This is a genomic window from Winogradskyella flava (genome assembly GCF_014243395.1).
Classification (GTDB): Bacteria; Bacteroidota; Bacteroidia; order Flavobacteriales; family Flavobacteriaceae; genus Winogradskyella; species Winogradskyella flava.
Window position 1 is genome coordinate 173,015 of record NZ_JACLCP010000002.1, and the last position, 57,671, is coordinate 230,685.

The 57,671-nt window shown below is 34.7% G+C and carries 57 protein-coding genes (2 of these 57 running past the window's edge); 41 read left to right on the top strand and 16 right to left on the bottom strand.

Features of this window, described 5'->3' with window-relative positions:
• From sucD to truA, 14 genes are all read left to right on the top strand, one after another.
• A protein-coding gene (gene sucD, locus H7F21_RS07905; protein ID WP_185788732.1) for a succinate--CoA ligase subunit alpha crosses the window boundary here: on the top strand, positions 1 to 695 show its 3' portion. The gene continues 178 nt to the left of window position 1, outside the view; 695 of the gene's 873 nt are visible here — the last part of the coding sequence; its start codon lies off the left edge, out of view; it ends in the stop codon at positions 693 to 695.
• Between the two features lie 134 nt (positions 696 to 829).
• Positions 830 to 1,576, top strand: coding sequence for a 3-oxoacyl-[acyl-carrier-protein] reductase (gene fabG, locus H7F21_RS07910; RefSeq protein ID WP_185788733.1), 747 nt, complete (start codon positions 830 to 832; stop codon positions 1,574 to 1,576).
• An 11-nt stretch (positions 1,577 to 1,587) separates the two neighbouring features.
• Positions 1,588 to 2,178 carry a hypothetical protein gene (locus tag H7F21_RS07915; protein WP_185788734.1) on the top strand — a complete coding sequence of 197 codons (591 nt, stop codon included), beginning with the start codon at positions 1,588 to 1,590 and terminating at the stop codon, positions 2,176 to 2,178.
• Between the two features lie 26 nt (positions 2,179 to 2,204).
• Entirely contained in the window at positions 2,205 to 4,238 is a 2,034-nt protein-coding gene (locus tag H7F21_RS07920) for a VWA domain-containing protein (RefSeq protein WP_185788735.1), read from the top strand.
• Between the two features lie 13 nt (positions 4,239 to 4,251).
• Positions 4,252 to 5,064 (top strand): prohibitin family protein, encoded by an 813-nt coding sequence (locus tag H7F21_RS07925; RefSeq protein WP_185788736.1) that lies wholly within the window; start codon positions 4,252 to 4,254, stop codon positions 5,062 to 5,064.
• 264 nt (positions 5,065 to 5,328) lie between these two features.
• On the top strand, positions 5,329 to 6,186 hold the full coding sequence (hisG, locus tag H7F21_RS07930) for an ATP phosphoribosyltransferase (RefSeq protein WP_185788737.1): 858 nt from the start codon (positions 5,329 to 5,331) through the stop codon (positions 6,184 to 6,186).
• A gap of 1 nt (position 6,187) precedes the next feature.
• Positions 6,188 to 7,477, top strand: coding sequence for a histidinol dehydrogenase (gene hisD / locus H7F21_RS07935; protein WP_185788738.1), 1,290 nt, complete (start codon positions 6,188 to 6,190; stop codon positions 7,475 to 7,477).
• A gap of 72 nt (positions 7,478 to 7,549) precedes the next feature.
• Positions 7,550 to 8,593 carry a histidinol-phosphate transaminase gene (gene hisC / locus H7F21_RS07940; RefSeq protein ID WP_185788739.1) on the top strand — a complete coding sequence of 348 codons (1,044 nt, stop codon included), beginning with the start codon at positions 7,550 to 7,552 and terminating at the stop codon, positions 8,591 to 8,593.
• Entirely contained in the window at positions 8,593 to 9,726 is a 1,134-nt protein-coding gene (hisB, locus tag H7F21_RS07945; RefSeq protein WP_185789210.1) for a bifunctional histidinol-phosphatase/imidazoleglycerol-phosphate dehydratase HisB, read from the top strand. The genes hisC and hisB overlap by 1 nt, the downstream gene beginning before the upstream one ends.
• Positions 9,726 to 10,307, top strand: coding sequence for an imidazole glycerol phosphate synthase subunit HisH (gene hisH / locus H7F21_RS07950; protein ID WP_185788740.1), 582 nt, complete (start codon positions 9,726 to 9,728; stop codon positions 10,305 to 10,307). Before hisB ends, hisH begins: the two co-directional genes overlap by 1 nt.
• A gap of 51 nt (positions 10,308 to 10,358) precedes the next feature.
• Positions 10,359 to 11,102, top strand: a complete 744-nt coding sequence (gene hisA, locus H7F21_RS07955) for a 1-(5-phosphoribosyl)-5-[(5-phosphoribosylamino)methylideneamino]imidazole-4-carboxamide isomerase (protein WP_185788741.1) — start codon at positions 10,359 to 10,361, stop codon at positions 11,100 to 11,102.
• 2 nt (positions 11,103 to 11,104) lie between these two features.
• Positions 11,105 to 11,860, top strand: coding sequence for an imidazole glycerol phosphate synthase subunit HisF (gene hisF / locus H7F21_RS07960; protein ID WP_185788742.1), 756 nt, complete (start codon positions 11,105 to 11,107; stop codon positions 11,858 to 11,860).
• Positions 11,857 to 12,459, top strand: coding sequence for a bifunctional phosphoribosyl-AMP cyclohydrolase/phosphoribosyl-ATP diphosphatase HisIE (gene hisIE / locus H7F21_RS07965; protein WP_185788743.1), 603 nt, complete (start codon positions 11,857 to 11,859; stop codon positions 12,457 to 12,459). Before hisF ends, hisIE begins: the two co-directional genes overlap by 4 nt.
• A gap of 277 nt (positions 12,460 to 12,736) precedes the next feature.
• Positions 12,737 to 13,522 (top strand): tRNA pseudouridine(38-40) synthase TruA, encoded by a 786-nt coding sequence (gene truA / locus H7F21_RS07970; protein ID WP_185788744.1) that lies wholly within the window; start codon positions 12,737 to 12,739, stop codon positions 13,520 to 13,522.
• A 54-nt stretch (positions 13,523 to 13,576) separates the two neighbouring features.
• Here truA and H7F21_RS07975 read toward each other — a convergent pair whose 3' ends face one another.
• Both H7F21_RS07975 and H7F21_RS07980 read right to left on the bottom strand, forming a co-directional pair.
• Positions 13,577 to 14,026, bottom strand: coding sequence for a hypothetical protein (locus H7F21_RS07975; RefSeq protein ID WP_185788745.1), 450 nt, complete (start codon positions 14,024 to 14,026; stop codon positions 13,577 to 13,579).
• Positions 14,027 to 14,186: 160 nt separating this feature from the next.
• The gene (locus tag H7F21_RS07980; protein WP_155087696.1) at positions 14,187 to 14,408 is read right to left on the bottom strand and encodes a hypothetical protein; all 222 of its coding nucleotides are present in this window, start codon (positions 14,406 to 14,408) and stop codon (positions 14,187 to 14,189) included.
• 256 nt (positions 14,409 to 14,664) lie between these two features.
• On the opposite strand from H7F21_RS07980, the gene H7F21_RS07985 reads away from it, so the two are divergent.
• From H7F21_RS07985 to H7F21_RS08005, 5 genes are all read left to right on the top strand, one after another.
• Positions 14,665 to 15,168, top strand: a complete 504-nt coding sequence (locus H7F21_RS07985; protein ID WP_185788746.1) for a Dps family protein — start codon at positions 14,665 to 14,667, stop codon at positions 15,166 to 15,168.
• Between the two features lie 47 nt (positions 15,169 to 15,215).
• Positions 15,216 to 16,118, top strand: a complete 903-nt coding sequence (locus H7F21_RS07990) for a mechanosensitive ion channel family protein (protein ID WP_185788747.1) — start codon at positions 15,216 to 15,218, stop codon at positions 16,116 to 16,118.
• Between the two features lie 106 nt (positions 16,119 to 16,224).
• The gene (locus tag H7F21_RS07995; RefSeq protein WP_185788748.1) at positions 16,225 to 16,389 is read left to right on the top strand and encodes a DUF1328 family protein; all 165 of its coding nucleotides are present in this window, start codon (positions 16,225 to 16,227) and stop codon (positions 16,387 to 16,389) included.
• Between the two features lie 51 nt (positions 16,390 to 16,440).
• Entirely contained in the window at positions 16,441 to 16,626 is a 186-nt protein-coding gene (locus H7F21_RS08000; protein ID WP_185788749.1) for a hypothetical protein, read from the top strand.
• 61 nt (positions 16,627 to 16,687) lie between these two features.
• Positions 16,688 to 17,365, top strand: a complete 678-nt coding sequence (locus H7F21_RS08005) for a DUF2461 domain-containing protein (protein ID WP_185788750.1) — start codon at positions 16,688 to 16,690, stop codon at positions 17,363 to 17,365.
• 11 nt (positions 17,366 to 17,376) lie between these two features.
• Here H7F21_RS08005 and H7F21_RS08010 read toward each other — a convergent pair whose 3' ends face one another.
• The 5 genes from H7F21_RS08010 to H7F21_RS08030 form a co-directional block, all read right to left on the bottom strand.
• Positions 17,377 to 17,877, bottom strand: coding sequence for a hypothetical protein (locus H7F21_RS08010; RefSeq protein WP_185788751.1), 501 nt, complete (start codon positions 17,875 to 17,877; stop codon positions 17,377 to 17,379).
• A gap of 81 nt (positions 17,878 to 17,958) precedes the next feature.
• Positions 17,959 to 18,375: a glyoxalase gene (locus tag H7F21_RS08015; RefSeq protein ID WP_185788752.1), complete on the bottom strand. Its 417-nt coding sequence runs from the start codon at positions 18,373 to 18,375 to the stop codon at positions 17,959 to 17,961.
• A gap of 150 nt (positions 18,376 to 18,525) precedes the next feature.
• Entirely contained in the window at positions 18,526 to 21,540 is a 3,015-nt protein-coding gene (locus tag H7F21_RS08020; RefSeq protein WP_185788753.1) for a WD40/YVTN/BNR-like repeat-containing protein, read from the bottom strand.
• A gap of 62 nt (positions 21,541 to 21,602) precedes the next feature.
• Entirely contained in the window at positions 21,603 to 22,382 is a 780-nt protein-coding gene (locus tag H7F21_RS08025; protein WP_185788754.1) for an outer membrane lipoprotein-sorting protein, read from the bottom strand.
• 40 nt (positions 22,383 to 22,422) lie between these two features.
• Complete coding sequence (locus H7F21_RS08030) at positions 22,423 to 23,172, bottom strand: outer membrane lipoprotein-sorting protein (protein WP_185788755.1); 750 nt, start codon at positions 23,170 to 23,172, stop codon at positions 22,423 to 22,425.
• A 126-nt stretch (positions 23,173 to 23,298) separates the two neighbouring features.
• On the opposite strand from H7F21_RS08030, the gene H7F21_RS08035 reads away from it, so the two are divergent.
• Positions 23,299 to 24,192 (top strand): DUF72 domain-containing protein, encoded by an 894-nt coding sequence (locus tag H7F21_RS08035; protein WP_185788756.1) that lies wholly within the window; start codon positions 23,299 to 23,301, stop codon positions 24,190 to 24,192.
• Between the two features lie 48 nt (positions 24,193 to 24,240).
• A complete protein-coding gene (locus H7F21_RS08040; RefSeq protein ID WP_185788757.1) occupies positions 24,241 to 24,627 on the top strand; it encodes an acyl-CoA thioesterase in 387 nt (128 codons plus the stop codon).
• Between the two features lie 89 nt (positions 24,628 to 24,716).
• Here the strand turns inward: H7F21_RS08040 and H7F21_RS08045 are convergent, their stop codons facing one another.
• A complete protein-coding gene (locus tag H7F21_RS08045; RefSeq protein WP_185788758.1) occupies positions 24,717 to 25,958 on the bottom strand; it encodes a mechanosensitive ion channel family protein in 1,242 nt (413 codons plus the stop codon).
• Complete coding sequence (locus tag H7F21_RS08050) at positions 25,951 to 26,244, bottom strand: DUF3817 domain-containing protein (protein WP_185788759.1); 294 nt, start codon at positions 26,242 to 26,244, stop codon at positions 25,951 to 25,953. Before H7F21_RS08050 ends, H7F21_RS08045 begins: the two co-directional genes overlap by 8 nt.
• A gap of 134 nt (positions 26,245 to 26,378) precedes the next feature.
• Here H7F21_RS08050 and H7F21_RS08055 point away from each other — a divergent pair, with 134 nt between their 5' ends.
• From H7F21_RS08055 to H7F21_RS08075, 5 genes are all read left to right on the top strand, one after another.
• Entirely contained in the window at positions 26,379 to 28,847 is a 2,469-nt protein-coding gene (locus tag H7F21_RS08055) for a zinc-dependent metalloprotease (RefSeq protein ID WP_185788760.1), read from the top strand.
• 2 nt (positions 28,848 to 28,849) lie between these two features.
• A complete protein-coding gene (locus H7F21_RS08060; RefSeq protein WP_185788761.1) occupies positions 28,850 to 29,308 on the top strand; it encodes a hypothetical protein in 459 nt (152 codons plus the stop codon).
• 13 nt (positions 29,309 to 29,321) lie between these two features.
• Positions 29,322 to 30,602: an FAD-dependent oxidoreductase gene (locus H7F21_RS08065; RefSeq protein ID WP_185788762.1), complete on the top strand. Its 1,281-nt coding sequence runs from the start codon at positions 29,322 to 29,324 to the stop codon at positions 30,600 to 30,602.
• 165 nt (positions 30,603 to 30,767) lie between these two features.
• Entirely contained in the window at positions 30,768 to 31,223 is a 456-nt protein-coding gene (locus tag H7F21_RS08070; RefSeq protein ID WP_185788763.1) for a cold-shock protein, read from the top strand.
• Positions 31,224 to 31,289: 66 nt separating this feature from the next.
• On the top strand, positions 31,290 to 31,757 hold the full coding sequence (locus H7F21_RS08075; protein ID WP_185788764.1) for a GyrI-like domain-containing protein: 468 nt from the start codon (positions 31,290 to 31,292) through the stop codon (positions 31,755 to 31,757).
• Positions 31,758 to 31,870: 113 nt separating this feature from the next.
• On the opposite strand, the gene H7F21_RS08080 is transcribed toward H7F21_RS08075, so the two are convergent.
• Together H7F21_RS08080 and H7F21_RS08085 are read right to left on the bottom strand one after the other, a co-directional pair.
• Positions 31,871 to 34,084, bottom strand: coding sequence for a DNA topoisomerase 3 (locus H7F21_RS08080; RefSeq protein WP_185788765.1), 2,214 nt, complete (start codon positions 34,082 to 34,084; stop codon positions 31,871 to 31,873).
• Positions 34,085 to 34,142: 58 nt separating this feature from the next.
• The gene (locus tag H7F21_RS08085) at positions 34,143 to 35,084 is read right to left on the bottom strand and encodes a peptidoglycan DD-metalloendopeptidase family protein (RefSeq protein ID WP_185788766.1); all 942 of its coding nucleotides are present in this window, start codon (positions 35,082 to 35,084) and stop codon (positions 34,143 to 34,145) included.
• 218 nt (positions 35,085 to 35,302) lie between these two features.
• Here H7F21_RS08085 and H7F21_RS08090 point away from each other — a divergent pair, with 218 nt between their 5' ends.
• The 11 genes from H7F21_RS08090 to H7F21_RS08140 all read left to right on the top strand — a co-directional run bounded on the left by H7F21_RS08090 (position 35,303) and on the right by H7F21_RS08140 (position 48,029).
• Positions 35,303 to 36,856: a DEAD/DEAH box helicase gene (locus tag H7F21_RS08090; RefSeq protein WP_185788767.1), complete on the top strand. Its 1,554-nt coding sequence runs from the start codon at positions 35,303 to 35,305 to the stop codon at positions 36,854 to 36,856.
• A gap of 24 nt (positions 36,857 to 36,880) precedes the next feature.
• A complete protein-coding gene (locus H7F21_RS08095) occupies positions 36,881 to 37,330 on the top strand; it encodes a DUF2452 domain-containing protein (protein WP_185788768.1) in 450 nt (149 codons plus the stop codon).
• 141 nt (positions 37,331 to 37,471) lie between these two features.
• The gene (locus H7F21_RS08100) at positions 37,472 to 38,590 is read left to right on the top strand and encodes a DEAD/DEAH box helicase (protein WP_185788769.1); all 1,119 of its coding nucleotides are present in this window, start codon (positions 37,472 to 37,474) and stop codon (positions 38,588 to 38,590) included.
• 54 nt (positions 38,591 to 38,644) lie between these two features.
• Positions 38,645 to 38,836, top strand: coding sequence for a cold-shock protein (locus H7F21_RS08105; protein WP_185788770.1), 192 nt, complete (start codon positions 38,645 to 38,647; stop codon positions 38,834 to 38,836).
• Positions 38,837 to 39,100: 264 nt separating this feature from the next.
• The gene (locus tag H7F21_RS08110) at positions 39,101 to 39,601 is read left to right on the top strand and encodes a hypothetical protein (protein ID WP_185788771.1); all 501 of its coding nucleotides are present in this window, start codon (positions 39,101 to 39,103) and stop codon (positions 39,599 to 39,601) included.
• 97 nt (positions 39,602 to 39,698) lie between these two features.
• A complete protein-coding gene (locus tag H7F21_RS08115; protein WP_185788772.1) occupies positions 39,699 to 40,139 on the top strand; it encodes a hypothetical protein in 441 nt (146 codons plus the stop codon).
• Positions 40,140 to 40,144: 5 nt separating this feature from the next.
• Positions 40,145 to 41,944, top strand: a complete 1,800-nt coding sequence (locus tag H7F21_RS08120; RefSeq protein WP_185788773.1) for an adenylate/guanylate cyclase domain-containing protein — start codon at positions 40,145 to 40,147, stop codon at positions 41,942 to 41,944.
• Between the two features lie 10 nt (positions 41,945 to 41,954).
• A complete protein-coding gene (locus H7F21_RS08125; protein WP_185788774.1) occupies positions 41,955 to 42,461 on the top strand; it encodes a Pycsar system effector family protein in 507 nt (168 codons plus the stop codon).
• Positions 42,462 to 42,688: 227 nt separating this feature from the next.
• On the top strand, positions 42,689 to 43,051 hold the full coding sequence (locus tag H7F21_RS08130) for a BlaI/MecI/CopY family transcriptional regulator (protein WP_185788775.1): 363 nt from the start codon (positions 42,689 to 42,691) through the stop codon (positions 43,049 to 43,051).
• Complete coding sequence (locus tag H7F21_RS08135) at positions 43,048 to 45,885, top strand: ankyrin repeat domain-containing protein (RefSeq protein ID WP_185788776.1); 2,838 nt, start codon at positions 43,048 to 43,050, stop codon at positions 45,883 to 45,885. The genes H7F21_RS08130 and H7F21_RS08135 overlap by 4 nt, the downstream gene beginning before the upstream one ends.
• Before the next feature lie 83 nt (positions 45,886 to 45,968).
• Entirely contained in the window at positions 45,969 to 48,029 is a 2,061-nt protein-coding gene (locus H7F21_RS08140) for an amidohydrolase family protein (RefSeq protein WP_185788777.1), read from the top strand.
• A gap of 52 nt (positions 48,030 to 48,081) precedes the next feature.
• On the opposite strand, the gene H7F21_RS08145 is transcribed toward H7F21_RS08140, so the two are convergent.
• Positions 48,082 to 48,354 carry a hypothetical protein gene (locus H7F21_RS08145; RefSeq protein ID WP_185788778.1) on the bottom strand — a complete coding sequence of 91 codons (273 nt, stop codon included), beginning with the start codon at positions 48,352 to 48,354 and terminating at the stop codon, positions 48,082 to 48,084.
• A 248-nt stretch (positions 48,355 to 48,602) separates the two neighbouring features.
• On the opposite strand from H7F21_RS08145, the gene H7F21_RS08150 reads away from it, so the two are divergent.
• The 4 genes from H7F21_RS08150 (at position 48,603) to H7F21_RS17290 (ending at position 52,942) form a co-directional block, all read left to right on the top strand.
• Positions 48,603 to 50,255, top strand: coding sequence for a tetratricopeptide repeat protein (locus H7F21_RS08150; protein ID WP_185788779.1), 1,653 nt, complete (start codon positions 48,603 to 48,605; stop codon positions 50,253 to 50,255).
• Positions 50,256 to 50,408: 153 nt separating this feature from the next.
• Entirely contained in the window at positions 50,409 to 51,008 is a 600-nt protein-coding gene (locus H7F21_RS08155) for a DUF4251 domain-containing protein (protein WP_185788780.1), read from the top strand.
• A gap of 124 nt (positions 51,009 to 51,132) precedes the next feature.
• Positions 51,133 to 51,858 (top strand): DUF6090 family protein, encoded by a 726-nt coding sequence (locus H7F21_RS08160; RefSeq protein WP_185788781.1) that lies wholly within the window; start codon positions 51,133 to 51,135, stop codon positions 51,856 to 51,858.
• A gap of 742 nt (positions 51,859 to 52,600) precedes the next feature.
• A complete protein-coding gene (locus H7F21_RS17290; protein WP_221892457.1) occupies positions 52,601 to 52,942 on the top strand; it encodes an HNH endonuclease in 342 nt (113 codons plus the stop codon).
• Between the two features lie 39 nt (positions 52,943 to 52,981).
• On the opposite strand, the gene H7F21_RS08170 is transcribed toward H7F21_RS17290, so the two are convergent.
• The 4 genes in view from H7F21_RS08170 to H7F21_RS08185 are tightly spaced (each overlapping or abutting the next) and all read right to left on the bottom strand, a layout consistent with a single transcriptional unit that may run on beyond the window.
• On the bottom strand, positions 52,982 to 54,226 hold the full coding sequence (locus tag H7F21_RS08170; RefSeq protein ID WP_185788782.1) for a DNA methyltransferase: 1,245 nt from the start codon (positions 54,224 to 54,226) through the stop codon (positions 52,982 to 52,984).
• Entirely contained in the window at positions 54,223 to 55,272 is a 1,050-nt protein-coding gene (locus tag H7F21_RS08175; protein ID WP_185788783.1) for a hypothetical protein, read from the bottom strand. The genes H7F21_RS08170 and H7F21_RS08175 overlap by 4 nt, the downstream gene beginning before the upstream one ends.
• Positions 55,269 to 55,886, bottom strand: coding sequence for a hypothetical protein (locus tag H7F21_RS08180; RefSeq protein ID WP_185788784.1), 618 nt, complete (start codon positions 55,884 to 55,886; stop codon positions 55,269 to 55,271). The genes H7F21_RS08175 and H7F21_RS08180 overlap by 4 nt, the downstream gene beginning before the upstream one ends.
• Positions 55,886 to 57,671 carry the 3' portion of an AAA family ATPase gene (locus H7F21_RS08185; protein ID WP_185788785.1) on the bottom strand. Its footprint extends 173 nt past the window's final position, so the window shows 1,786 of its 1,959 coding nt (coding positions 174-1,959); its start codon lies beyond the right edge, outside the window; its stop codon occupies positions 55,886 to 55,888. The genes H7F21_RS08180 and H7F21_RS08185 overlap by 1 nt, the downstream gene beginning before the upstream one ends.

The following is a 57,671-nucleotide window of genomic DNA, read 5'->3' on the forward strand; positions in this document are numbered from 1 at the left end:
CTGTTGAAAAGGTTGGTGCAGATACTACTATAATTTTTGTTCCTCCGGCGTTTGCTGCAGATGCCATTATGGAAGCTGCTAATGCAGGTATCAAGGTTATTATTACAATTACTGAAGGAATTCCTGTTGCAGACATGATTAAGGCGGCTGATTACATAAAAGATAGAGATTGTCGTTTAGTAGGCCCTAATTGTCCAGGAGTGATCACTCCAGGTGAGGCAAAAGTGGGTATTATGCCTGGTTTTGTTTTCAAATCAGGTAAAGTAGGGATTGTTTCCAAATCAGGAACCTTGACATATGAAGCTGCTGATCAAGTAGTAAAGCAAGGTTTAGGTATAACTACAGCTATTGGTATTGGTGGTGATCCAATCATCGGCACAACAACTAAAGAAGCTGTTGAGTTATTAATTAATGATCCTGAAACCGAAGCCGTAGTTATGATTGGCGAGATAGGTGGTCAATTAGAGGCTGATGCAGCGAACTGGTATAAAGAAAGTGGAAGCAAAAAGCCTATTGTAGGATTTATTGCTGGCGAAACTGCACCTGCAGGACGTACTATGGGACATGCTGGCGCTATTGTAGGCGGTAGCGATGATACAGCCCAAGCTAAAAAGAAAATTATGAGAGCATGCGGGATTCACGTTGTGGATTCTCCTGCTGAAATAGGTAAGAGAGTAGCTGAAGTATTAGGCTAGAAACTCCCTTGTCAAACTGTTAAAAACCTTACAAAATCTTGTGAGGTTTTTTTATGTCGTCGTAATTTGTAATTGGTATATTTGAAAAGGGCATTTGCCTAAAAAGTAAATCTAACCAACCGAAATATATAAAGATGAAACTATTAGAAGGAAAAACAGCAATCATAACAGGTGCAAGTCGTGGTATTGGTAAAGGTATTGCCGAAGTTTTTGCACAGCACGGTGCAAATGTAGCATTTACTTATAGTTCTTCTGTGGAAGCTGCTAAGGCTTTAGAAAATGAATTAAATGCTCAAGGCATTAAAGCAAAAGGCTACCAAAGTAATGCTGCAAGTTTTGAGGAAGCTCAAGAATTAGCAGAAGATGTATTGGAAGACTTTGGAGCTATTGATATCCTTGTGAACAATGCCGGCATTACAAAAGATAACCTCTTAATGCGAATGGGAGAGGAGGATTTTGATAAGGTCATAGAAGTGAATCTAAAATCTGTATTCAATATGACTAAGGCCGTCCAGCGCACTATGCTAAAGCAACGCAAAGGCTCTATTATTAATATGAGTTCTGTGGTTGGTGTCAAAGGAAATGCTGGGCAAACCAACTATGCAGCATCTAAAGCAGGTATTATAGGGTTTTCTAAATCCGTCGCATTAGAATTAGGGTCTAGAAATATTAGAAGCAATGTCATTGCTCCTGGTTTTATTGAAACCGAAATGACAGCTAAGCTAGATGAAGAAACCGTAAAAGGCTGGAGGGCTGCAATTCCTTTAAAGCGAGGAGGTTCACCAGAAGATATAGCCAATGCATGCGTGTTCCTTGCTAGTGATATGAGTGCATATGTCACTGGACAGACGCTTAATGTCGATGGAGGAATGTTAACGTAGCGCAAAATATAATGAAAAAAACAATATATTTTTTTGCATTTCTAATTAGCAATTATTGTTTTGGGCAAAGTAATATTTTGACTGACTCAATTCTAAAACCTGGAATATATTTGAGTGTAGACCATATTTCAAATAATCATCCAATTGATCTAACTAACCTAAAGATCAAAAAAGACAGTGTTAAATATGGAACTGTTGGAAATACAAAGTATATGACAGTCTACGCTCTAGATATAACAAAAGATGAAGCGAAAAGAATTGGCAATATTCTAGGCTTTTGTGACGGTAAAAATATTTACCTATCACCTTTCTCGAATAGCTATTCAAAAGGAGCCTCATTTCATAAAACCGAAAAGATTGGCCATTTCTTATATTTTAATGGAATTAAAGAAGTAAATATGCCGCAGCAAAATTTATTTTGGTTAACCGATTGCCAAAACTTGGTAGACTTAAATAAAAAAGAATTGGTCAGTAATTTAACTAATGGTAAACTTAAAAAAATCATTTCTAACAATAAAGAATTACTAAATAGGTTTAAAAAGGAAAAAAAGAAGAGTACAGTATATAGAAAATACTTGAAAGAGTATTGTGAAGTTAAATAATTTATTAGTTCCTGTAAATAGTCTTAATGCAGAACGAGACAATAATATATATGATTATGGCTGGAATAGCAGCGCTTTTATTAGCGCTGTTTCAGTATATATACAAATCGAAAGTTAAATCTAACATAAAATATGTCCTCCTTGCTCTTAGGGCCATATCAATCTTCGGAATATTACTATTGCTCATCAATCCAAAATTTGAATCTAACACCTATTATGACGAAAAACCTACATTAGTTGTAGCTGTAGATAATTCGCAGTCTGTTTCTTATTTGGAGCAAAATGAAAATGTCAATGAGATTTTAGAAACGCTCGAATCCAATGCTAAACTGAAAGAACGTTTTGAAATAAAAACATACAGTTTTGGAAAATCGGTAAGCGACTTGGATAGTCTAAATTATAATGAACGACAATCAAATATTTCACAAGCCTTAAAACAATTTGGTGAAGTCTACGCTAATCAGACGGCGCCAATAGTAGTAGTTACAGACGGTAACCAAACTTACGGATCGGATTATAGCTATATTTCCAAATCAGTAAAACAACCTTTATATCCTATTATTCTTGGGGATTCTACAATATATTCTGACCTGAGCATTAAACAACTCAATGTAAATCGTTATGTGTACTTAAAGAATAAATTTCCTATAGAGATTATTGTTAATTATAATGGGAACGAATTAATAAATACGGAGTTAAAGATTTACTCTGGTAATTCTGTAGTATTTAGAGAGGCGCTTCAATTTGATGCTTCTAAGACTTCAGAAATTATATCTACAGCGCTAACTGCTAATAGTGTGGGTGTTAAAACCTATCGTGTAGAATTAAATCCACTAAACAATGAAAAGAATACCGTCAATAATTCTAAAAATTTTGGCGTTGAAGTTATAGATCAGAAGACCAATATTGCTTTAGTTTACGATAGATTACATCCAGATTTGGGTGCTTTGAAAAAAGCTATTGAAAGTAATGAACAACGAAGCGTATCTATTCTTAAACCACAAGACTACTTAAATCAAATAAATGATTTTCAATTAGTTATTGTCTACAATCCAAATATCAACTTTAATTCAGTTTTAAGTGAAATTTATACGCAAAAATTGAACTCATTTATCATAACAGGGACCACAACCAATTGGAATTTGCTCAATAGTTCACAATCCTACTTCAAACAAACCATAACCAATCAAACTGAAGATTTTCAGCCGCTTTTAAATAGAAACTACAATACATTCATTATAGATAATTTAAGTTTTGAAAATTATCCTCCATTGCAATCAGAATTTGGAAAGTTGGAATTTTTAGTGCCTCATGATGATATTCTCACTAAATCAGTAAACGGTATCGACACTGGAGAATCCATGCTCTCAACTTTCGAAGTTAATAACACTAAGCACGCTTTGCTAAATGGGGAGGGTATTTGGAGATGGCGAGCCCAATCTTTTTTAGACATGGAGAGCTTCAATGATTTCGATAATTTTATGGGTAAATTGGTGCAATACCTAAGTTCTAATAAAAAGAGAAATCGTATCAACATTGACTACAAATCGTTTTACAACGGTAATGATGATGTGATTATTTCCGCTCAATATTTCAACAAAAATTTTGAATTCGACGATGCAGCATCATTAACTATTGTTATTAAGAATAAGGAGAACGACAACATAAGGGAAGTACCATTACTCTTAAGCAATGGCAGCTATACCGTAGATTTAAGTGGTATTGATTCAGGTTCTTATGATTTTACGATAAAACATAATTCAGAGTCGATATCTGCATCTGGCAGCTTTCGGGTTTTGGAATATAATGTTGAACAGCAATTCTTAAATGCAGATATTGATAAACTTCAATCTATTGCAAACAATAGTTCTGGTAAGGCATTCTTCGTTTCAGAATATAATAATTTAATAGAGAATTTACTTAACGATAATCGATATGTGACCATACAGAAAAGCACTAAAAATATCGTACCTTTGATAGATTGGAAATATCTGCTCGGATTAATAGCACTCAGTTTATTTTCTGAGTGGTTTATAAGAAAGTATAACGGACTAATTTAAATAATAAATAATAATGGAAAAATTACCAAAAATCGGACTTCCCATCTTAATAGGGGTAGTAGTAATTGTAATATTAGTTGCAAAATCTTTAGTTACAATCGGTCCAGGTGAAGGAGGTGTCTTATTTGAGCCACTAGGAAATGGTATTAATACAGAAAGAACTTATGGTGAGGGCTTTCATATTGTAGCGCCTTGGAACGACATGATAGTTCAAAAAGTTAGGCAACAATCTATTTCAGATAATATGAATGTGTTATCAGTAAATGGTCTAGATATCACAGTAAGCGGTACGATTTGGTTTGAGCCAGAATATAAAAACTTAGGGAAACTGATTCAAACTAAAGGTGAAGATTATATTAGAGAATTATTAAATCCTGCAATTAATGCCGCGGCAAAGAGTGTGGTAGGGCGTTATACTCCAGAACAATTATATTCTAGTAAAAGAGACATTATAGAGTTGGAGATTTTAGAAGAAGTAAGAAAAGAACTTGATGGTCAATATGTAAATGTTAAAAGAGTTTTAGTAGAAAATGTAAAACTACCAACAACAATTAAAGATGCTATTGAACGAAAACTTAAGCAAGAACAAGAATCGTTAGAATATGAATTTAGATTAGTCACTGCAAAAAAAGAAGCTGAAAAAGTAATTATTGAGGCGCAAGGTAAAGCGGATGCTAACCGTATTTTAAGCGCATCCTTAACGGACAAAATTCTTCAAGACAAAGGTATTGAAGCTACTGTGAAATTATCAGAATCTTCTAATAGTAAGGTAATCGTTATAGGTTCTGGAGATAGCGGAATGCCAATTATTTTAGGAAATCAATAAATACAAAGGCAATTATTAATAATATCTTAAAAATTAATTTTTGTTCAATTATTATTTGGAATTATTAAATAATTTTAGCAAACTTTGCTTTAAGAATTAAAGACATGATTTTTATCCAAACACATCATCATTTTCATACAATCGCTCAAGCGAGGTGAAAATGTATTGGATAAATTAAAATATATTTTAAAACCCGTTTGAGAATTCAAACGGGTTTTTCATTTCAAAAATCTAGTGAGTTCTCAGAGCATACTAATTAATAACATGAGTAAACTAAAAATTGCAGTTCAAAAATCGGGTCGTCTTCATGACGACTCTATGAAAATTTTAAAAGAAATTGGTATTTCTATTGATAATGGTAAAGATCAGCTCAAAGCGTCTGCTCGTAACTTTCCATTAGAAGTGTTTTACCTAAGAAATGGAGATATACCACAATACTTAAAAGATGGCGTAGTAGACGCGGCAATTATTGGTGAGAATGTCTTAATTGAGAAAGGCAATGATATTACAATTGTTGAGCGACTAGGTTTTTCTAAATGCAAAGTATCTATTGCTGTGCCTAAATCTTCGGATGCAAAGCGCTTAAAAGATTTAGAAGGAAAGCGTATAGCGACATCTTATCCAAATACAGTAAATCAGTTTTTAAAAAAACAAGGTGTTAAGGCCAATTTGCACATCATTAATGGCTCAGTAGAAATTGCTCCAAACATTGGTTTGGCAGATGGTATTTGTGATATTGTGTCTAGTGGTAGCACTTTATTTAAAAACGGATTAAAAGAGATTGAAGTACTTTTAAAATCTGAAGCCGTATTGACAACATCACCAAAAATCTCTGCAGACAATCAGGCAATCATTAATAAGATTCAATTTAGATTAAAATCTGTTTTAAAAGGAAGGCAAAGTAAGTATGTGCTACTGAACGCTCCAAATGATAAGGTAAAAAACATCATAGATATATTGCCTGGAATGAAGAGCCCGACAGTATTACCCTTGGCAATTGAAGGATGGAGCTCTGTACATTCTGTAATTAACAAAGGAGAGTTTTGGGAAATTATTGATGAATTAAAAGCCAATGGAGCAGAGAGTATTTTAGTGTGTCCAATCGAAAATATGGTGTTGTAATATGAAGTTGATCGAAAATCCAAAAAAAGAACAATGGGTAGATATATTAAGACGCCCAACCAAAACAGTAGACGATATTGAGTCGATTGTTAATACTGTTTTTAGCGATGTCAAAGCCAATGGAGATAAAGCAGTAGGTCAATACACTTTTAAGTTTGATAAAGTAGAATTAGATACTCTGACAGTTTCAGAAGATGAAATCATTGAAGCTTCAAACAACGTTTCAAATGAATTGAAAGATGCCATCCGATTAGCAAAATTAAATATTGAAAAATTCCATACGGCTCAAAAAACAGATAGAGTTTATCTAGAGACAATGAATGGTGTTGAATGTTGGCAAGAAAAGCGTCCTATTCAAAAAGTAGGTCTTTATATTCCAAGTGGTACAGCACCATTATTCTCAACGGTTTTAATGCTTGCTGTACCAGCAAAAATTGCTGGTTGTAAGGAGATTGTGTTGTGTTCTCCACCCAACAGTGAAGGTAAGATTGCAAATGAAATATTATATACAGCACAACTATGTGGTGTGACTAAATTAATTAAAGTAGGTGGTATTCAAGCTATTGCTGGATTGACTTTTGGCACAGAATCTATTCCTCAGGTATATAAAATTTTTGGTCCAGGTAATCAATATGTGACCGTTGCTAAGCAATTGGCTACCAAGTATGGCGTGGCAATAGACATGCCAGCTGGTCCAAGCGAATTATTAGTCATGGCTGATGAATCTGCTAATCCGACTTATATAGCATCAGATTTATTGAGTCAAGCAGAACACGGGTCAGATAGTCAGGTGATTTTAGTGACGACTTCAAAATCATTTGCAGAACGTGTTAGCACCGAAGTCAATGAACAACTAGAAGTATTACCGAGAAAAGACATAGCAAGAGATGCTATTGCCAACTCCAAGTCTATTATAGTAAATGACTTCAAGATAGCCTTAGAGTTAATTGATGAATATGGTCCTGAACACTTCATAGTATCTACGAATTATAACGACTTCTTTGCAGAAAATATTGGTAATGCAGGTTCTGTATTTATAGGTGATTATACACCGGAAAGTGCAGGTGATTATGCTTCTGGTACAAACCATACCTTGCCAACAAATGGGTTTTCGAAGGCATATTCTGGAGTCAACTTAGATAGCTTTCAAAAAAGTATGACCTTTCAAAAAATATCTAAGAAAGGCATAGTAACTATAGGTCCGGCAATTGAACTTATGGCTGAAGCTGAAGGTTTGCATGCTCATAAGAATGCCGTGACGCTACGATTAAAAGATTTGAAAAATAAATAGACTTGTCATGCTGAACTTGTTTCAGCATCTCAAACCAATAATAGACTCTGAATTGAATTCAGAATGACAGCGATGAAAGAAATAGTTGTAAATAACCTTTTAAGAGAAAACATAAAGCACATCAAGCCGTATTCATCAGCAAGAGATGAGTATAAGGATGCCAGTGCAGATATGGTTTTTATTGATGCTAATGAAAATCCATTCCAAACGAATGTGAATAGATATCCTGATCCACAACAGACTAAGGTTAAGGAGCGATTAGCTGAGATAAAAGGTGTCTCAACATCTCAAATCCTATTGGGTAATGGTAGTGATGAAGTTTTGGATTTATTGTTTAGAGCTTTTTGTGAGCCTAGACAAGATAATGTCATCACGTTGCCACCAACTTATGGAATGTATAAAGTGTTGGCTGATTTAAATGCGGTTGACATTATTTCAGTAGAGTTAGATGATGATTTCGAACCAAAAGTTGATAAAATACTCCATGTTCAAAACGACAATTCAAAGTTGTTGTTCTTATGTTCTCCAAACAATCCGACAGCAAATAGTTTCAGTGCTAACAAAGTAGAAGAACTGATTAATGGATTTAAAGGAATAGTAGTCATTGACGAAGCCTACATTGATTTTTCAGCTAAAGCAAGTTGGCTTAGCAGAATTAATGAATTTCCAAATCTTATTGTAACTCAAACTTTGTCCAAAGCCTATGGTTTGGCAGGAATTCGTTTAGGAATCTGTTACGCTTCAGAATTTATTATTTCAGTATTGAATAAAATAAAACCACCTTATAATGTTAATCAATTAACTCAAGAAAAAGCCCTTGACCGTTTAAATGAAATTGGCGCAGTAGAGGAACAGATAGCTTCAATTTTAAAAGAACGAAGTGTACTAATTTCAGAATTGAACAACTTCTCTTTTATAAAAACTATTTATCCATCAGATTCCAATTTTGTTTTAGCAAAAGTAGATGACGCAGATTTTCGCTATAAACAGTTGATTGATAAAGGAGTTGTAGTTAGAAATAGAACTAAACAACCCTTATGTGAAAATTGCCTACGATTTACTGTAGGAACCTCAAATGAGAATAAGCTATTAATTAAGATACTAAATCAACTATGATGAAGCCTGTACTATTTATCGATAGAGACGGAACATTAATTAGAGAGCCAGCAGATGAGCAAATCGATTCATTTGAGAAGCTGGAATTCTATCCTAAGGTTTTTCAATACCTGAGCAAAATAGCTAAGGAATTGAATTTTGAAATTGTGATGATTACCAATCAAGATGGATTGGGTACAGAGATATATCCTGAAGATACGTTTTGGCCAGTTCATAATTTTGTATTAAAAACCTTTGAGCAGGAAGGTGTTGTGTTCAAAGAACAATTTATTGACAGAACATTTGCAAAGGACAATGCACCAACACGTAAGCCTAATACTGGATTGTTGACCAAATATTTTTCAGATGATTATGACCTAATCAAGTCATTTGTAATTGGAGATCGTCTAACAGATGTCGAGTTGGCAAAGAATTTAGGCGCTAAAGGGATTTTTATTAACGACAATACTAACCTCGGTACAGACGAGGTGACCATGAGTAATAATGAGCTACAAAATTATATCGCTTTAGAAACCAATGATTGGGAAGCTATCTACAGGTTTCTCAAAACTACCGAACGTGTTGGATCCATTGAGCGTAACACCAACGAAACTAAGATAAAGATAGATCTTAATTTGGATGGAACTGGTAAAAGCAATATCGATACTGGAATTGCTTTTTTTGATCATATGTTAGACCAAATTGCGCGTCATGGCCAGATTGACTTAAACATTAAGGTTGATGGCGATTTAGAAGTCGATGAACACCACACCATAGAAGATACAGCTATTGCTTTAGGAGAAGTATTCTCAAAAACTCTAGGCAATAAACTTGGCATTGAACGCTATGGATTCTGTTTGCCAATGGATGATTGCTTAGCACAAGTAGCCATTGATTTTGGTGGTAGAAACTGGTTAGTTTGGGATGCAGATTTCAATCGTGAAATGATTGGTAAAATGCCAACTGAAATGTTTTATCACTTCTTTAAATCCTTTACGGATGGTGCAAAGTGTAATTTAAATATTAAAGTAGAAGGAACAAACGAGCATCACAAGATTGAGGCCATTTTTAAAGCCTTTGCCAAAGCAATTAAAATGGCAGTAAAACAAGATGTGGATAAAATGATTTTACCATCTACTAAAGGAGTGTTGTAATGGATTTAAAGATTGTAAATTACGGTGCTGGTAATATTAAGAGTATTCAATTCGCTTTTCAGCGTCTAGGTTACAATGCAGTGCTATCTGATAATTCAGCTGAAATCATAAAGGCTGACAAGGTGATTTTTCCAGGTGTTGGCGAAGCAAGTTCAGCCATGAAAATGCTTAAAGAGAGTGGTCTCGATTCGCTTATGCCGCAGCTAAAACAACCAGTGCTAGGAATTTGTTTGGGCATGCAATTGATGTGCAATCATACAGAAGAGGGAGACACGGAAGGTCTCGGTATTTTTGACACCAATGTAAAACGCTTTTCTAATCGGATTAAAGTGCCCCAAATGGGATGGAACACCGTTAAGAATTTAAAGTCAGGTCTGTTCAATAATATTATTGAAGGCGACTACATGTATTTAGTGCATAGTTATTATGCGGAGCACTGTAATGAAACCATTGCTACCTCAGATTATGACATTGAATATGCTTCCGCACTAGAGCATGATAATTTTTTTGGTGTGCAGTTTCACCCTGAAAAGAGTGGAAAAACAGGTGAGAGGTTGTTGAAAAATTTCCTTGAACTTTAAATGAAAATAAAATATTAATTAAAAATGTTCCTGCTTTCGCAGGAAGTAGACATGAGAATTATACCTGCCATAGACATTATAGAAGGAAAATGTGTTAGACTCACCAAAGGTGATTACGATACTAAAAAAATATATAATGAAAATCCTCTTGAAGTCGCTAAGGAATTTGAGGCCTCTGGCATTGAATATCTACATCTTGTAGATTTAGATGGTGCCAAAGCCAAACATATCGTTAACTATAAAGTTTTAGAACAAGTAGCTTCCAAAACCTCTTTAAAGATTGATTTTGGTGGTGGCTTGAAGTCCAATGAAGATTTAAATATTGCATTTAATTGTGGCGCCAGACAAATTACAGGTGGAAGTATTGCCGTAAAGGATAGAAAAACATTTGAAGGTTGGTTATCAAAATATGGTCCACAAAAAATTATTTTAGGAGCCGATAGTAATGATGGCAAGATAGCCATCAATGGTTGGCAAGATAATAGCAAGGAAGAAGTTATAAGCTTTATAAAAGCGTATCAAAGAAAACGAATTCAGTATGTCATTTGTACGGACATTTCAAAGGACGGTATGCTGGAAGGTCCCTCAATAGACTTATATCGACAAATAATTAAAGCTTGTAGCAACAGTAGTGGTGCTCAATCCATAAAATTGATTGCTTCTGGAGGAGTTTCTGGAATTGATGATCTACATGAATTGAAAGCTATAGGTTGTGAAGGTGCCATTGTTGGAAAAGCCATTTATGAAAATAGAATTTCTTTAAAGGAATTAGAACAATTTATATTACATACGTAATCATGCTTACAAAACGAATTGTTCCTTGTTTGGACATAAAAGATGGTCGCACTGTAAAGGGTGTTAACTTTGTTGATTTGCGCGACGCAGGCGATCCTGTGGTATTGGCTAGACAATACGCCGAATTGGGCGCAGATGAACTAGTGTTTTTAGATATTTCTGCAACACAAGAAAAACGTAAAACTATGCATGACATGGTATTAAAAGTTGCAGAGCAAGTCAATATTCCATTTACGGTAGGTGGTGGAATTTCTTCTGTTGAAGATGTCAATGATTTGTTGCATTGTGGCGCAGACAAAGTATCCATAAACTCTTCTGCGGTGAAGCGTCCAGAATTGATTAATGAACTTTCAGAAAAATTTGGTAGTCAGTGCGTCGTGGTGGCAATTGATGCAAAAAAAATAGGAGAGGAGTGGTTTGTGCATTTGGCAGGTGGTACTATTCCAACAACTATTAAATTATTCGAATGGGCTAAAGAGGTTGAGGAGCGTGGTGCTGGAGAAATCTTATTCACTTCCATGAATCATGATGGAACAAAAGCAGGATTTGCCAACGAGGCCTTGGCTAAACTTTCAGAATTAGTTAATATTCCTATTATTGCATCAGGTGGAGCGGGAACCGTTCAACATTTTGCCGATACATTTATTAAAGGAAAAGCAGATGCGGCTTTGGCAGCTAGTGTGTTTCATTTTGGAGAAATTCCAATATTAGAACTGAAGAATCAATTAAGAAAACAAGGAATTGAAGTAAGGTTATGAATATAAATTTCAATAAAAATACAGATGGCTTAGTACCAGCTATCATTCAGGATGTTAAAACAAAAAATGTTTTAATGCTCGGTTATATGAATAAGGAGGCTTTGGAAAAAACAAAGGCATCTGGCTTAGTAACATTCTTTAGTAGAACAAAGAAAAGACTTTGGACAAAAGGAGAAGAAAGTGGTAATGTTTTGCATCTAATAGATATAAAATTGGACTGCGATAGTGATACGCTTTTAGTTTCGGTAAACCCGAAAGGTCCGACATGCCATAAGGGTTCTGATACATGCTGGAATGAGAAAAACAAAGCATCTTTTGGGTTCCTTTCGACTTTAGAAGATGTAATTACTTCGAGAATTGAAAATGCAGATACCCAAAAATCTTATGTAGCTTCTCTTTTTGCTAAGGGTATTAATAAAGTTGCTCAAAAAGTAGGTGAAGAGGCTGTAGAAGTTGTTATAGAAGCCAAAGACAATAATGATGAGTTATTTTTAGAAGAAAGCTCAGACTTATTATTTCATTATTTAATGCTTTTACAGGCAAAAAACTTCAAATTAAACGATGTGGTTTCCGTACTTGAGAAAAGGCATACGAAATAATGAAAAATGTATTTCTTAATTGAAGTTAGTTCTAACGTAACTTTATTTGCAAATAATTGTGAATAGGAAGTACTATTATAATTATCGAAATCCGATGATACTACGATTCCTCTTGAAATAAATGCACCCACTGGTGCTCAATTACAGACAAAAACCTAGAAATTAGTCATAGAATAAATAGCTAAGACATAAAACCTTTAAAAACTACTGTGTCAAATCGCAGTAGTTTTTTTATTGTGGACTTTTTAGTTTTCAATAAAATAGCGTTCTTGCCAATATGTTTGAAAAGCGTTTTTACTATCTATTAAAAATTCAGTATTTGGGTTATCGTTTTCATGGTTGGCAAAAGCAACCTGATGTAAAGACCATACATTTAATGATAGATCGTACTCTAAAATATATTCTTGGTGAAACCCGTTTTAAAACCTTGGGAGCTGGACGCACTGATGCCATGGTTTCTGCCAATGAAGCCGCATTAGAGCTGTTTATTTATAAGGAGCCAATAATGGATTTTGATGAGTTCCTAAAGCTCTTTAATCATAATTTACCACAAGACATACGAGCATTGTCCATCAAAGAAGTAGATAAGGACTTTAACGTTATCCAAGATTCAAAAATCAAAGAGTATCATTATGTCTTTTCAGAAGGTCAAAAGAACCATCCGTTCTGTGCGCCAATACTAACAACGATTTTAGAACCTCTTGATGTTGATTTAATGAAAAAAGGTGCCAAGTTATTTCAAGGTTCTCACAATTTTAAAACCTATTGTTATAAGGCTACTGACAAAGGAGAGTATCTTAGAACTATAGATTCTTCAGAAATTTTTAATAACACTATTTACCGAGCGAATTTCTTTCCAGAAAAATCCTATGTATTTAAAATAAAAGGTAAAGGTTTTATGCGAAATCAAATTCGCCTTATGTTTGGTTGTCTAATCAAATTAGGTAGAGGAGAGGTAACCTTAGATTATATAAGGACTACATTGAAAGAAGATAGCACAGAAGTTATGGACTATATTGCACCAGCTTCAGGATTGATTTTACATTCCATAAATTTTGAATAAAAAAAGGCACTAGCGTTTAAACTAATACCTTTTTTAAGATTGGTTGGTTAATTTTTAGTTGATCCAATTTTTTCTGGCTGCGTCTCTAGAAAATAAGATCAATAATATGGCCACAACAGGAATCGCTATTGCCATAGTTAGTTCAAATGTATTTACGGTTAAATTCATATCTGCATAAATATCATTAAGTACGTAATTGTGTAATATTTGGCCTAACACAGCGATAAACGAAATTACAAAAAATGGCTTTGCCCAAGATTTTCTTATTAATAAAAAAACACAGCCTAAAAAGCCACAGAAGACTGCCAAGGCATAACATGCTGTATACCATGCAGGAAAATCTAGCATTTGAAACGCTTGTTGCCTCTCGTCCAACTGCGAAATCATTTCATCCGTCATAAAGGCATCTGCCAAATAAGCCATTACTCCCATTGCATTCCAGAGCAGTGCAATTACACTCACAACCCAGAACCAAATGGGTGGTTTGTTAATAGAATTTGTCATAATAATGTTGATTTAAATTAGTTAGTATTTAGCAGAAAAGGCTGCTCAATTAATTAACAATGTATAAAAAATATCGTAAATCCTAAATTGCTAATAAAGTTTGAACCAACAAAAAAGGGTGAAAATTATTTTCACCCTTTCTAAATTCCGTTATAAATAGTTAATCTACTACATGTAATTTTGGTTCTTTATCAACAAACTTTCCGTTGACAGATTCGCCGAGTATGATAACTTCTTTCGAACGCTCATACATTTTTATGGCACGATGCATCTGCAATTTTGTTCCACTGTAAAGTTTTACGCCTGATTTTGAACCTTTGTTTCTGATTTCAATATAATAACCATCTTTTAGTTTAGTTGGTCTTGTTGCTGGTCTACCCATAAAATTTGATTGTGTTTTAAAAAAGTTATGCATTATACTGAAAATTCCCGCAACACACAAGTTTATTTTTGAGAATCTAATTCAAGATATTAACAGTTAAATTTCATTAACATATCCTACCCATGTTAACATAAAATTATCATAATAGAAGTACACTGGTGTTAAACCTTGTTAAGTCACTTGACAAACTTTAATACACGCCTATATTAAATAGTGTACAATTAAGTTTAACCAAATAAAAATTTAAACAATAGTTATGAACTACTTAAATATTAAAGACGAAAAATTATTACCAACTGTTGTAGAACTCAACACTTTATTAGCCGATTATCAAATTTATTACCAGAATCTCAGAAATTTCCATTGGAATATTTTAGGCGAGAATTTCTTTGAACTTCATGAGAAATTTGAAGAACTCTACACCGACGCAAGGATAAAAATAGATGAAATAGCGGAACGTATATTAACACTGCGTTACCACCCGATGAGTAATCTAAAAGATTTTTTAAAAACAGCTTCAATTGAAGAAGCGTCCTCAAAATTAACTGATAAGGAAATGGTCAAGACTATTTTAAATAATCATGCTACACTACTAGTACAAATGACCAAAGTCATAGATAAAGCACAAGCTTCTAATGATGAGGGAACCATAGATTTAATTGGGGCCTACATTAGAGAATTGGAGAAAAGTAGTTGGATGTTAGATGCATTTACAAAAGAAACAGAATCACAATTAAATGAGACAGTTTTAGAAAGATAAGCGTTAAGTTCATCTAAAATGAATCTTTTAATTAAAAAAACATAATAATGAAATCACAATTTAATGAAGCCCTTGGAAATCTTATAGATAAATTACAAGGCTGGTTTAATACGACTATAGAATACATACCAAATTTTATATTGGCTGTCTTAGTGATGGTAGCTGCCTATTACACTTCTAAATACACGAGTAAATTTATTGGAAAATTAGTATCTAAGCGAGTAGAACAGGACTCTATAAAGAATGCTATTTCAAGAGTTTCTGCTGTCGTCATCGTTGCCTTGGGTTTATTTATGGCCTTAGGCGTTATGAATTTAGGCAAGGCCTTAACCTCTTTGCTAGCAGGTGCTGGTGTCGTTGGTTTGGCCATTGGTTTGGCACTACAAGGAACTTTGGCAAATACATTTGCTGGCTTAATCTTATCATTTAGAAAGAAAATTCAAATAGGAAATTGGGTAGAAACTACTGGTTTTTCTGGTGAAGTCATAGATATTAATCTAAAGGATTTTACATTAAAGGAAGCTGATAATAATATTGTAGTAATTCCTAACAAAACCATATTGGAAAATCCGCTTAAGAATTATTCCCTTACAACACGAATGAGAGTGTTTTTGGAGTGTGGTGTAGGCTACGAATCCGACTTGGAAAAAGTAGAACAACTCACAAAAGATGTTATAGCCAATACTTTTGAGCAAGTTGAATCTGCAGATGACGTAGAATTCTATTATACAGAATTTGGAGATAGTTCTATCAACTATTTGTGCAGATTCTGGATTGATGCTGAAAGTATGCTCGAAAAAATGAAAGCTAAAACAAAAGCCATTATTGAAATTAAAAAGGCTTATGACAAAGAGGGCATTAATATTCCATTCCCGATTAGAACACTGCAGTTCGATAATAAGCTTAGTGTTAAATCTCCCGATTTGCAAGAAGCGTTTTCAAATAATTAAAAAGTTAAATAATAAGTTTTTGAGTGATTCAGAATAGTTCTGGTTTCACCTAGTAATCTGTTGAACAGAATTACTGAATATATTAATCATAAAAAAATGAAAAATTATGTTACGTTGGACAATCACATTTATAATCATTGCAATAATTGCCGGAATCTTAGGATTTGGAGGTATAGCAGGAGGGGCGGCTACAATAGCTAAAATATGCTTCTTTATATTTTTAGTACTTTTTGTACTATCCTTATTTAGAGGGGCTTCCAAAAGAATATAATTGACTAGAAGCACAAATCAAAACGCAATATTAACCACTAAATTTAGAACAATGAAAAAACTCATATACATATTTATGGCACTATTTAGTCTAAGCTTAATGACCACGAGTTGTAGAGAACAAAAATCAACAGGCGATAAAGTAGAAGAGGCCGTTGATAAAGCTAGCGATGCAGTCGAGGATGTAGCAGATGATGTTTCGGACGAAGTAGAAGATTTAGTAGACGACAATAAATAATTAAGCTAAAGAAAGCCATCAATTAAGATGGCTTTTTTTATTTTTATACAAATCTTAAACAATGAGCACTACGATACCTAAAGAAACCCTTACATTTTTCAAAAAACTGGCCAAGAATAATGAACGGGATTGGTTTAATGAACACAAACCTGAATTTAAGGCTATTGAGGCCAAGGTTAAGTCTGCATATAATCATCTTGGCGAATTGATGAGTGCTCACGATCAAATAGAAAAGATCAAAATCTTCAGGATCTACAGAGATGTACGTTTCTCGAAAAACAAGCTTCCTTATAAGACACATTTTGGCGGTTCGTTTGCCAGAAAAAAACCAGAATTAAGAGGTGGTTATTATTTGCATATTCAACCTAATAACGAATCATTTATTGCGACTGGTTTTTGGGATCCTAATAAAGAAGACCTACTGCGCATACGAAAGGAGTTTGAGATGGATGATAGTGAAATTCGTGATATCCTAAATGATAAAACGTTTAAAGGCACTTGGGGAGGATTCGTAGGTGATGAGTTAAAGACTGCACCAAAGGGTTTCGATAAAGAACATCCAGCCATAGATCTTATACGTCGTAAACAATTTATCTTCACAAAACAGTATACAGACAAAGCCGTCATTGCAGACGATTACTTGGAAAATGTCAACGACGCCTTTAAAAAAATACGACCGTATTTTGATTATATGAGTGATGTATTGACGACAAATCTTAATGGAGAATCGTTATTGTAATCCAATTATTTTTAAGATTGTGATTTCTTTTTTTTCTTCTTTCCTTTTTTCTTTTGTTTTAAAGTCATTTCTCCGTCCCAACTTTTATTGCCACGAGTAGCGGTGTAAAACACCTCGTTATCAATAATATCATTTATTTTTACATTTAACACATCACCTACATTAAATCGTGAAGGTCCAGACCTTATATTTCTTAATTTTCTGGGCATATAATCTTCTTCATTAATTCGCACTGGTCTTTTGGTTCTTTTTTTACGATAAGTAGTAGTAGTTCTAATACTTATTATAGTTCTATTATATTCACAATCGTTCACCCATTCTAATTTAGATTTTATAAAATATGAACCAATAAATTCCGTATGATTATTACCACTAATAATAATCTGATTATTTTTCGTTTTTCCGTAAAATAAAGTTGAATTCCTCAATGTTAAACATTTCTCGTTATCAGGTTGTTTATTGGCTACAAAAAATACTAAAACGACTGTAGCTAAAGGTATACTTTTGATCATCTTTCTAAAATGAAGGTTTCCAAGTTAGGCACCAAAAACCATTCCAAGTATTAAAAACATGTAACCTATTTAGTTTTTAAATTACACAGCTTTTAATATTTCAGGCTTGGTAAAAAGTTGAATACTACTAATTAGACGTTCCTTTACAATATTCATCATACGTTTGTTCAAAGCTGAAGAATTTTGAATGTACAACTTGTATTCTTCAACGGTAAACTGACCAATGATCATACCCTTTATAGAATTTCTAAACTTCATGTCCTTATGTATGGCATTATCGATATATGCCAGTTGTTTCTGGACAGATAAATCGTAGAAGACGTTTTTTCGTTTGCCGATATAGTTATTGAAGACAGCAACAAACAGATCATGCTGCATTTTAATAATTGGTCGCAATGTTTTATTCTGAAAGGCCTCTTCAAAACTCATGGAATCATAAACTTTTGCAGAGGCAATTGTAGGTCTTATGTTTTGGAGATCTTTAGTCCGAGTCGTCATGATCTAGTGATTAAGGATTAATTTGAAACTAAATTTAGATATTAACCTGAGCGATTACAATGGATAGGGAATATGTTGTTAACGGTGTTATCAACAAAAAGACCGACTATATCAATAAGTCGGTCTTGAATATATATACACTTTGGCTAACTAATCATTTAAGAAATCTTCAAATGATTGCAGCTCCATAGATTTTGTTTTAGCTTTCGACTTTAGTTTTTCGAAATCTTTTTTAGCTTTACTAAATCGCTCTTCAATAATTGATAAATTATCCATTTCATTAGGCGATGGGCTATCATAACTATATGCTATTTTAGCAAAAACCTGAGTCATTAGCTCACGTAATTGTGGTTCTGCAGAGCCAACATAATTGTCTCCAGTAGTAATTACTAAAGTCTCTTTTAATGCTAACATTTTTTTACCCAACTTGTTATCTGTACCTGTATTCTCTAAAATAGCGTCTATTTGGTATACGATATAAGCTAATTCTTGAGTCATATCATATAACTTCATAGTAACGTCCTGTTTGTCTGCTCTATCACCATCAGTTAGGCCAGCGTTAGCATCGTAGACCAATTCAATGCTGTGCTCATAAGTCTCCTTACCTTTAGTTAATACAACTTTATAAGTTCCTGCTGGAGCCCGAGGTGAAACAGCACCAGTAGTAGTCTTACCTTTGGCTATTTTTGGTTGTTTTATTCTGTAGTTCCAATTCACAATATTGATTCCTTTAGACTTACCTGGACTTAAAGTTGACACCTTGTTGCCGTCCATATCTTGAATTTCCATAGTCATTTTACCAAATGTATGACGCTTTTTAAGCAAATATTTAATTTGGGCAACTCTTGAAGGATTCCGACCTACAAACTGTGTTTCTGCTCCAAAATTACCTGAGAATCCGCTTTGATCTACCATAACCGTTGGTTTTGATTCAAAGAAGTGTACTTTTTTACTTATTACTTCTGGACTAATTTCCCTTAAAGGCGAAATATCATCAATAATAATAACACCACGTCCATGAGTTCCAAGCACCAAGTCATTAGTTCTTTTTTGAAGATCAATAAAGTGAATGGCTACTGAAGGCACATTATTAGTGAATTTACTCCAGCTCTTACCACCATCTAGCGTTATATATAGGCCAAATTCAGTTCCCAAAAATAATAGATTAGGGTTAACATAATCCTCTTGAATATTTCTCGCAAAACCAGTGATCTCTGAAGTTGTGATACTCGTCCAAGTTTTCCCAAAATCAGTAGTTCTGTAGACATATGGAGTCATGTCGTTCATGGTGTGACCGTCAAAAACAGCGTAAGCCGTTGCTTTATCATGGACACTAGCTTCTATATGATAGACCCAAGTATGTTTGGGTAAGCCAGGGATATCTAGTGACGTATTGGTCCAGTTTTCACCACCATCTTTAGTGATTTGTATGTTGCCATCATCTGTGCCAACCCAAATAATATTTTCATCAAAGGGAGATTCAACAATTGTGAAGATTGTCGTGTGATTTTCTGCGCCAGAATTATCCATAGATAAGCCACCTGATGCTTCTTGTTGCTGCTTTTCAGGATTGTTGGTTGTTAAATCTGGTGATATGATTTCCCAAGTATTGCCCATATCCTCGGACTTATGGAGAAATTGACTTCCCATATAAAAACGATCTGGTTGGTGTTTACTTATAGCCATAGGGGCATTCCAATTAAAACGTAATTTGGCATGACCTTTCATGGGTAAAGGTTGTATTGTTTTTATTAATTCATTATCCACATCATAGCGCCAAACATTACCAGCGCCTTGGCTCTCCGAATAGATGATATTTTTTGTTGGGTGACGTAGTACTCTAAAGCCGTCTCCACCACCAATGGAGTTCCAGTCACGAGCATTTATGCCTCCAGTAGATCTTGATGGCCCATACCAAGACCCATTATCTTGTAAGCCTCCATAAACATTGTAAGGTTCATCATTATCTACACTAATATGATAAAATTGGGATAGTGGAAGATTTTCTACAATCTCCATAGTGGTTCCACCATTCCAAGAACGATAAACACCGCCATCTGTACCAGCATATATTCGATCTGAATCATTGATATCAAAAACCACATCATGAATATCACTATGCATGTTTCCTAAAGGTTTAAAGGTTTTACCACCATCTCTAGATATCGAGCCTGTTAATCCGCCTTTAATAATTACATTTTCATCCTTTGGGTCAATTGTAATTCTTGAAAAGTAGAATGGTCTTACGGTAAGTCCAAAATCATTATTTAATTGCACCCAGCTTTCACCAGCATCATCACTGCGATATAAACCTTTCCGTTCATCTTTTTCGGCTTCAATAACCGTATATAAAACATTTGGATTACTAGGAGCAACAGCAATAGCCAAACGACCTAATTGTCCTTCTGGAAATCCATTGTGAATTTTATTCCATGTAATACCACCATCTGTAGATTTGTACAAAGCGCTTTTATTACCACCCGACTCAAAAGACCATCCCGTACGCCTGAATTCCCACATAGATGCATATAAGATATTTGGATTACTGGGATCCATGGCCAAGTCCGCACAACCAGTTCGCTCATCTGTATAGAGTATCTTGCTCCAAGTCGCTCCAGCATCAGTAGTCTTATATATACCGCGTTCTTCACTATCGCCCCAAAGTGCGCCCAAAACCGCTACATAAACTTCATTCGAGTTTTTAGGATTTACAATAATATTTGCAATCCTTTCTGATTTTTCAAAACCATATTTTTTCCAATTGGCGCCACCATCTTCGGACTTATAAAGACCGTCACCAATAGATACACTATTGCGTGTCCAAGTCTCACCAGTACCAACCCATATTACCTTGTCGGGATTGTTTGGATCTACTGCAACAGCACCAATGGATTGGCAATAGTCATCAAAAATAGGATTAAAGGTTGTACCAGTATCATTACTTTTCCAAACACCACCACCAGCTGTTCCAGCATATATGATTCTTGGATTAGTAGGATGTGTTTCCATGTCATTTATACGACCGCTCATAAGGGCAGGACCTATATGTCTCGCGGTAAGGTCACCAAATATGGCTTCGCCATTAATTTTAGAATCGTCTTGTGCTTGAACACTAAATGCTACTAAGCATAAAAAGAACACCAATTGAATTGTTATTTTTTTCATGATTTAATTGAGTTGATTGGTTTGAAAAAATCCCCAAGAAAATTGGGGATTAAAATTTGTATTTAGTTTTTGTCTTTGGGCTCTTCAGAGGCTTCATCTTCTGGATACTCAAATGCTTTTACATCGACATCTGGGTTCAGTTCAACACCATCTACAGACATAGAAAAACCTGGTTGGTCTTTTAGTCCTTGTGTCATTGAAAAGGCGAAGTAAAGACCATCAACTTCTTGGTAATCGCTAAATGTAATTTGAGACATTTTTCCTTTCATAGGACCTGATTTTATCTCATTCTGCATCGCAATAGGCACAAAGTTTTCAGTATCAAAAAAGTAATAAGATATATTATCTTCTTTTTTACCATCTACTAACATAGGACTCTTAGTCAACTTTATCTTAAATGTATTAGTGCCATCTATTTCTTCTTTACCCATTAATTCAATGCTATAGCCTTTATCCTTATAATTCAAAAATGGGTCAGGGAAGTTTGCTTTTTCAAGCTTCATGTTCTCTGCAGCTTCTTGAGTACCTTTCTCAGCTTTTTGTGTCATCATATTGGTATTCCATAGTACTTCACCATCAAAAACATTTTGCTTTACTTTTTGGCCTTGAATATCAATAACAACCATTTGCTTTCCTTCTTTTAATCGTACAATCTCAGCTGGAATTTCCATACCACCTTGATTAATCTTTACAGATAGCTTAATACCGTCTAATTTATTCCAGCTTTCTGCACCACCTATATTTTCTAGATAAGTCTCAATAATTTCATCAGCAGTCTGCGCGTTAATTGTTAAGCCAAAGCCCGCAATTAGTGTAAAAAGAAATAGTTTTAAGTGTTTCATTAGTGTTTATTTAGAATTATTAATTTATTTGAATTGTAAGTTATTCTTTAGGCATTTTAAAAATAGACTCATCTACTTCGGTGTTAAACTCTACAGTCTTGTAGATCATTTCCAATCCTGTTTGTCCGTTAAATTTTTCAATAATAGTGTGAGCCAGATACAAGCCATCTACTTCTTGATAGTCTGTCATAATAGACTGAGCAGTAGCACCTTTAGCTGGTCCAGATTTAACAATTGCTTCAGATGCAATAGGCACATTATTTTCTGTGTCGAAATAATAAATCTCCGTATTCTCTTCTTCCTTACCATCTACTACCATTGGTGTTTTGGTAAGCTTCACTTTAAAGACCTCAGTACCTTCCCAAGTTGTTTTCTCTAAAAACTCAACAGCATATCCTTTGTCTTTATAGTTTAAAAAGACTTCAACATTGTCTTTTGCTTCATTTTTCATATTTAAAGACGTTTCGGAATCAAGCGCTTCTGCTTTCTGAGTCTGGAAGTTCATACCCCAAGCTGTTTCACCATCAAAAGCTTGATACACCATAGACGTACCTGGAAGTTCAATAGTAATATTTGATCTACCGTCTTTCATAAAGGTCGCTACAAAAGGATAATCTTGACCACCTTGTTTACCTACGCCTGTAATTTTTACTGATTCTACCTTATTCCAAGCTTCGGCGCCGCCTATATTTTCTATATAGGTATCTACAATGTCTTCTGCTGATTGTGCAGTTGTGGTAAGCACAAAGCAAAGAATAAATAATGAACTTAATAATTTTAGAGTCTTCATGAAGTGATAATTTATGGATTGATATGTAATATGTATGTCAAGATACGTAATTGTTACAATTTCTTTAAGACTAATTCCTATATCCAATGGATTATAGTTTTGTAAATTTGGAAAAAGATTACAATTATGAAATTTGGAAGTGTAGATAATCCAACCGATATTGATTTTACCTTACCATCTGATCATCCTGATACCATAAAGGTTTTAAAGAAAAACGCATCCAATAAAATGGATGTTTTTGTGGGTTGTGCCAAATGGAATAAGGCAGATCTGAAAGGCTTTTATCCAAGAGGCACAAAAGATGAATTAGAGTACTACTCACGTCAATTTAATTCCATCGAGTTGAATGCTACATTTTACAGAATATTTCCTCCAGAACAATTTGTAAAATGGTACGATAAAACACCTGATAACTTTAAATTTTTCCCGAAGTTGAATCAAGAAATAAGTCACTGGAAACGCTTAAATGATGATGTTGCTCCGGTTGTTGACAATTACCTGTATAGTGCTGTGAATCTAAAAGAGAAGCTAGGCTGTGTGTTTTTACAGATGCATAGTAATTTTGCACCTAAGGATTTTGATCGTGTTGTGCATTTTGCTGAAAGTTGGCCAAAGGAAATTCCGCTTGCTGTTGAGTTTAGACATACAGACTGGTACAACGACAAAACTATAGCAGAAGACCTATATCAGCTGCTAGAGGAAAATAGTATCTCTAATATCATCGTGGATAGTGCAGGACGACGAGATATCATGCATATGCGATTAACCAACTCCAGAGCGTTTATACGTTATGTTGGTGCCAACCACCAAAGCGATTATACACGACTAGACGATTGGGTGGAACGCTTAAAGATTTGGAAAGACAATGGCATTGAACATATCAATTTCTTTGTTCATCAAAATATCGAAAAAGAATCGCCTTTACTTTCTGCTTATTTAATTAGACAGATGAATGATCAATTGGGAACGAGCTTAAAGATTCCGAATGATGATTCGGATGGGCAGCAAACACTACTGTAGTTAAAGGAAACTGACTCAACCAAAAACGAATAAACGACTAAACACTGTATGAGATTCCACACACGGAAATGGGTAAAACCCGAAGATTTAAATCCAAATGGCACTTTGTTTGGAGGCCAGCTATTAGCATGGATAGATGAAGAAGCAGCACTTTATACTATTATTCAACTCGAGAATTCTAAGATCGTTACCAAATACATATCAGAAATTAATTTTATGGCATCTGCCAAAAAAGGAGATATTGTAGAAATTGGTATAGAGGTTACAAAGTTTGGGAAGTCATCAATCACCATGAAATGCGAAGCAAGGAATAAGATGACACGTGAAACCATTCTTACTGTAGATAATATTATAATGGTAAACTTAGGAGAGGATGGCAAACCAAAACCTCATGGTAAAACAGAAGTAGAGTTCGTTAGGGATCGATTGAAGTGAGAGTCTGAGTTAGAATGTCCTTTAAATAAGAAAGGGGGTAAATTTGTTGATTCTTCAATAATCGCTCGAAGTCACAAAGTTTTATAAAATTATACTTGCGGTGAAGCTACAGCTAATTCATATATTTCAAGATCAAAGTACTTCACAGATGCCAAGACATGATCAAATATGTCTCCCATAATGTATTCGTAGTTTTGCCAACGGATGTCACTACTAAACGCATAGATTTCCATTGGAATACCTTGAGGCGTAGGTTCTAGTTGACGAACCATTAAGGTCATATCCTTGTTTATTGCAGAGTGATTTTCGATATAGGTCTGTAAATATTTTCTAAATACGCCAAAGTTGGTCAAATTTCTACCATTGATAAGTACAGACTTATCTGCATGGTGCGTAGCATTATACTTGGCTATCGAAGCTGATGCATTTTCAAGATACTTGGAGACCAATTGAATCTTTTTAAGTTCTTCGATATCTGTATCCGTCAAAAATTTTATGGTAGATGTTTTAATAATAACTGAGCGTTTGATACGTCTGCCTCCAGAAGCCATCATACCTCTCCAATTCTTAAAGGAATCAGAAATTAGAGCATAGGTGGGAATCGTAGTAATGGTCTTATCCCAATTTTGCACTTTTACTGTTGCTAGATTTATTTCTACTACATCACCATCGGCACCATATTTTTCAAAAGTAATCCAATCACCTATGCGCACCATATCATTTATAGAGACTTGGATACTTGCTACAAATCCGAGAATAGTGTCTTTGAATATTAATAAAATAACTGCAGATGCCGTTCCTAGTGTTAATGCAAACTTTATAAATGTAACACCTGTTAATATCGAAAAAATGGCGAAGACCCCTAACAGCCAAATAAAAATCAAAAAGACCTGGATATAACTATCAATAGGCTTGTCTTTATAGCGTGCTAAAGTTTTTAGATAGTCTTTTATCGAATTTAAAAAACTGCGAATAATTCTTAACGTTAGCAGAATCGCAACAATCTTAAGTACTTTTTCTATAATGTTTTCGGCATATTCAAAATCAGAAAATACCTGCGGTACAAATTCAATAAGAATGATAAGTGGAATGATATGCGCAATATTCCTAGGGAGCTTATTACTAATTAAAATATCATCAAAATTAGTCTTGGTACGTTTGGCAATACCAGAAAAAAAGCGCCAAAGCAAGCGCTTAGTAACATAATCAATTATAAAAGCTACTAATAGTAGGGCAATTAGAAGCGCTAGCATATTGAGGTATTTTGCCGTGTGCTCTGCAAAACCTTTCTCGATGAGCAAATCGTATACAATATGTCTTAAATTACGCATTAGATAGCTTTAAGTATTTCTTGTCAATATAAAATGTTCCAAAAGGAATAAGGGACGCAATAAGAACGATCCCTAATGTTCGTGTTGACCATTTCATGGACTTGCTTATTAACACTGCCAAAACAATGTAGGCAATGAATAATAACCCATGTGGCATACCTAAAAGCTTAACATATTGCGGATCATTCCCAAAGTACTTAAGAGGTGTGGCAATAAACAACAACAGTATATAAGACAAGCCTTCTAGCAGTGCTACAATTCTAAAGACAGGTAATAATTTCGACATGCTCCATATTTTCTGCAAAAGTACTTCAGAATTAAGGAATAACCACACTTTTTTAACAGCTTTTAAGAAATAAATTGTTACTATAATTCTATTAATTATCTTTAGGCTCTCAACCGCAAAAAATTGACTTGAAAATGAAACATTTCCTCGCTTTAACACTTTGTTCTTTACTTATTTTATCTTGTTCTACAGCTAAAAAAGCGGCGTCTTCAAAATCGTCTCAGACAGCTTCAGTGAAACCGCAAACGCCTAAAAAGAAACCAGGTAAAATCAAGGATTACAATAAGGTGATTACTAAAGACGCCAAAACTGACGAGGGGCTTTTCGACGTGCATTTGGTAGGAGAGAAGTACTATTTTGAAATCCCAATGGACTATCTCAATACGGACATGTTGCTAGTAACACGTTTTGCCAAGTTACCAGCTAACTTGGGCGGAGGTTATGTCAATGCAGGTACTAAAACCAATACACGAATGATTAATTGGGAGCGCTTTAAAAATAAAATTCTGATTAAGGAAAAATCTTCTAGTGCTATAGCCGCAGATAGTTTACCAATTAATGTTTCTGTAAGAGCCAATAATTACGAGCCAACGATATACGCGTTTGATATAGCAGCTTTTTCCAAAGATTCTTCTTCAGTAGTTATAGACGTTACCAATTTTTATGGATCGGATGTTAAGGCTATAAGTGGTTTACCGTCATTTTTTAGAAAACAATATAAAGTTAGAAATCTAGATAAGTCCCGAAGCTTTATTAACGATATGAAAAGTTATCCGAAAAATATTGAGGTGATTCAGGACTTTACTTATAACGCTTCTGAACCACCAGTAAATACTGGAGATGAAACCATTAGTGTACAAATGAATCAATCCATGATCCTTTTACCGGAAGAACCAATGCAACCTCGTTATTTTGACGAACGTGTCGGTTGGTTTACACTGAGCAAATACGATTATGGTAGCAATGAACTCAAAGCCGATAGAAAGACATTTTTAAGACGTTGGCAATTGATTCCAAAAGACATTGAGGCCTATAAGCGCGGTGAATTAGTAGAGCCAGTGAAACCTATTGTGTACTATTTGGATCCTGCTACACCTATGAAATTTAGAACGTACATGAAAGAAGGTATTGAACTTTGGCAGAAAGCCTTTGAAGCTGCTGGGTTTAAGAATGCCATTATTGCTAAGGATCCACCAAGTAAGGAGGAAGACCCTGAATTTAGTCCTGAGGATATTAGGTATTCCGTAGTGCGCTATGTGGCGAGTACCACACGTAATGCGACCGGACCAAGTGTTTCTGATCCAAGAAGTGGTGAAATTATAGAAAGTGATATTATTTGGTACCATAACCATTTACGTTCTTACAGAAATCGTTACATGCTGGAGACGGGAGCCGCTAATCCATCGGCGCGAACGCTTAACACACCTGAGGACGAAATTGGCGAAATGATGAAAATGGTAATTGCACATGAGGTTGGTCATACCCTCGGCTTACCTCATAACATGAGTGCAAGTTATGCTTATGATGTTGAGAGTTATCGTGATGGTGATTTTACCCAGAAGAATGGCATAGCTGCGACCATTATGGACTATGCTCGTTATAATTACATAGCACAACCAGGAGACAAAAATATTCGCTTTGTGAGACAATTGGGACCGTATGATGATTATGCCATTAATTATGGTTACCGCTATATTCCAGAAGCAACATCTGCGGATGATGAAAAGGAAGTTTTGAACAGTTGGATCATGGAAAAAGCAGGTGATCCTAAGTATAAATTTGGGAAACAAAGTAGTCGTTTTGATCCAACGGCACAAACTGAAGATATTGGGAACAATAGTATTAAAGCAAGTACATACGGTTTGAAAAACCTCAAGATTGTTGCTAAGGATCTACCTATCTGGACTAGCGACCAAACTAACAATTATGATGATTTGGATGAGCTCTATAGCGAGTTACTTGGTGTTTGGAGTCGTTATGTTGGTCATGTGGTAACACATATTGGAGGTGTAGTAGAGGATACCAAGAATCCATCGCAAAACGGTGCTGTTTATAATCCTGTGGACAAGGCCTATCAGAAATCAGCAATGCAATGGCTGCACAAGAATGCTTTTGAAACACCAGATTGGTTATTGGATAAACGTATTCTTCAAAATATAAATTATGCCGGTTACACAGAGCGTTTAAGACGTTTACAAGGTCGTCATTTAAATAATCTTCTCAACTTTGAGCGTTTGGGTCGACTAATAGATCATAAAGCCATGGATGCCAAAAACTATTCGGCTTTAGATATGCTGAAGGATACACGAAACGGTATTTGGTCCGAGACTAAATCAGCCTCCAATGTTTCTGTCTACAGACGCAATCTTCAACGTGTATATTTGGATCGAATGATTTATTTAATGACGGAAGACTTGGACCCAAGACGAAGTAGACAATATTTTAATGTCAATCAATCTGATGTAAGAGCTTTAGTAAGAGGCGAACTCAACCAACTAAAGCGTACCTTAACTGCAGCAGCAAGAGCAGCTGTAAATACAGAAACCAAATACCATTATAGAGATTGTATTGAAAGAATAAATAATACTTTAGATCCAAAATAATTATGATGAAGCACTTTTCAGTAATAGCGCTGTTGTTTAGTCTAGTCGCTACTAGTTTTAGTGGTGCGCAAACCAAAACCACTCAAAAAGAAAAATTTGAAACGCAATACAATGCGACGAAAACCCTGGTAAAGTCCAAGAGCTACACCTATATTGGAGAGGTTGTTTTTAATGATGAGAAAAGGGAGCTGCTTCAAGCCGAAACCAATTATATTGATATAAATAATAGTGATGTATTATCGATTATTCAAGCTTTAGGTCAAAAACAACCTGTGGAAGTCAATGGAAGTATTGACAATTACTCCGTCAATTTTGATGATGGTAAACAAGTTATAGTCATCACATTTGTTAGTAATGCCAATGAATTTTTAATTGAGATAAAACCTACTGGAAAAGCATTCCTTACGATGAATGCGAGTGGACTTCTCATCAAACAAGCTGGATTTATAAAACCCCTTTAAAAGTATCATTGTCTTGGATCGTAAATCATACAAAATACATATCATTGGCGGTGGTATTTCAGGATTGATAGCCGCAAAAACACTTGAGGAGGCAGGTTATAGTCCTACGATTATAGAAGCTACTGATCGTGTTGGAGGTCGAGTAAAAACAGATGTTCTAAACGGCCATCAATTAGATCATGGCTTTCAGGTGCTATTGGATGCTTATCCTTATGCTCAAAGGCATTTGGATTATGATGCATTAAAACTTCAAAAATTCAAACCTGGTTCTGTAATTTACAAAAATGGAAAGTCTCAGACTATTGGGGATCCATTGCGCGATTCAAGTTTTCTGCTATCCACACTTTTTGCTTCGATTGGCAGTTTTTCGGACAAGCTGAAGATTCTAAAACTCAATACTGCATTAAAGAAAAAATCCATAGCATCTATATTCGAAAGTGAAAGTACTACAACACTTAACTATCTGAAGAAAAAAGGGTTTTCTGAAGCGATGATCTCAGATTTTTTCAAACCTTTTTTTAGTGGTATTTTCTTGGAGCCTGATTTGAAAACGTCGAGTAGAATGTTCGAGTTCGTATATAAGATGTTTGGTGAGGGACTTGCAGTTCTTCCTGAAAAAGGCATAGAAGCTATTAGTGAGCAATTGAAAAGTAAACTTAAACAAACAGAATTCATCTTTAATAAAACAGTTCAAAAGGTCGATGATAAGTCCATTGAATTTAATGACGGTTCAAAAGTAGATACCCACTTTTCAATAATAGCAACAGCTGCTGATAGATTAATACCTAATCTGAACAATCAAAATATAGTATGGAAGTCTTGTTATAATCTCTATTTTGAAGTTGACAAACGCACTATTGACAAACCAATTATTGGCCTTATAGCCGATAAGGATGCCCTTATTAATAATGTCTTCTTTTGCAACAGTATAAACACGGCAAGTCAAGGCAATGCGGAATTGTTGTCAGTAACCGTATTGAAAGCCCATAGCTTTACTGAGGACGAGCTTGTCGAAACGGTTAGTTCAGAATTAAAGCAATATTGCAATATAGATACGACTAAGTTTGTGAAGCTTTACCATATAAAAAATGCTTTACCAGATTTAGAAACATTGCACTATGATATTTCACCTACAGAAACGCAGTTAAAACCTACAGTCTATTTAGCCGGAGACCATTTGTTAAATGGTTCACTAAACGCGGCTATGATTTCTGGAGAAAGAGCAGCACAAGGCGTAGTTATGAGTCTAGAAGATGGTTTGGTTGTTGAAAACTTGACTTCAGAATACATATAAGCTAAAAAGAAATTGTATCTTTGAATCGGTTTATTGAAGATAACTACACATATAATCTTATCCTTAGATTATTTTTAGGTTGAAATTTATTCATTGTTAATTAAGTTAACTTGTCTGCATTATCAATATTTTCATAAGCATAAGTATTAATTTTTAAAATAACGAATGGGTAGATCACAACAGACATTTAGTAAAAGTGAAAAAGAAAAAAAACGATTAAAAAAGCGAGAAGATAAGCGCAAAAAAATGGAAGCGCGTAAGCTCGAAAAAGAAGAAAACGGAACAGGTGGTATTCCTTTGGCCTATGTAGACCATAATGGTAACCTTACCGATACGCCTCCAGACCCTTCAATGAAGATTAAGGTGAAAGCTAAGAACATTGTTCTTGGTATACCACAGAAAGAAGATAGCGATGAGCAATGGGATCCTGTAAGAACAGGCAAAGTCTCTTTTTATGACAGCTCTAAAGGTTTTGGTTTTATAATCGATATAGAGACTAACGAAAAGCATTTTACGCACGTTAGTGGCATTATTGACGAGATTATGGAGAACGATAAAGTGACGTTTGAATTAGAAAAAGGACAGCGTGGCATGAATGCCGTAAAAGTTAAGAAAGCTTAATTAGTAAGACTTAAAATATTTCAAAGCCATTGTCTTGTCGATAATGGCTTTCTTGTTTTTCAACATATGAGTCCAAAGATAATTACCATAAAAGAAAAAAAGCTCATTGGGATGAAGCGCCAAATGCTTCAGCACCAATATCAAAAAATTCCTGCCCTCTGGAAACAGTTTATGCCCAGAAAAGAGGAGATCCGCAATACAATAAATAATGAATTCATTGCAGTACAGGCATATTCTGATTTTGGGAACTTCGGAGCGCCCTTTGATATTTGGGCTTGTATTGAAGCGTACGAAATTAGTCATATTCCTAATGGTTTTGAAATATTAACTATTCCAGAAAGCTTATATGCCGTATTTCTTCAGAAAGGGATGGATGCTTCTGGCACTTATCAACGCATTATGACGGAATGGTTGCCAAACTCTGGTTATGCAATTGATAATAGACCTCATTTTCAAGTAATGGGTGCGAAATACAAAAATGGAAGTCCAGATTCTGAAGAGGATTTTTATGTGCCTATTCGGACTTTAGAATAAAATAGTGTCACTTCGAGTGATTCTGAAAAATGAAGAATTGTATCGAGAATACTTTGAATTATAGCGCATAAAATTCCCCTATATTTATCCGTATATTTCTCTATGCGAAAAGATTAGAAACTAACCCTATAGTCACAACCCGTTTTGTAATTGCTACAACCAAACGCGGTTTTCCCTTTTAAGATGTTTCCCGTTTTACATTTAGGGCAGGTATCACCAGCTTCTATTTTCGCTTGTTTAGGTTCTAGCTTTAACTTAAAGGCCTCATCAAAACGCAATAAGCCTTCAATGGATTTACCATCAACTTTAAAGCCTTTAAGATTTACGGTTGAGCCTTTATCTAATAATCGTAAATACTGATTTTCAGATATCTTTTTATCACCAAAACTAAACGGTAGTGTAAAATCACAATCTTTTCCGTATCGATTGCAGCCATAAGCTGATTTCCCTTTTAAAAGCATTCCAGATGGACACTTAGGACAAGAACGACCAACCAAAGCGGTTTTTTTAGAAATGGACTTGGCTTTTTTCTTCTCGCTAGTCTTATTGTTTACAGCAGAAATGCGTGTTTGAACCTTTTCACTTCTAACTTCATAAACTAAAGCATCCACCATACGCTTCATACCTTTTATGAAGGCATTAGCACTTATTTTACCTTTTTCAATATCCTTGAGTTGCTTTTCCCAAGTTCCGGTTAACTCGGCCGATTTCAATAATTCATTTTGTATGGTGTCAATTAACTGAATCCCTGTCACCGTGGGCAGAATTTGCTTTTTATTCCGTTCTATGTATTTACGCTTAAAGAGTGTTTCAATAATATTGGCTCGTGTCGATGGACGCCCTATGCCATTTTCTTTCATTAAATCCCTTAATTCATCATCATCGACTTGCTTTCCTGCCGTTTCCATAGCGCGTAGGAGTGAGGCTTCGGTAAATTGCTTAGGAGGCTTGGTTTGTTTCTCTAGAAATAATGGCTCATGCGGACCTTTTTCGCCTTTGGTAAATGTAGGGAGATTGTTGTCTTTTTGGTTACTGAGCGAAGTCGAAGTATCAAAAACCACACGCCAGCCTTTAGACAGGATTTCTTTTCCTGTGGTCTTAAAATTCACATCAGCCGCTTTTCCAATAACGGTGGTGTTGGAAACTTTACAATCATCATAAAATACAGCAATAAAACGCTTTACAATGATGTCATATACTTGCTCTTCATTGTACTGTAAATGTGTTTGCATTCCTGTTGGAATAATAGCGTGGTGATCGGTCACCTTTTTATCATTAAATACCCTGGTAGATTTTTTAATCTTTTTATTTAATAATGAAGATGTAAGGTTCGAGTAATTAGTAAGTTTTGATAATACACCTTTAATTTTAGGGTAAACATCGTTAGGCAAAAATGTAGTATCCACTCTTGGGTAGGTTACCACCTTTTTTTCATATAGTTTTTGTGCGATTTTAAGAGTCTCATCTGCAGAAAAACCAAATTTGGTATTGCAATACACTTGCAATCCAGTTAAGTCAAATAGCTTAGGGGCATATTCCGTACCTTTCTTTTTGGTGATAGATACAATTTCAAAATCATGTTCCTTCACTTTTTTAGCTAAAACCTCACCATCTTCCATTTTTAGAAATCGGCCTTCTTCATAACTAAATAACGTTTCCCGATACAATGTTTGTAATTCCCAATAGGGCTGTGGCTGGAAGTTCTCGATGTCTTTATAACGATTTACCAACATGGCAAGGGTTGGTGTTTGTACACGCCCCACGGACAATACTTGCTTGTGCCCGCCGTGTTTAACTGTATACAAACGCGTCGCATTAATCCCTAAAAGCCAGTCTCCAATAGATCTTGAAAATCCTGCATAATAGAGATTATCGTACTCAGTAGATGATTTTAAGCTATTGAAACCTTCCTTAATAGCTTCAGTGGTTAATGATGAAATCCATAAACGTTTCACCTCACCCTTATAATTGGCCTGATTGAGTACCCATCGCTGAATCAATTCACCTTCCTGACCAGCATCACCACAATTAATGACCACTTCAGCTTTATCAAATAAACCTTTAACAATGTTGAATTGTTTCTTAATACCTTCATTATCTGAAACTTTTACATGGAATTTATCGGGTAGCATTGGAAGATTATTCAAATCCCAACTTTTCCAATGTGGCTTATAGTCACTAGGCTCGGACAATGAACACAAATGACCAAAGGTGTAGGTGACTGCATAGCCATTGCCCTCAAAGTAACCATCACGTTTTGTGGTAGCACCTAAAACAGAGGCAATTTCTCTGGCAACACTTGGTTTTTCGGCAATACAGACTTTCAAATCAACTCATTTTTTTGAAGTCGCAAATTACAGAAATTTAAAATTTTATACTGTAATATTAAGGCTCTAAAACTAACTTTTGGCCAATTTTTAGTGTGGTACTTTTTGTGATAGCATTAGCATCACAAATGGAATTGATGGATATATTGTTACGTCTAGAAATACCATAAAGTGTATCGCCTTTTTTCACAACGTATACTTTTTCCCTTTTTGTCATGAGGCTTGCAAGAGCAACTTCCTCTTTCGATTTTAAAACGTTTACTTTACTGACGCGCCTAGAATTATGATATTGTGGACGTGTCCACTTTTGAGTAACCCAAACGGTTTTTGCCCTTATGGCATTTTTTGGAGAAAAATCAAAAACGTATTCTGGATGGATATATTCGCCTTTATAGCTCACCTCGAGATGTAAATGGCTTCCTCTGGAATTTCCAGTGTTTCCGCCTTTACCTATGTACTGTCCTCTAGAAATACTGTCATTGGCTTTAACAGCAATGTTTGAGAGATGTGCATAAGTCGTTTCCAAACCATTATAATGTCTCACTACAATTGTTTTTCCAAAACCTCTGGCATAACTGGCATATCGCACGATACCATCTAGCATCGCGATTACTGAATCGCCTGTCACTAAATCAATATCTATACCTTTATGCGGACGACCTCTTCGCCATCCATAGCGAGATGTTACCACTTTTTTATGAAGAACCGGTGATGTATACGTGGTATCGTTAAATGCTATGCCAATAGGATATTGTACTAGTGTATTTCTGTAAGGATTGTAGACATTGGTCTCCCAATATTCGGCTTTGATATCGATAGGCTGAATAGTGTCCTCATAGCTTACAATGGGAATCAAGACTTCTTTTTCAATAAGGCCTTTTTTAAAACTTAGTGCAGGTTCTTTAATTATAATCTTTAGCGAATCATTCGCTAAATCATCTTGACTAAAAGCACTGAGGGACAGTAGCACCATAGCAAGAACTACAGTAAATAATTTCATAATGGACTAATCAACAGCGTCTTACAAAAGACTTTATTGAAATATTTTTGATTAATAGCTTGACGAATTTAAAAAAATAAATGCTTCAAACGTTTTTTGATACTTATAAGTTATTAACGATGGGATCGTAAATTATTGTTTAATCCGGCAAATACATGCCGTTTATTTAAAAGATTTATCAAATAGCCGTAATTTTGCTTTTCATAAAAAACATCTAAATGTCTCAGACCAACCAAGTGATTCAAGAGAAGAAAACCGATAAAGAACTTTACCAGTACCAACAAGGTGCTATAAGCAGAATTTTTGAAAAGTTCGATAATGCTCCAGACGATTATCATCTCTTATACCAGCTCCCAACAGGCGGTGGAAAAACAGTTATCTTTTCTGAAATGGTTCGTCAATACCTTAAGAATCACGATAAAAAGGTCTTGGTAATGACGCATAGAATAGAACTTTGTAACCAAACTTCCAAAATGCTGACAAGTTTTGGCGTGACCAATAAAGTCGTGAACAGTAAGGCAAATCTAGACGATCAAGCGGACTACTCCTGTTTCGTGGCTATGGTCGAAACGCTTAATAATCGTCTGAATGATAACAAATTAGATATTTCAGATGTTGGCTTAGTCATTATTGATGAAGCACATTACAACTCCTTCACTAAACTCTTTAAGTTTTTTGAAAAGTCTTTCATCCTTGGAGTCACGGCGACGCCTTTAAGTTCTAACAAAGAGCTACCCATGAAAGACAATTACAATGAGTTAATTGCTGGTGAGACCATCGAAAACCTCATTGAAAATGAATTTCTGGCGCGCTGCGAAACCTATGCCTATGATATGGGATTAACATCACTCGAGGTAGGTTCTAATGGTGATTATACGGTAAAGTCTTCTGAAGATTTATATACGAGTCCAGCGATGTTGCAAAAAACAGTAGATGCATACAAAAAGCATGCGCTAGGGAAGAAAGCACTGATTTTTAACAATGGTATTAGTACGTCTATTAGTGTGTATTATGCGTTTCGCGAAGCGGGCTTGCCGATAATGCACTTGGATAATACAGCAACCAAAAAGCAACGTAAACAGATTTTGGACTGGTTCCATGAAACACCTGATGCTATTTTAACCTCAGTGAGTATTTTAACCACAGGGTTTGATGAGCCTACGATTGATACGATTATTCTAAATAGAGCTACCAAATCCTTGACGCTCTATTATCAGATGATAGGTAGAGGCTCACGTATATTGAACAACAAATCTAAATTCACCGTTATTGACCTAGGAAACAACCTATATCGATTTGGACCTTGGGGAGCAGATTTGGATTGGGAATTGATTTTTAAATCGCCCAACTGGTATGCCGATCGCATTAAAAGTGATGAGGCTATTGAAGCCAACTTTAAGCATGAACTGGATGATGAGATTAAAGGTGAGTTCTCTAAATCCGAAGACACCTATTTTGATATTAAACAGACTTATAAAGATGCTGTGGACGCTGGCGAATCGTCAAAAGTCGTTTTGGAACGTTCCATAGAGCAGCATGCAAAAATCTGTATAGAAAACAGTGAGGATGTCTACGATGCACTAGGATTGGCTAAGCTTCTAAAAGGCGATATCAATATGCGTATAGAGATCTATGCGAAATGCATCAGTAAAAGCACACACAACTTCTTGAAGTGGCTCAAGGACGATTACCAAAAGAAGTTGAATTCGTATTTACGCACAAACTTTGATGAGAAGTTTGAAGAAATTCATGGTTATCCACCAGAGGACTAAAACTCAATTTGTAGAGACATTGTTATGAAAAAGAAAGATCAACATACTGAGAAGAAACCTGATCTCGTTGTATTTGACGAGGACAAACAACGTTATGATGCCGCGTTTAGACCTTATGCCACCAATGTTGGTGCACCTCAAATACAACTACCAAGCAATGGCAGTTGGAAAAGCTCTCAAATCTATAAAGCCAATAAGCATTTGAAAGCCAAGTATGAAGCCATAAAATCAGAGTATGAGCAGTTGTTAGAGGTTTTGGAATACAACGAGCTGGTTACCAATGCAAAATTTACTTTCGAACCTTTGGTTGGTGAAACTTATCATTTATATAACAATGTTAAAGAAGAACCATTCTTATCTATTATAGATCCCAATAGTTGCAGTTTTAGTCATTTGGGCTCTTTTAGATTAACTTCAGATTATCTATGGGAAAGGGTAGAGGAACAGGAAAAACCTGTGCTGCCAAAGAAATAGGTCATGGCGGATAGTTTACAAAGCCACAGTTATAACTTTAGAGAAGTGTTTTTTACTTAATTTATACCAGCAAATTAAATTACCACTTATATCTGCGTATTCTCGAAAGTACAAATTACCTTTGCCCCATAATAAACGGTTATGACAACATTTTCAGAATTAGGGGTGAGCCAACCTTATATAAAAGCGCTTAAGGAACTCAACATTATAAATCCTACGGAAATTCAAGAGGCCGTACTTCCGGTTCTTTTGGATTCTAAAACCGATTTAATTGGTTTAGCTCAGACCGGCACTGGTAAAACCGCAGCTTTTGGTTTACCTGTGCTTAGAGCTATAGATACCAAAAATAGTCAAGTACAAGCCCTTATTATCGCGCCAACTCGCGAATTAGTACGGCAAATACAAAAACAACTTTTTAGGTTTACGAAATACACAGATCAAAAGATTTTTGCCGAGGCTGTTTATGGCGGTGAGAAAATGGATAGACAGATTAAAGCGCTGACAAGAACCACACATATCGTTGTAGCTACACCAGGACGGTTACTCGATTTAGTAGAACGAGGTGCAGTAGATATATCTAATGTTAAAATTTTGGTATTAGATGAAGCTGACGAAATGCTAAGCATGGGTTTTAAAGAAGACCTCAATAGAATATTAAAGTTCAATACAGCTAAGCGAAATACCTGGTTGTTTTCTGCGACAATGCCAGAAGAGATTAAGCGTATTGTAAACACATATATGTCACCAGATGCAGTCAGGATAGAGGTGAACAAAAATGCTTTAGTTAATGCAAATATTTCGCATCATTTCATTCAGACGACCATTAAGGATAAATTAAATATGATCGTCCGAATTTTAGAAAAGCGCCAAGATGAAAGAGGCATTATTTTCTGTAGAACAAAAGCAGGTACAAAAAATTTAGCACAGCAATTACAGCACGAAGGTTTCGCAGTAGGTGCTTTAGAAGGCGATATGCAACAGAAAGAACGTGATAAAGTGATGCGTGCCTTTAAAAATGAAAGTCTGCAAGTCCTAATTTCAACAGATGTATCTGCTAGAGGTATCGATGTTAATAATTTAGCGTTTGTTTTACATCATCAACTCCCTGAGCAGTTGGACTATTACACGCACCGGAGTGGAAGAACGGCACGAGCTGGTAAAACAGGACAATCCATCGCTTTGATTATTACTGGAGAAATGCAAAAAGTAGTCGATATACAAAGTGCTTTAGACATTACATTTAGAGAAATCACCCTATAAGGATTCTTGGCATCATTGTTGAATTACCTATTATAATTATTAAAATTAAATATAATGAGTAAAGGAACAGTAAAATTCTTCAATGACGCCAAAGGTTTTGGTTTTATTACAGAAGAAGGTTCAAACAAAGAGCACTTTGTGCACATTTCTGGATTGATAGATGAGATTCGCGAAGGCGATGTGGTCGAATTCGATCTTACAGAAGGTAAAAAAGGATTAAACGCCGTAAACGTAAAAGTTATTTAATATATCGCTTAACCTAAATTACAAAAGCCCATCAATATGTGATGGGCTTTTTCTATGCTTAATTTTTTGTAAACACTAACACTTATAGCCTCATGCCAATTAGGATATCAGAGAAATATTACGTAGATTTCGAAGACCAATTCTCATAAAGCTTACCCAATATATAGTTATCCCTAATTTACTACCTGTTTTGATGGCTCAGTTGAGCCTTATCCTATTTGTTGTTTACTAAAAGTGCCTATTAATTTTGATATATAAGATTAGATGGAATTAAGTGTGCCAAAAGTTCAAGATGAAATTACTGAAGAAGACCTTTCGTATGTTCTAAAAAGTCCATGGAAATTTTCGACTTATGAGTGGAAGCTCTACAACATTCACAATGAGAAAACAGCATTTGACACCTTAATGGAGCAGTTTGAATCTTGTCGTAAGGACGGATTTAGCAAGATATTTAGGACTCCGGATAATTTACCCTTACTTATCCTAATGGCCGTTAAAACCAGTGCCACGAAATTACATTGCTATTTGGTGGCAAGTAAGCATATGGAAGAGCAAAGTCAGGCACTAAAAGTCACTTTTGAAATGCGCAAGATTTTAGAAGAGCAATCTCATAATTATAGGGGCTGCACGCTTGTGGTTTATTCTCAATCAAAAGAGACTAACAAACAGATGTCTTGGTTACGTTTTCTTGGCTTAAAGTATAAGCCCGAAGGTAATGTTGGAGACTCTAAATATTTTGAATATGAATCAAGGGTAAAAGCCTAAACATCTTATTTAGGGAATTTTTAAAAAAATTTTTAATGATATAAAAGCATACTGAATTAATTAATCAATATATAATTTTAACTTAAAATCAATACTTATGGGAGGAGGAAAACCAGGTAACACAGTAATTACCTTAACCGTTGACACAGACGCATTAATTTCAGATCCAAGCAATATAAAAAATTGCGTTGTTTTTTCGGATAATCAAAGTGACCCAGCAGAAAACCCAGGTCACCCAGAAACTTATGTGTCTACAGTGATCAAGGGTTCATCTTGCACATGGCAAGGCGTTGCAAAAAATGGAAGAGATACAATAAATATCACCGACGTAGCCAAAAAGTCTGTTGATGGTGGTGCAGATATTTTGGAAGAAATTGCCTTGGGAGACCCATTCGATGACCCAAAAGTAACCGCAAAGGTAAAAAACAAAGACATTACTGGACCTGAGTCTTATAACGTTACTTTCATGATAAATAAAAATGAGAGTCAGGTTTATACTATAGATCCAAAATTAAGAATGAAAGGACGAACAAGATAAATACTATGTTAATTAAAATTAAGACCTATATAATTAGTATAGGTCTATTTTTATTCAGTATTATATATGTCTATTGTCAGGATCAAAAGAAAGCAGACAGTATCAAGGAATTGTATAAATCGGGGAATTATAAAGTTCCTGAATTTATAATGTTAAGTCGAATCGCTGAATATGAAATTAACCCAGACTCGGCTCTACACTATGCTGAAATTCTTATCGAAAAAGCAATTGATTTAAAGCCAAAGGATTCTGCACTAAAGGCATTTTGGTACGGCTATTTAACTAAAGGAAATTCATTAATTTTTAAAGGAGATAATTCGAAAGCAATTACCGCATTTCTTAAAGGACTTGATTATGCAAAACAGGCAAAGAATGAACGTTCCGTCGGGTTACTTCAAATTTCTATAGCAGATACTTATGCGGTTATGGAAAACAATGAGTTTGCAGAGCAGTACTATGCAAAGGGAATAGAATTATTAAGAAAGATTCCAGATTCATTAAATTTAGCATCTGCGCTTTTAAATGTAGGTGATTGGTCTTTTAATAATCATGATTATAATAAAGCAATAAGCTATTTTGAAGAATCAAGTCTTATTTTCGAAAGAAAGGATTATTTAGTCGGAAAAGCCTATAACTTAGGTAATATAGGTATGGTTCATGCTGAGCAAGACAAGGATGAACTAGCTGAAAAAAACATCAATGAAGCCATAACCATTTTAGATGACCTTGAGGACTATTATCCTATATCCGTGTATTTAACTTATCTAGCAGATATTTATGCTAATAAAGGAAACTTCGATATGGCGTTTAAATACGCAGATCGTAGTCTTGACCTCGCAAAAACATATGGCTTAAAAGAACAAATAGGTGATGCCCATTTAGAATTATCTAAACTACATGAAACTGCAGGTAATGAAATATTGGCCTTAGGACATTATAAAAATCACATTTTATATAGGGATAGCATCCGTAATATTGAAGAAGTTCAGAAGATTAGTAACGCTATGAATAGTAAAACTCAGGCAGAACTAGATTTAGAGACTCAAAAAAGTAAGACGCAACGAATTATTTTATGGTCTACCGTTGGTGTGTTATTACTTATTGGCGTATTAGCCTATAATTTGTTTAAGAAAAACATATTTGTGAAGAAGACCAATAAAATCATTGCTGCAGAAAAAGACCGTTCTGATAAATTATTGCTTAATATTTTACCAGAAGAGACAGCCCAAGAGCTTAAGGATAAGGGTAGAGTAGAAGCCAAGAAGTTTCCTTCGGTAACGGTGTTGTTTTCAGATTTTAAAGGCTTTACAAGCTATGCGGAGAATCTATCTCCTGAGAAATTAGTTGAAACTATAGATCATTATTTTTCTAAATTCGACCTCATTATGGAGAAATATGGCTTAGAAAAAATTAAAACTATTGGCGATGCCTATATGGCTGTTGGTGGTTTAAGTTTTGATAATGTAGACCAAGCTAAAGAAATGGTATTGGCTGCACAAGAAATGAATGACTTTGTAAATCAGGCAAAAATAGATGATGTTACTACAGCTGAGTTTGATATTAGAATTGGGATTAATACAGGTCCTGTGGTGGCTGGGGTCGTTGGTACTAAAAAATTCGCTTACGATATTTGGGGAGATACCGTAAATATAGCTGCGCGCATGGAAAGTAGTTCGGAGCCTGGTCGAATCAATATCTCAGAAGACACCTACCAAGTCGTAAAAGATAATTTTAATTGTGAATTTAGAGGTAAATTAGCTGTTAAGAATAGAGGCGAATTAAACATGTATTTTGTAGAAAGTTAAACATAGTCATATGCGTCAAGATCCAAATAATTACTGGGAACAACTAGAACGTTTAGAAAAACTCATACGTGCATCAGAGTTAAAGGCAGGTGTGGTATTTTCATTCCACAGTTTAATATTAGGACTTTTTGTAGATCGTATAGAAGGCTTTAAGGATATTTTCATGGATAGTCCTGTGCTTCTTGTATTACTGTTACTATGGTTTTTGGCTGTTACGATTTCCATATTCTTTTGCTTTAGATGTTTTAAGCCATCAATGCAATTAAACTATGATAAGAATGTGTTTTTCTTTAAAGATGCGGCACATAAATTTGGCAAGACGGAAGACTATATCAGCGAATTGATAAAAATTTGCGGTTCTGAAGAGAATTTATATAAAGCTCTGGCTGAACAAATTCATGCCGAAAGCGTTATTATAGATGGCAAATTCAACAGCGTAAAACGATCCATTACCTTTTTTGCCATAAGCTTTTTGTTTATTATCATTACCGCTTTATACTGGGTCGTTTCCTCATAATTATTAATAATCTTACAATAAATCCAGTCCCTATTTTATTAAATACTGGGTGTGGCCAAAGGTTTAATATATCCAATATTATTTATTATATGCTCTAGAAGAGCAATGAAATCAATAGACTTAACGATGTATTAGCATACTAAATGATTCATTTTGAAATTAAACTACTAAAAAATTAGTAGTATTACTAAAAAATTAGTAGTTTTGAATTCTAGAATCAAAATAGTATGGAAAAATTAACCAAGCGAGAAGATCAAATCATGCAAATTGTATGGCAGCTTAAAAAAGCTTTTATACGAGAAATTATAGAAAAATTACCAGAGCCAAAACCACACTATAATTCCGTAGCGACTATCGTTAAGATTCTAGTTAAAAAAGGGGTACTTAAGTCTGAAAAAATAGGAAACACCCATCAATATAGTCCTGTCGCAGAGTTTGAAGATTATAGGGATAGCAATCTCAGTAATATAAAGAAGACCTTTTTTGGAAATTCATTTCCAAAGATGATGGCCTATTTTGCTAAGGAAGAGAACTTATCAGAACGTGAAATTGAAGAATTAATTAAAGAGATTAAATCCAAGAAGTCATGATCGTACTCTTATTAAAAACGTCGATAGTTATTGCTGTTGTTCTTGTATTCTATAAGATTGTTATTGAGAAAGAAAGCTTCTTTGCAACGAATAGGTTATATCTTATTATTGGATTAGTATTAACATTTTCATTGCCGTTTATTTCGTTGCCAAAACTTATAGAAAATCAAGGTGTTGTTTCTAGTCTATTAGAACCAAAAGTACAGGAGCCTATTACTAAAAGTATACAAACTGAAACTAAAAATTCTAATATACCTACTCAAAATACAACAGAAATAGAAGCAGTGACTGACGATGCCCAATATCATAAGTCTTCAAAAAACACAACCGCAATCACAACACAACGAAGTTTAGCAGACTGGCTGTTTATTATTTATATTTTTGGAATTATTATTCTGTCTATCAACTTGATATCACAAATACTTAATCTTTTAATTAAAGTATATAAAAGTAAGGATCGTATCAAAGATGATGATATTATCATTATTAATTCTTCAAGCGTAAAAGAACCTTGTTCGTTCTTTAATTACATATTTATTAATCCTGAGCAGTATGAATTTGAAATCTATGAGCAAATCATAGCACATGAAAAGATCCATGTTAAAAAGAGACATAGCGTAGATCTTTTGCTTTCTGAAATTGCAGTAATTCTATTATGGTTTAATCCGTTTGTATGGTTATTCAGAAAGGAAGTAGAAAAAAATATTGAATACCAAACCGATAGTCTTTTAATTGGTTCTCATCACACCGAAAAAGACAGCTATCAAATGAATTTACTAAAGATAGCAACCTATAACAAACCTTTAACCATCACAACAAATTACAATCAATCATTAATCAAACAACGAATATTAAAAATGAATACGAAAAAATCAAACCCGCACAGTTATTGGAAATATGCATTTACAATGCCTCTATTTTTTGCCGTATTATTAGTTCTCAATAAGCCTCAGGCCTCATTTGGACAAGAACCAACTAACGGCCTTAATGATACTACAGTAAATGAAGACAACGCTAACCCTGAGTATTTTTCAGATTGTGAAGCATTTAAAAACGCGTTAGAAGAAAAAGATGTCGAAAAGCTTAAGGAGATTCTATTAAATTTAGATCCAGCCTGTGTTGACTATATACAAAACACAGAGCAAACAGAAACAACACTAGCCGATGTAAAAACCAAACTAGAGGAGGGTGCAGCACTTCAAATAGATACGACGGGTAATTTGGTTTTATCTCATACAGATGGATCTTTAGACGATAGCACTAATACTATTGTTAGTTCACAAGACGTAGGAGGTTCCAACTCTGAGTGCAAAAAACTATTAGTAGCAATAAGAGCAGACGATATCGAAAAAGTAAGATCACTATTAAAATCTACAGATGCCAACTGCATAGATCTTAACCCTGGTTATCATATAGATCAGTCTAATGGAAACCATTGGAGGTACCGAAAAGCTAAGGCGCCTTTATTTGCAGTGGCAAGAACTGGCAACCTCGAAATTGCTAAATTGCTTGTTGAGAATGGTGCAGATGTCACGTTAGTTCTTCAGGGCGATGGCACTGCACTTATAGAAGCTTCTGCATTTGGACATTTAGATTTGGTGAAATATTTTGTTGCTAAAGGTGCTGACGTCAATCGTAAGTTTCCAAACCAAGGTAATGCCTTAATTGCCGCATCTGGTCATGGACATCTCGACATAATGAAATACTTAGTTTCAAAAGACGTAGACATTAACTACTATTCACCTAACCAAGGTAACGCCCTTATTGCGGCTTCAAATTCTGAGAATACTGACGCCGTAAAGTATCTTGTAGATAAAGGGATGGATATTAACTTTATTGCTCCTAATCAAGGCAATGCCTTAATTGCTGCCGCTAATAACGGTCGATTAGAAACTATAAAATATTTACTATCCAAGGGTGCCCAAATTAACAAAATCACTTCAAATCAAGGCACGCCATTAATTGCAGCTTGTAATAATGGGCATATCGATACGGTAAAGCATTTAATATCTAATGGTGCTGAAATTAATAAGATAGCGCCTAACCAAGGCACCCCTTTAATCGCTGCGGCTAATAATGGACACGACGATGTCATAGAATATCTGCTTAAGAAAGGTGCTGAAATCAATAGGATATCCTCTAACCAAGGTACGGCTTTAATCGCTGCAGCCAACAACGGACATTTAGATACTATAAAATTACTGGTCTTAAAAGGTGCGGAAGTTAATCTTAACACGTCTAACCAGAGTAATGCGCTCAATGCGGCATCCAATAATGGCCATACTGCTGTGATGAAGTATTTAGTGAGTCAAGGAGCAGATATAGATATGAATACCAATAGTCATGGATCGCCATTAATATCAGCTTCAAAAAATGGGCAAATGGATGTTGTCCAATACTTGCTTGATAAGGGTGCTGATATTAACACTCAAAATGATGGCCAAGGTTCGGCCTTAAACGCTGCAGCGCGAAATGGAAATAACGAGGTCATAAAACTATTGTTGGAAAAAGGTGCAGATATCAATGCACAAACAGATGGGCAAGGTTCTGCCTTAAATGCTGCAGCACGAAATGGTCATTTAGATACAATAGAATTACTTTTAGAAAAAGGTGCCGATATTGACTTACAAAACAATGGCCAAGGTTCTGCTTTAAATGCAGCTGCTAGAAATGGGCTATTAGATACTGTTAAGCTCCTTATTGAGAAAGGCGCCGATATTAATCTATATAGTGACGGTCAAGGTACAGCCTTAGCTGCGGCATCACGAAATGGTCATGACAATATTGTCAAATATCTTGAATCCAAAGGCGCGAAACATATTTATCGCAATTAATTAAATCAAAGTATTCATCAATCAAATCAATCAGCAATGCTGTCTTAAGTCTATTGAGGCAGCATTGTTATAAAACACTCAAAATGAAAAAAATATGTTCACTTGTCATTCTAGCTTTTATCCTATGTAGTTGTGGTAGCAAAACTTATGATTTAGCTATAACTAATGTTCAACTATTTGATGCGGAAGGCAAAACCGTCATTCCCAATCAAAGTATTTGGATTAAAGGCGATACCATTGCTGCAATTACATCGAGTTCAGAGTCATTTACTGCCCAAAAAACAATTGATGGTAACAATCGATTGGTAACACCAGGATTTATAGATACACATGTACATACCGTTGGAAATTATGGCGCCGATGCATTGTCACCAGAGGATTATAAAGCAGATAATGGAATAGAAATGCTTCGCGATTTGCAGGCACAGCATTATCTCAATTATGGTGTTACAACCATTATAGATATGGGGCAGCCAGAACCTTGGATCGATGTGACACTAGATTGGCAAAAAAATCCAACACCAAATCACCCAAATATCTTTATATGCGGAGGCTCTATGGTCTCTGATGAGGATAGAAGACAACCTGCCCATCATATTGAAGTGATGAACCCAGAACATGGTCGAGAAAAGGTGAGGAGCTATGCCGCACGTGGATTAAAGTATATGAAACTGTACAGTAAACTCCGTAAACCCGATTATGAGGCCATGGCAGATGAAGCAAAAAAACAAGGCATCATCATTAACTCTCATGTAGATAATAATAGAGTAACTATTGCTGAAGGTATAGACTATGGCGTTTTAAATTTCGAGCATTTCTTTACGCTTACCCCTAGTATTCTAAATTATGATGAGCATTGGCCAAAAATGAATGATTTATATGGCATTAAAATGAATTCTAGTATCGATGAATTCGCGGCTCAAATGGTATTCTTCTTTGGATATATCAAATCAAATCCCGAATATGAAGCACGATTATATCAATTATTTGACAAAATGGCTAGAGAGGGCGCGACATTGAGCTCTGCCATGAACGTTGTAGCCTCGTCAGCAGGTCAATCCGATTTCTTTACATCCTTTGAATATTTTCCGATTAGAAAAACACCAATGGTAAATTATACTGAAGCACAACAAAAGCAGTTAGACTCAGCTTTTGAATCCTTTATGAACTATATGAAAATAGCTCATGATAAAGGGGTAAAGCTAAGAATAGGAACAGATTGTCGTTTTGGCGGTCGTGCTTTTTTGTCTGAGCTTATGTTATTTAAGAATGCTGGATTTTCTACAGGTGATATACTTCAAATTGCTACACTTAGCGGTTATGAAGCCATGCAATTAGATGATAAGCGAGGTACCATAGAAGTAGGGAAGACAGCTGATTTAATTCTGTTTGACAAGAATCCTTTTGACGATATCAAGCATGTGCTCTCACATAAAACCATTATTAAGGATGGATTGGAATTTAAGCCAAAGACATCTATTGGACATGAACTAAGAAAAGTATTACTTGATGATGGCGTAGAAGCAGGAAAGCTGTGGTTTGAAGAGGCTAAGCAAAACAATACTTATCCCAAGGTAAAAGTAAGTGAATTGAAAAATACGGTAAGAGAATTATTTACTGGAGGTAAAACCATAGAAGCTATTGCTGCTTACCAACTTTTTAAAACTGAATTTCCAGATAAAGTCTATAAACAAGATGAGATTGCTATAACAAATGCTAGTTATGGAATGATAAGAAATGGAAATCTTGAAAAGCTAAAAACCTATTATGCATTTGCTGAATCTAATTTTCCTGATGCCAAGAAATTTATGGGCCTATCCGTATATATGGCTATTTTAGATAAGGATATTGCTGCTGGACAAGCATTATTTAAAGCAAATCAATTAAATCCTCAATATGTTGTAGATGAAGATGAACTCAATGGTTTGGGCTATTTATATCTTCAATCTGATAGAATTAAAGAGGCTATTGCCATTTTTGAAATGAATATCTCTGCATTTCCTGAATCGTCGAATGTCTACGATAGTTTGGGCGAAGCTTATCTAGAAGCTGGTCATAAAGCTTTAGCAAAGAAAAACTATGAAAAATCCTTAGCATTGGATCCTGATAATGATAATGCCAAAACTGTTTTAAAAGGATTGTGATGTTATACTTGGAACATAAAAAAAGCAACGTTATTAGCGTTGCTTTTTCAATTTATACAGCAATACGCTGTTGGTCTGTGATGGATCGTTTAATGTGCAATAGGTGATGGACGATAGAAGACAGCTCAAAGTTTAACAACTTACCATCTTTCTTGCTAAAGTCCTCAATGTGATGCTTGTAAATAGATTCTATACCATCTTTAATGGAAATAAAATAACTATCGTCTGTAGCATCTAGTGATACTGAACTCTTGTAATTGCTTTCTTTTAGCAACCAATATGAGAGACTATTGATTTGGTTGAATAGGGCTAAATTTTTGTCCATAATACATAGGTTTAATTAATAGATCGAGGGAAAATCTTAGTATAAATTTACTCATGGTGCATTTCTGTAAGAGAATTTAATTGATAAACGCACCTCTTAGTCCGACAAAATGAACAATTTCCATGATGTTATCGATGAATGACATACCTAGTTTTACAATTCAGGATGCGCTTATGACGATTCGGGATATATAATAGCTAGAGTTTGGTGAGTTTTATGATCTTTATACCACAAAACAAACCATCATCATGAAAACACTACTAAAATTTTTATGCTTATTCCTTATTTTACAAGGCTTTTCGCAAGAGGCTCTAACTTCAGCAGATTGGCAAAGCGACCTTAAATTTCTTCAAAACAAAGTACATCATGAGTACCCTTTTCTGTTTAAAAAAGTAACTAAAGCCGAGTTTGATGCCGAAGTAGAAGTGCTTTACAATGCTATTCCGACTATGGAAAACCATGAAGTTCCTGTAGCATTATCAAGAATCGTAGCGCTTTTTGAATATGGACATACACAAATACCGTTTAGTACGGTTGCTAAACGTGGTGTGCTGCCTGTAAACTTATATCATTTCAATGATGGTGTTTATATTGAAGGCACAATGACAGTGCACAAACAAGTCTTAGGTGCTAAGGTGTTAAAAGTTGGTGGAGTTGGAGTAGAGGAGGCCTTAAAGAAAATTCGCCCTGTGGTGCCGGCAGAGAATGATTACTATTTTAAAGCCTATGGATTACGATTTTTAACCGTTCCTGATGTACTTCATGCGCAAGGGATCTTAAAATCATGGTCTGAGAATGTCACCTTAAGCTTAGAGAAAGATGGTAAAACGTTTGATTATACATTTCCGACTATACAACTTGATGACTTATCGAAAGGGTCGACACTCACCATACCAAATGATAACTGGTTAAGCGCAAGAGATCAGAGTCAAACACCTTTATATTTGAAGTATTTGAATGAGAAGTATTACTATTTTGAGTATTTAGAAGACCGTAAAACCTTATATGTGCGCCAAAGTTCGGTATTTGATGATCCTAAGGAGTCCTTAAAAGACTTTTACAATCGCCTTTTTGAATTTATGGATACTAATCCCATTGATAAATTGATTTACGATGTAAGGCTCAATGGTGGCGGCAATAATTATAATAACCTGCAACTGATTAAAGGTTTAATGGCTAGGCCCAACATTAATAAACGCGGAAAGTTATTCTTTATCATTGGACGAGAAACCTTTTCGGCATGCCAAAACTTAACCAATGAAATCTCTAGATATACGGAAGCCATTTTAGTGGGTGAACCTACAGCAGAGAACGTCAACTTTTATGGTGATGCTAGGCGAGTGGTATTGCCAAAAAGCAGAATTAACGCGTATTTATCTTATGCGTGGTGGCAAGATACACCACAATGGGAAAATAAGGATGCGTCTTTGCCCAATATTGCAGTAGATATGAGTTTTGAGCAATACAGCACCAATGACGATCCGGTTTTGAAAGCTGCTATGGATTTCAAGGATAATGGTTTTATTCTGGACCCAATGCAGCATTTAACGCAACTGTTCATTGCAGGTGATTTCGAAAAATTGAAGGAGGATGCCATTACGATTGCACACAGTCCCGAGTACAAGTATTACGACTTTAATGAAGAATTCAACAAGGCAGCACAACGTTTATTGAATAGTGGTGACGATAGAGCACAGCAATCAGGTATATATATATTACAATTAATAACCGAAGTGTATCCAAAATCCCAAGGGGCGTGGTATAGTTTGGGTAATGCCTTAGAGGATGCAAAGGAAACGGACAAGGCAAAGCTGGCTTATGAGACACTGATTACCCTAAAGGATAGCAGTATGCTGGCTAGGGCTGCAAAAAATAGAATCAAGGGCTTGGATAAAGAATAACAAAAGCACATTAATGATTGTCAGTTCAAGTGTTCCTGCATGTCCAGTCGGAACGCACTTCGATACGTCGACTAAAGCTTTTTTTTAAAGAAGCGTTAGGATACTGTTAATGTGGTTGTTATTTAAAGATTTTGGTAGTATCTTCATGACGGTATGAAACAACTATTGCTACACAAACGATTTCGACAGCTAACGCTACTAATTGCACTTTTAGGGCTGTTTTGGAGCTGCAAGTCCAGTAAAATAGATAAAACTGAAGCCAAGGCACAGGATATGGCTGCCTTACAAATCCTTTTGGAACAGGACGACTATTATGTTAACATAGAAGTCGCTTATCCTTTTGTCACAGCGGCCACACAGCGTGTCGCCAATGCTTTATTGTTACGTAATACTGGAAATAATGCCAATCGGATTGATGTAAGAGGCGATGGTAACTTTATTAAAATACAAAACGACTCCATATCAGGTTATTTGCCATTTTTTGGAGAACGTCGCAATAATTCCGGAGCCTATGGCGGTAGGAATTCTGCCATCCAGTTTAAGGAAGCCCTTGAAGATTTAAGCAAACATATCCATACAGAAAAAGGCAAACTCGAACTCAAATTTAGTGTAGACCAAACGGAGGGTACGGAACATTATCAAATCCTTATGGACATCTTTCCCAATAAAAAAGTGAGTGTTAACATCACGCCAACCTATAAAACAAATATGCGTTACTCAGGAAAGTTAACAGAAGCCGACAAAAGTATTTAAAGTACTCCAAGACCAATAATGGCTGTAGCAAAAAGCAAATTCCATCTACAAATTTGTATAATAAGGGAGTTACGTACCTAATGAATTAATTTGTAAATTCACCATCTAACTTACCATTACCTTAATGAATCTTTTTAGTAAATTTCGACGACATCTACTTAAAGGCAATAGTGCAGCTAAATATATCACTTATGCCATAGGCGAGATTGTACTTGTGGTTATTGGAATTTTAATTGCTGTGGCTATTAATAATGCCAATGAAACCAAAAGAGAAAACCAGTTATTAAACCGGTATTTAAAGGATTATAAGAACGATCTTAAAATAGATAGTGCTGTCATAGCTAGCAATCTGAAATTGCTAGACGCTAGAAAAGATACTTATGATTTGGTATTGTCCGATAGCTTAGATAAAACCATATTAATGCGTAATCCTAATGTATTTGGACTTATTTTTAGTTATAATCCGTTTAAGCTGCAGAGCAAAGGCTATAACCAATTGAAATCCCACGTTAGCGATAATACCAAAGACATGGATAGTTTGGTGGTATCTATTGTGGCGAATCATTCCACGTATAATGAACTTTTAGATTCATCCATACAACGTATAGGAAGGGATATTGATGATAACTTAACGTATCTAAAGAATAATAAGTTGTGGTTGTCGGATTTCTTGTCCAATAACATCACACCAGAAACCATCGAATATTTTGTAAGTGCGGATTACAAGAATCGTGTGGCCATTCATAAGACGTATGTGTTTGGTAATCTGTATGCCTTTATGCAAGCGTATCAGAAGTATATTGAAGAGATGACTAAGGAGTTAGATGAACGTCTCAATGAAGAAGAATAGGCTACAATGCTATAAATACTATTTTACATAATGTAAATTATAGGACAATTGCTATTGTTTGGTTTTCTATGTCAGAGTACCAATTGTCAACTATAATGTTATTATGTAAAATATCCCACAGTAATCCATTTTCATAAGTATGTGCAGTACTTGGGCATTCAACTAGAAATCGGTCTGCTACGCAGCGTTAATGCAATGTTCCTATAATTAGACGTTATGTAAAATGTCCGCTATCCAAACGCTCGATTGTTTTTATAAATACAAATTGCTTATTGCAATTTATTCATAACTCAATTTGCCATCGCTTGGCCAGCGCACAAAAAAAGCCTGGCTTTTAGTTATGGTTTAAAAATCGCGTAAACGATAAAATGTATTGGTTAAAAAATTTTAGGCGATTCTCGTGGATTGCCACAAGAGCATAAAATTACGCGTAGCGATAATTTCTATGCACATGTTATATGCAGAACTTCTAATAAACATTTTTAAGTTCATTATCTTTTGCCTTGATGCAAAAGAAACAAAAAATCAAGGCTGCATAATATTTTGGAAACAATTAACGGTTCCTTCCACTATATTTTAGGAAACATTAGAATAATTAAGATTGTGCTTAATATTATGTAAAATAGAATTGTTAAGAATACTTATAGCTAAACCCCTAAAATATTAGCGTTCCACTCACCTATTGTTTTAACCAAAATTTTATGAGGCCAAGCTATTTCATTAATATTCATTATCTTAAAGTATGGATAAGCTTTCTCAATTGACAAGTGATGACTATAAAGCAATATTAATTGGAATCATTGTTATAATTGGTTACATCTTATTGCTAAGATTTAAAAGATACTTATGGGATAGAAAAAGAATAGCTCGGCGTGATTATTACCGAAATGTATATTTAAAATCAGATGCTTGGCAACGCAAACGTTATGTGGTTTTGAGAAGAGATAATTGGAAATGTGTTTATTGTGGAAAACGAGCTACACAAGTTCATCATACACGTTATGCAAAGTATAATATAGGAAAAGAACCCATTGAATGGTTAGAATCTGTATGTAAATCGTGCCATGATGATTTGCATTTATAATAAGACTTTACCCCTAACCTACTATTAACTGTATAAAAATTAATTATTCAGTATTATAACACTCTCCCTTAATTTGTCTATATCAGGACTATTTTTAGTTTTTCTTTTTAGGATTTCTCGCAAAACGCCAATTTCTTTTAGCTTCCACCCTACTTTCGTAGCTATATCTGCTAATATTAAATCCACCGGAATATGCTCATTTGCATAAGCGGAAGTGGAAACAACGAACCATAAACTTGCACCTTTGTCAGCTTTTTGCTTTAAATCCATAAAGATTTCTTGCATATCTTCAAAATAAGCAGAAATCATATCAGGAATATTTTTGTGCATTAATAATTCCTTCTTATCTGATATTTTTTTGTAAACATCATTAAAGTGTATTCCAAAATCATTGATTTTTGGTTTGTTCCACTGTACTTGTACATGTGATCTAACCGTCTTAAATCTTAATTTCCTAAGCTCTTCACTTGAATTAATAAATCCACTTAAAAAGAGCTCTGGTCTATATATGTCTGTATAATCAAAAGTGTTTAAATAAGGAGGTGATGTTATACATAGCTTAAATTTTTCATCAAATTTCTTTACTAACTTTCTTGAGTCACCAGTTTTTATAATAGGTTCAGTACCTACTGCATGTTCTAAATCTCTCTCTATAACATCCAAATTTTCTTGTAATGATTCAAGAAATGAATCTTTACTATAAGCATGGCTTTTCCAATTATTCTTGTACCTCAAACATTTCCCGTCTTTTTTAGCATTGCTATTTTTCATTATAGCAGACACCAATGCAAGTTTCGCAAGTTTAGAACTTTTGCTTGTGCGCCCTAAATTATTATAGCCTCCAGCAAAAGCTTGTAAAACATCTTTGTTAAACAACCATTTATTTTTACCTCTATGGTTGTTTTCTGTGAATGTTGAATAGTTTTCTAAATGAGAAGTAGCTCCAATCTCTGAGTTCATCATTACTAAATCTGAGACTTTTTTAAAATTTTTCTTTGTGAAGTTAGTTGCTTTTACTTGGGAAAGGAAACTAGTAAATGGATTCACTTCAAAGCCAACAGAATTTATACCTTTTAAAGCCGCTGTTAGTGTAACTGTCCCACTCCCATTAAATGGATCCAACACAATATCATTATCAGAAATATCACTTTCTTCTATTGCTTTATTTACAAGTGCAGGTGAAAAACCTTCCTTATAAAAATACCATCTATGACGAGCTAAACTTCTTGTGTCACCGGCATTTGAAGCGCCTTGATTATTTAATTCAAAATTGTTGTTTATCATTCTGTAATTGGTTCCATGAAAAATCTTCTCGGTTTTTCAAAATCAGCGCGAATATCTTCATATTTAGTATGATACACTATATGTTTATTTCTATAATATTCACCTTTAACTTTAGTTATTGTTGTACTAGTACTATTTGCACCTCTTCTTCTTCCATCAAAAACGACAAGATAACCACTAACAACTTTTGTTCTAGCATAATGTAAATTAGATTCAAGATACTCAGCAAGTTGATAAGCACCATCTCTAGCATCAGCATCTGTTCTAGTTACTATTCCACCAGAATTGGAAAGTGATTTGCCTAACCATTTAACCTCTATTAATGCAACATGTGAACTATACTTCCATGTTACCTTAACATCAACAGGATGACTCCTGTCAACATTTTGTTCTGGCATCACTTCTGGACTTCCTCTTAACCTAAGGTTTAAAAAATCATATAATGATTCTTGCATTTTTTCTTCTGGACTTGGGTTAAACAATATACGATTTGAATTAACCCAAAGTTCTTTAAAATGTGGACAGCTTGAATACTTAGCTCTTTTCAGGTCATATTCTTCAAAAGCTTCTTCAAGGTCTTTAAAGGTCCTGAATTGAAAATAGCTTTCTGAATCAGGCAGTTTAGGAAGAGTAGCTAATTCAGTTTTGCCAAAGAAAAATTCCTTTTCTCCTGATAACCTATAAATTATTGACTGAAGCCTAAAAGAATCTGGATCAAGACTCCAGTCTGTACTGTAGTAAACATTATTATCTGTAATTTCAACAACTAAATTTGCACAGTTAACACCTGCAAAAGCCTCTACATTAGCTACTTTAACATAATTATGTGCAACCTTATTAAGACTCAAATTTTCATCAAAGGTGTAATAAACAGTGATAGTATTGAAATCACGAAGTCTCAAGTTTTTGTAAATAGATCTAATGTTTTCAGTTAGATGACTTAGCCTAGATAATGCCTCATCTCCAAAATCATTTGCAAGAAGAGGCACAAATGCATTTTGAGCGCTTTCTTGTAAAAATTTCAAATAATTTTCTTCACTATTCATAACTGAGTTGGTTTTCCAGGGTTCTCATTGTAAAATGCGATTGAGTTAAGCCAGAGGTATGCTGGTTTCAATAACCCAATATTATTTTGATCAATAACTGTTCTTAATAATTTAAATTGCTCATAAAGAAGAACTCGTCCACTTCCGTCTTCATCTAACAAATTCCTTCTTACTTTTAGCCCTTTTATTGATTGTAAAAGTGGCTCATTATTAATTGCGTTAGTCAAAATACCATATGGAAAGAAATCAACCATTGTAATTGCTGATTTTAAATATTTTTCCCGAGATAAATTAATCGAAAATTTATCAATCTTATTTAAAAATGATTCCCCATTAGGTGTTAAATTAAAATAATTGTCCTTGTCAGTATCTAAAAGAGATCCTATTTGAGACAATCGAATTAAAGCATTAGAAAGGTCATCACTGAATGGACTTCCGTTTTCATTTTGAATAAAAATATATCCCCAAGAAGCAACATTTTTCCCATCATACAAAGCCAATAAACAAGCCAAATATGCAAATAATTGTATTTCACTTTCTGAAAAATCACCTATTCTTTCTTGCAATTGTTTACCTATATATAGGCAATCATATGTCGCTTGTGAAACTGCCATTAAGAATTAAGAATTTCTTCAATTTCATTATAAGCGCCCTCAATTTTACTCTCTAATTCAATTTGAACTTGTGACAGCGTTGTCCAATAAATCATTCTTTCAAGAATCATACCGTCGTTTTTACAGTTCTTAGCAATTTCTTTTAGGAGTTCAGAACTATTAATATTTGCCGTCATTAATAACTGATAACCTTTAGCTGAAAAATCGGCAAACATTTTACCAGCTTTATTTTCATAAGCAATATCTAAAGATCCTTCAGGAGTATCAATCATTAATGAACATTTTGATGAGGCATGTTCAATCAAAGCCATTCTTAGAGCAATATCCAAAAAATATCTCTGACTTTCGGATAACTGATGAGCCTCTTTACGCCTTGTATCATTTACTTCAAGATCTAAAGTCATTCCTTTATCGTATGACTGTAACCAAATATTTAATTCTAGTCCTATAAAACTTTCAGCATATTCATTAAAAAGTGGAATAAACCTTTCCTCAGCATTTTGATAAAACCCTTTAAGATTTTTTTCTAGTTTTTTTAATTCAGCTTTTGTGGCTCTCTTATGTTCTAAAGACTGCTCTTTTTTCTCTTTTAAATTTTCGATTTGCACTTTAAATCGTGAAACTAAATCAGTGATATCATCACCTCTTTCATTATACAAGCTGTTTAAGAAATTATCGTTCTCATCTTCAATCTTTAAGAGCTCTGCTTTTATTGTAGAAATATGCTTTTCTAATTCAGTTTGCTCTTTTAATACACGAGTTTCTCTTTGATTTGAATTATTTAATTTCTCACTTAGTTCGATAATTTTCTGATCCAATTGTTCCAATCCTTTAAAAACTTCATCGAGTCCCTTTTTATTATTCATTTTTTTTGGGGCATGATTTTCTTCAATATAAGAAACAAGTGAATTTAGTATTTCTTGTATTTTACCTGATTCATTGATTGCGTACTGAAGAACCTTTAAGATTTCAATAATTTTCGGATCGGATTCTATAGTACTACTATCTGACTGAAGAGTTTTTTGGAAAAGTTCCTCATATTCTCTTTTTAGAGTATTAAGATTTAATGAGTAATCTGCAATTTCAAGTTGAACCTGTTTAATATCATGATTATAACTTTCTAATTGAGTAATTGACTCATTCAGTTGCTCAGTGTATAATTGGTACTGTTCGATTACTTCTTTTGGGATTTCATCACTTTTTGAAGAACCAGAAGCCATTGATACAAGTTTTTCTAACTCTCTTGTCGCTTGAGTAATATCCCACTGTAAGTTACTTGAATCTGAAGTTAATTTCTTGTATTTTTTTCTTAGACCGTCTGCAAGATGAGCGGTTTTGGCATCCACACCAAAGAATAAGTATAAAACTCTTTCCATCATTTCCTTATCCCAAAATAATAGTTGATGTGTTTCATCAAATGTCAACACGTAATGTTGTAAAAAAGCATATTGAGAAAATTCGCTCAATCCTGCATCCTCTGTCAGTGAACTCATATAAGACTGACAAAGCTCATCACCTAATTTCAATTCATCGTCTTTAATCTTATTTGTAACTTCACCAATTTTTGTCCTAGAGAAATACCTTAACTCTTCAACATCGAAAAAGCCTCTTTTAATAACATATTCATATTCACCAATTCTGAAGTGAACTTCAACATCAGCAACATCCCTAGATTTTTCATCAATTCTTCCTTCAAAGTATTTATTAGCAAAAGCTTTGTTCCTTGAATAAAATGCAGGTATTGAGTTATCAGTACTAAATGATCTTTTGGGGTTACGAACAATT

Bases quoted from the DNA above. Each gene is read 5' to 3' on its own strand.
- fabG (WP_185788733.1), top strand. From the start codon at position 830: ATGAAACTATTAGAAGGAAAAACAGCAATCATAACAGGTGCAAGTCGT.
- H7F21_RS07915 (WP_185788734.1), top strand. From the start codon at position 1,588: ATGAAAAAAACAATATATTTTTTTGCATTTCTAATTAGCAATTATTGT.
- H7F21_RS07920 (WP_185788735.1), top strand. From the start codon at position 2,205: ATGCAGAACGAGACAATAATATATATGATTATGGCTGGAATAGCAGCG.
- H7F21_RS07925 (WP_185788736.1), top strand. From the start codon at position 4,252: ATGGAAAAATTACCAAAAATCGGACTTCCCATCTTAATAGGGGTAGTA.
- hisG (WP_185788737.1), top strand. From the start codon at position 5,329: ATGAGTAAACTAAAAATTGCAGTTCAAAAATCGGGTCGTCTTCATGAC.
- hisD (WP_185788738.1), top strand. From the start codon at position 6,188: ATGAAGTTGATCGAAAATCCAAAAAAAGAACAATGGGTAGATATATTA.
- hisC (WP_185788739.1), top strand. From the start codon at position 7,550: ATGAAAGAAATAGTTGTAAATAACCTTTTAAGAGAAAACATAAAGCAC.
- hisB (WP_185789210.1), top strand. From the start codon at position 8,593: ATGAAGCCTGTACTATTTATCGATAGAGACGGAACATTAATTAGAGAG.
- hisH (WP_185788740.1), top strand. From the start codon at position 9,726: ATGGATTTAAAGATTGTAAATTACGGTGCTGGTAATATTAAGAGTATT.
- hisA (WP_185788741.1), top strand. From the start codon at position 10,359: ATGAGAATTATACCTGCCATAGACATTATAGAAGGAAAATGTGTTAGA.
- hisF (WP_185788742.1), top strand. From the start codon at position 11,105: ATGCTTACAAAACGAATTGTTCCTTGTTTGGACATAAAAGATGGTCGC.
- hisIE (WP_185788743.1), top strand. From the start codon at position 11,857: ATGAATATAAATTTCAATAAAAATACAGATGGCTTAGTACCAGCTATC.
- truA (WP_185788744.1), top strand. From the start codon at position 12,737: ATGTTTGAAAAGCGTTTTTACTATCTATTAAAAATTCAGTATTTGGGT.
- H7F21_RS07975 (WP_185788745.1), bottom strand. From the start codon at position 14,026: ATGACAAATTCTATTAACAAACCACCCATTTGGTTCTGGGTTGTGAGT.
- H7F21_RS07980 (WP_155087696.1), bottom strand. From the start codon at position 14,408: ATGGGTAGACCAGCAACAAGACCAACTAAACTAAAAGATGGTTATTAT.
- H7F21_RS07985 (WP_185788746.1), top strand. From the start codon at position 14,665: ATGAACTACTTAAATATTAAAGACGAAAAATTATTACCAACTGTTGTA.
- H7F21_RS07990 (WP_185788747.1), top strand. From the start codon at position 15,216: ATGAAATCACAATTTAATGAAGCCCTTGGAAATCTTATAGATAAATTA.
- H7F21_RS07995 (WP_185788748.1), top strand. From the start codon at position 16,225: ATGTTACGTTGGACAATCACATTTATAATCATTGCAATAATTGCCGGA.
- H7F21_RS08000 (WP_185788749.1), top strand. From the start codon at position 16,441: ATGAAAAAACTCATATACATATTTATGGCACTATTTAGTCTAAGCTTA.
- H7F21_RS08005 (WP_185788750.1), top strand. From the start codon at position 16,688: ATGAGCACTACGATACCTAAAGAAACCCTTACATTTTTCAAAAAACTG.
- H7F21_RS08010 (WP_185788751.1), bottom strand. From the start codon at position 17,877: ATGATCAAAAGTATACCTTTAGCTACAGTCGTTTTAGTATTTTTTGTA.
- H7F21_RS08015 (WP_185788752.1), bottom strand. From the start codon at position 18,375: ATGACGACTCGGACTAAAGATCTCCAAAACATAAGACCTACAATTGCC.
- H7F21_RS08020 (WP_185788753.1), bottom strand. From the start codon at position 21,540: ATGAAAAAAATAACAATTCAATTGGTGTTCTTTTTATGCTTAGTAGCA.
- H7F21_RS08025 (WP_185788754.1), bottom strand. From the start codon at position 22,382: ATGAAACACTTAAAACTATTTCTTTTTACACTAATTGCGGGCTTTGGC.
- H7F21_RS08030 (WP_185788755.1), bottom strand. From the start codon at position 23,172: ATGAAGACTCTAAAATTATTAAGTTCATTATTTATTCTTTGCTTTGTG.
- H7F21_RS08035 (WP_185788756.1), top strand. From the start codon at position 23,299: ATGAAATTTGGAAGTGTAGATAATCCAACCGATATTGATTTTACCTTA.
- H7F21_RS08040 (WP_185788757.1), top strand. From the start codon at position 24,241: ATGAGATTCCACACACGGAAATGGGTAAAACCCGAAGATTTAAATCCA.
- H7F21_RS08045 (WP_185788758.1), bottom strand. From the start codon at position 25,958: ATGCGTAATTTAAGACATATTGTATACGATTTGCTCATCGAGAAAGGT.
- H7F21_RS08050 (WP_185788759.1), bottom strand. From the start codon at position 26,244: ATGTCGAAATTATTACCTGTCTTTAGAATTGTAGCACTGCTAGAAGGC.
- H7F21_RS08055 (WP_185788760.1), top strand. From the start codon at position 26,379: ATGAAACATTTCCTCGCTTTAACACTTTGTTCTTTACTTATTTTATCT.
- H7F21_RS08060 (WP_185788761.1), top strand. From the start codon at position 28,850: ATGATGAAGCACTTTTCAGTAATAGCGCTGTTGTTTAGTCTAGTCGCT.
- H7F21_RS08070 (WP_185788763.1), top strand. From the start codon at position 30,768: ATGGGTAGATCACAACAGACATTTAGTAAAAGTGAAAAAGAAAAAAAA.
- H7F21_RS08075 (WP_185788764.1), top strand. From the start codon at position 31,290: ATGAGTCCAAAGATAATTACCATAAAAGAAAAAAAGCTCATTGGGATG.
- H7F21_RS08085 (WP_185788766.1), bottom strand. From the start codon at position 35,084: ATGAAATTATTTACTGTAGTTCTTGCTATGGTGCTACTGTCCCTCAGT.
- H7F21_RS08090 (WP_185788767.1), top strand. From the start codon at position 35,303: ATGTCTCAGACCAACCAAGTGATTCAAGAGAAGAAAACCGATAAAGAA.
- H7F21_RS08095 (WP_185788768.1), top strand. From the start codon at position 36,881: ATGAAAAAGAAAGATCAACATACTGAGAAGAAACCTGATCTCGTTGTA.
- H7F21_RS08100 (WP_185788769.1), top strand. From the start codon at position 37,472: ATGACAACATTTTCAGAATTAGGGGTGAGCCAACCTTATATAAAAGCG.
- H7F21_RS08105 (WP_185788770.1), top strand. From the start codon at position 38,645: ATGAGTAAAGGAACAGTAAAATTCTTCAATGACGCCAAAGGTTTTGGT.
- H7F21_RS08110 (WP_185788771.1), top strand. From the start codon at position 39,101: ATGGAATTAAGTGTGCCAAAAGTTCAAGATGAAATTACTGAAGAAGAC.
- H7F21_RS08115 (WP_185788772.1), top strand. From the start codon at position 39,699: ATGGGAGGAGGAAAACCAGGTAACACAGTAATTACCTTAACCGTTGAC.
- H7F21_RS08120 (WP_185788773.1), top strand. From the start codon at position 40,145: ATGTTAATTAAAATTAAGACCTATATAATTAGTATAGGTCTATTTTTA.
- H7F21_RS08125 (WP_185788774.1), top strand. From the start codon at position 41,955: ATGCGTCAAGATCCAAATAATTACTGGGAACAACTAGAACGTTTAGAA.
- H7F21_RS08130 (WP_185788775.1), top strand. From the start codon at position 42,689: ATGGAAAAATTAACCAAGCGAGAAGATCAAATCATGCAAATTGTATGG.
- H7F21_RS08135 (WP_185788776.1), top strand. From the start codon at position 43,048: ATGATCGTACTCTTATTAAAAACGTCGATAGTTATTGCTGTTGTTCTT.
- H7F21_RS08140 (WP_185788777.1), top strand. From the start codon at position 45,969: ATGAAAAAAATATGTTCACTTGTCATTCTAGCTTTTATCCTATGTAGT.
- H7F21_RS08145 (WP_185788778.1), bottom strand. From the start codon at position 48,354: ATGGACAAAAATTTAGCCCTATTCAACCAAATCAATAGTCTCTCATAT.
- H7F21_RS08150 (WP_185788779.1), top strand. From the start codon at position 48,603: ATGAAAACACTACTAAAATTTTTATGCTTATTCCTTATTTTACAAGGC.
- H7F21_RS08155 (WP_185788780.1), top strand. From the start codon at position 50,409: ATGAAACAACTATTGCTACACAAACGATTTCGACAGCTAACGCTACTA.
- H7F21_RS08160 (WP_185788781.1), top strand. From the start codon at position 51,133: ATGAATCTTTTTAGTAAATTTCGACGACATCTACTTAAAGGCAATAGT.
- H7F21_RS17290 (WP_221892457.1), top strand. From the start codon at position 52,601: ATGGATAAGCTTTCTCAATTGACAAGTGATGACTATAAAGCAATATTA.
- H7F21_RS08170 (WP_185788782.1), bottom strand. From the start codon at position 54,226: ATGATAAACAACAATTTTGAATTAAATAATCAAGGCGCTTCAAATGCC.
- H7F21_RS08175 (WP_185788783.1), bottom strand. From the start codon at position 55,272: ATGAATAGTGAAGAAAATTATTTGAAATTTTTACAAGAAAGCGCTCAA.
- H7F21_RS08180 (WP_185788784.1), bottom strand. From the start codon at position 55,886: ATGGCAGTTTCACAAGCGACATATGATTGCCTATATATAGGTAAACAA.